52 protein-coding genes and 2 pseudogenes (1 of these 54 cut by a window edge) are annotated in these 56116 nt (G+C 62.5%); 22 read left to right on the top strand and 32 right to left on the bottom strand.

Annotated elements, in window-relative coordinates; all coding sequences use genetic code 11:
- Positions 1–1967, bottom strand: partial view of an NADP-dependent malic enzyme gene (locus AC2FME_RS10935; protein WP_496681606.1) — the 5' portion only. The gene continues 289 nt to the left of window position 1, outside the view; 1967 of the gene's 2256 nt are visible here — the first part of the coding sequence; the start codon lies at positions 1965–1967; its stop codon lies off the left edge, out of view.
- A 161-nt stretch (positions 1968–2128) separates the two neighbouring features.
- Between AC2FME_RS10935 and mutS the strand changes: the two genes are divergently transcribed.
- Positions 2129–4744, top strand: coding sequence for a DNA mismatch repair protein MutS (gene mutS / locus AC2FME_RS10930; protein WP_496800492.1), 2616 nt, complete (start codon positions 2129–2131; stop codon positions 4742–4744).
- Between the two features lie 58 nt (positions 4745–4802).
- On the opposite strand, the gene AC2FME_RS10925 is transcribed toward mutS, so the two are convergent.
- Both AC2FME_RS10925 and hrcA read right to left on the bottom strand, forming a co-directional pair.
- Positions 4803–5366, bottom strand: coding sequence for a nucleotide exchange factor GrpE (locus AC2FME_RS10925; RefSeq protein ID WP_496800436.1), 564 nt, complete (start codon positions 5364–5366; stop codon positions 4803–4805).
- Positions 5367–5376: 10 nt separating this feature from the next.
- On the bottom strand, positions 5377–6441 hold the full coding sequence (gene hrcA, locus AC2FME_RS10920; protein ID WP_496681612.1) for a heat-inducible transcriptional repressor HrcA: 1065 nt from the start codon (positions 6439–6441) through the stop codon (positions 5377–5379).
- A 113-nt stretch (positions 6442–6554) separates the two neighbouring features.
- On the opposite strand from hrcA, the gene rph reads away from it, so the two are divergent.
- Genes rph through AC2FME_RS10900 form a run of 4 tightly spaced genes read left to right on the top strand, consistent with a single transcriptional unit; the run spans position 6555 to position 9379 of the window.
- The gene (gene rph, locus AC2FME_RS10915) at positions 6555–7268 is read left to right on the top strand and encodes a ribonuclease PH (RefSeq protein WP_496681615.1); all 714 of its coding nucleotides are present in this window, start codon (positions 6555–6557) and stop codon (positions 7266–7268) included.
- Positions 7265–7879 carry an RdgB/HAM1 family non-canonical purine NTP pyrophosphatase gene (rdgB, locus tag AC2FME_RS10910; protein WP_496681617.1) on the top strand — a complete coding sequence of 205 codons (615 nt, stop codon included), beginning with the start codon at positions 7265–7267 and terminating at the stop codon, positions 7877–7879. Before rph ends, rdgB begins: the two co-directional genes overlap by 4 nt.
- Entirely contained in the window at positions 7869–9023 is a 1155-nt protein-coding gene (gene hemW / locus AC2FME_RS10905; protein ID WP_496800435.1) for a radical SAM family heme chaperone HemW, read from the top strand. The genes rdgB and hemW overlap by 11 nt, the downstream gene beginning before the upstream one ends.
- 2 nt (positions 9024–9025) lie before the next feature.
- Complete coding sequence (locus AC2FME_RS10900; protein WP_496681622.1) at positions 9026–9379, top strand: YbaN family protein; 354 nt, start codon at positions 9026–9028, stop codon at positions 9377–9379.
- On the opposite strand, the gene AC2FME_RS10895 is transcribed toward AC2FME_RS10900, so the two are convergent.
- The 7 genes from AC2FME_RS10895 to AC2FME_RS10865 form a co-directional block, all read right to left on the bottom strand.
- Positions 9369–10265 (bottom strand): ParB/RepB/Spo0J family partition protein, encoded by an 897-nt coding sequence (locus AC2FME_RS10895; RefSeq protein WP_496800434.1) that lies wholly within the window; start codon positions 10263–10265, stop codon positions 9369–9371. The genes AC2FME_RS10900 and AC2FME_RS10895 overlap by 11 nt on opposite strands.
- 20 nt (positions 10266–10285) lie before the next feature.
- The gene (locus tag AC2FME_RS10890; RefSeq protein WP_490360036.1) at positions 10286–11089 is read right to left on the bottom strand and encodes a ParA family protein; all 804 of its coding nucleotides are present in this window, start codon (positions 11087–11089) and stop codon (positions 10286–10288) included.
- Positions 11082–11705 carry a 16S rRNA (guanine(527)-N(7))-methyltransferase RsmG gene (gene rsmG / locus AC2FME_RS10885; protein WP_496800433.1) on the bottom strand — a complete coding sequence of 208 codons (624 nt, stop codon included), beginning with the start codon at positions 11703–11705 and terminating at the stop codon, positions 11082–11084. The genes AC2FME_RS10890 and rsmG overlap by 8 nt, the downstream gene beginning before the upstream one ends.
- Complete coding sequence (mnmG, locus tag AC2FME_RS10880) at positions 11702–13570, bottom strand: tRNA uridine-5-carboxymethylaminomethyl(34) synthesis enzyme MnmG (protein ID WP_496800432.1); 1869 nt, start codon at positions 13568–13570, stop codon at positions 11702–11704. Before mnmG ends, rsmG begins: the two co-directional genes overlap by 4 nt.
- A 12-nt stretch (positions 13571–13582) precedes the next feature.
- On the bottom strand, positions 13583–14869 hold the full coding sequence (gene mnmE / locus AC2FME_RS10875) for a tRNA uridine-5-carboxymethylaminomethyl(34) synthesis GTPase MnmE (protein ID WP_496687865.1): 1287 nt from the start codon (positions 14867–14869) through the stop codon (positions 13583–13585).
- A 31-nt stretch (positions 14870–14900) separates the two neighbouring features.
- A complete protein-coding gene (gene rho, locus AC2FME_RS10870) occupies positions 14901–16172 on the bottom strand; it encodes a transcription termination factor Rho (protein ID WP_496681633.1) in 1272 nt (423 codons plus the stop codon).
- Positions 16173–16307: 135 nt separating this feature from the next.
- Complete coding sequence (locus tag AC2FME_RS10865; RefSeq protein ID WP_170340679.1) at positions 16308–16757, bottom strand: CopD family protein; 450 nt, start codon at positions 16755–16757, stop codon at positions 16308–16310.
- A 403-nt stretch (positions 16758–17160) separates the two neighbouring features.
- Here AC2FME_RS10865 and AC2FME_RS10860 point away from each other — a divergent pair, with 403 nt between their 5' ends.
- From AC2FME_RS10860 to dnaQ, 4 genes are read left to right on the top strand one after another with little or no spacing between them, the layout of a single operon-like run.
- Complete coding sequence (locus AC2FME_RS10860) at positions 17161–17760, top strand: Maf family protein (RefSeq protein ID WP_496800431.1); 600 nt, start codon at positions 17161–17163, stop codon at positions 17758–17760.
- Positions 17757–18590: a shikimate dehydrogenase gene (locus AC2FME_RS10855; RefSeq protein WP_496681639.1), complete on the top strand. Its 834-nt coding sequence runs from the start codon at positions 17757–17759 to the stop codon at positions 18588–18590. The genes AC2FME_RS10860 and AC2FME_RS10855 overlap by 4 nt, the downstream gene beginning before the upstream one ends.
- Positions 18587–19180, top strand: a complete 594-nt coding sequence (gene coaE, locus AC2FME_RS10850) for a dephospho-CoA kinase (protein WP_496800430.1) — start codon at positions 18587–18589, stop codon at positions 19178–19180. The genes AC2FME_RS10855 and coaE overlap by 4 nt, the downstream gene beginning before the upstream one ends.
- Positions 19173–19895, top strand: coding sequence for a DNA polymerase III subunit epsilon (gene dnaQ, locus AC2FME_RS10845; protein WP_496681643.1), 723 nt, complete (start codon positions 19173–19175; stop codon positions 19893–19895). The genes coaE and dnaQ overlap by 8 nt, the downstream gene beginning before the upstream one ends.
- 23 nt (positions 19896–19918) lie before the next feature.
- Here dnaQ and secB read toward each other — a convergent pair whose 3' ends face one another.
- The gene (gene secB, locus AC2FME_RS10840; protein ID WP_496681644.1) at positions 19919–20419 is read right to left on the bottom strand and encodes a protein-export chaperone SecB; all 501 of its coding nucleotides are present in this window, start codon (positions 20417–20419) and stop codon (positions 19919–19921) included.
- A 54-nt stretch (positions 20420–20473) separates the two neighbouring features.
- Positions 20474–20965, bottom strand: coding sequence for an FxsA family protein (locus AC2FME_RS10835; protein ID WP_496681654.1), 492 nt, complete (start codon positions 20963–20965; stop codon positions 20474–20476).
- A 108-nt stretch (positions 20966–21073) separates the two neighbouring features.
- On the opposite strand from AC2FME_RS10835, the gene AC2FME_RS10830 reads away from it, so the two are divergent.
- Genes AC2FME_RS10830 through AC2FME_RS10820 form a run of 3 tightly spaced genes read left to right on the top strand, consistent with a single transcriptional unit; the run spans position 21074 to position 23357 of the window.
- Positions 21074–21733: a Tim44/TimA family putative adaptor protein gene (locus AC2FME_RS10830; protein WP_496687874.1), complete on the top strand. Its 660-nt coding sequence runs from the start codon at positions 21074–21076 to the stop codon at positions 21731–21733.
- Positions 21730–22770 carry a murein transglycosylase A gene (mltA, locus tag AC2FME_RS10825; protein ID WP_496800429.1) on the top strand — a complete coding sequence of 347 codons (1041 nt, stop codon included), beginning with the start codon at positions 21730–21732 and terminating at the stop codon, positions 22768–22770. Before AC2FME_RS10830 ends, mltA begins: the two co-directional genes overlap by 4 nt.
- A complete protein-coding gene (locus AC2FME_RS10820) occupies positions 22770–23357 on the top strand; it encodes a Smr/MutS family protein (protein ID WP_496800428.1) in 588 nt (195 codons plus the stop codon). The genes mltA and AC2FME_RS10820 overlap by 1 nt, the downstream gene beginning before the upstream one ends.
- Here the strand turns inward: AC2FME_RS10820 and AC2FME_RS10815 are convergent.
- From AC2FME_RS10815 to hslV, 4 genes are all read right to left on the bottom strand, one after another.
- On the bottom strand, positions 23354–24574 hold the full coding sequence (locus tag AC2FME_RS10815) for an MFS transporter (RefSeq protein ID WP_496800427.1): 1221 nt from the start codon (positions 24572–24574) through the stop codon (positions 23354–23356). The genes AC2FME_RS10820 and AC2FME_RS10815 overlap by 4 nt on opposite strands.
- A complete protein-coding gene (locus tag AC2FME_RS10810; protein ID WP_496800426.1) occupies positions 24571–25668 on the bottom strand; it encodes an alpha/beta hydrolase in 1098 nt (365 codons plus the stop codon). The genes AC2FME_RS10815 and AC2FME_RS10810 overlap by 4 nt, the downstream gene beginning before the upstream one ends.
- A 102-nt stretch (positions 25669–25770) precedes the next feature.
- Positions 25771–27078, bottom strand: coding sequence for an ATP-dependent protease ATPase subunit HslU (gene hslU / locus AC2FME_RS10805; RefSeq protein ID WP_496800425.1), 1308 nt, complete (start codon positions 27076–27078; stop codon positions 25771–25773).
- A 68-nt stretch (positions 27079–27146) separates the two neighbouring features.
- On the bottom strand, positions 27147–27704 hold the full coding sequence (gene hslV / locus AC2FME_RS10800; RefSeq protein ID WP_149774117.1) for an ATP-dependent protease subunit HslV: 558 nt from the start codon (positions 27702–27704) through the stop codon (positions 27147–27149).
- A 197-nt stretch (positions 27705–27901) separates the two neighbouring features.
- On the opposite strand from hslV, the gene AC2FME_RS10795 reads away from it, so the two are divergent.
- Entirely contained in the window at positions 27902–28096 is a 195-nt protein-coding gene (locus AC2FME_RS10795; protein ID WP_496687885.1) for a DUF1127 domain-containing protein, read from the top strand.
- Between the two features lie 127 nt (positions 28097–28223).
- Here the strand turns inward: AC2FME_RS10795 and trxA are convergent, their stop codons facing one another.
- From trxA to regB, 8 genes are all read right to left on the bottom strand, one after another.
- Positions 28224–28544 carry a thioredoxin gene (gene trxA / locus AC2FME_RS10790; protein ID WP_490361043.1) on the bottom strand — a complete coding sequence of 107 codons (321 nt, stop codon included), beginning with the start codon at positions 28542–28544 and terminating at the stop codon, positions 28224–28226.
- Between the two features lie 60 nt (positions 28545–28604).
- A complete protein-coding gene (addA, locus tag AC2FME_RS10785; protein ID WP_496800424.1) occupies positions 28605–31964 on the bottom strand; it encodes a double-strand break repair helicase AddA in 3360 nt (1119 codons plus the stop codon).
- The gene (gene addB, locus AC2FME_RS10780; RefSeq protein ID WP_496800423.1) at positions 31961–34888 is read right to left on the bottom strand and encodes a double-strand break repair protein AddB; all 2928 of its coding nucleotides are present in this window, start codon (positions 34886–34888) and stop codon (positions 31961–31963) included. Before addB ends, addA begins: the two co-directional genes overlap by 4 nt.
- Entirely contained in the window at positions 34881–35567 is a 687-nt protein-coding gene (locus tag AC2FME_RS10775) for a nucleotidyltransferase family protein (RefSeq protein ID WP_496796901.1), read from the bottom strand. Before AC2FME_RS10775 ends, addB begins: the two co-directional genes overlap by 8 nt.
- Positions 35564–36568 (bottom strand): aminoglycoside phosphotransferase family protein, encoded by a 1005-nt coding sequence (locus AC2FME_RS10770; protein WP_496800422.1) that lies wholly within the window; start codon positions 36566–36568, stop codon positions 35564–35566. Before AC2FME_RS10770 ends, AC2FME_RS10775 begins: the two co-directional genes overlap by 4 nt.
- The gene (tsaE, locus tag AC2FME_RS10765) at positions 36565–37035 is read right to left on the bottom strand and encodes a tRNA (adenosine(37)-N6)-threonylcarbamoyltransferase complex ATPase subunit type 1 TsaE (protein WP_496683638.1); all 471 of its coding nucleotides are present in this window, start codon (positions 37033–37035) and stop codon (positions 36565–36567) included. The genes AC2FME_RS10770 and tsaE overlap by 4 nt, the downstream gene beginning before the upstream one ends.
- 41 nt (positions 37036–37076) lie before the next feature.
- On the bottom strand, positions 37077–38585 hold the full coding sequence (locus AC2FME_RS10760) for a PAS-domain containing protein (protein WP_496711037.1): 1509 nt from the start codon (positions 38583–38585) through the stop codon (positions 37077–37079).
- Positions 38586–38651: 66 nt separating this feature from the next.
- On the bottom strand, positions 38652–40049 hold the full coding sequence (gene regB, locus AC2FME_RS10755; RefSeq protein WP_496687904.1) for a sensor histidine kinase RegB: 1398 nt from the start codon (positions 40047–40049) through the stop codon (positions 38652–38654).
- 90 nt (positions 40050–40139) lie between these two features.
- Here regB and AC2FME_RS10750 point away from each other — a divergent pair, with 90 nt between their 5' ends.
- Positions 40140–40751: an SCO family protein gene (locus AC2FME_RS10750; RefSeq protein ID WP_496800421.1), complete on the top strand. Its 612-nt coding sequence runs from the start codon at positions 40140–40142 to the stop codon at positions 40749–40751.
- A gap of 91 nt (positions 40752–40842) precedes the next feature.
- Positions 40843–41397 carry an ActR/PrrA/RegA family redox response regulator transcription factor gene (locus AC2FME_RS10745; protein ID WP_496683628.1) on the top strand — a complete coding sequence of 185 codons (555 nt, stop codon included), beginning with the start codon at positions 40843–40845 and terminating at the stop codon, positions 41395–41397.
- 101 nt (positions 41398–41498) lie between these two features.
- Here the strand turns inward: AC2FME_RS10745 and AC2FME_RS10740 are convergent, their stop codons facing one another.
- Together AC2FME_RS10740 and AC2FME_RS10735 are read right to left on the bottom strand one after the other, a co-directional pair.
- Positions 41499–43403, bottom strand: a complete 1905-nt coding sequence (locus AC2FME_RS10740) for a DUF3604 domain-containing protein (protein ID WP_496800420.1) — start codon at positions 43401–43403, stop codon at positions 41499–41501.
- Positions 43404–43589: 186 nt separating this feature from the next.
- Positions 43590–44117, bottom strand: a pseudogene (locus tag AC2FME_RS10735) (tyrosine-type recombinase/integrase).
- 475 nt (positions 44118–44592) lie between these two features.
- On the opposite strand from AC2FME_RS10735, the gene AC2FME_RS10730 reads away from it, so the two are divergent.
- Together AC2FME_RS10730 and AC2FME_RS10725 are read left to right on the top strand one after the other, a co-directional pair.
- On the top strand, positions 44593–45624 hold the full coding sequence (locus AC2FME_RS10730; RefSeq protein WP_496800419.1) for an AraC family transcriptional regulator: 1032 nt from the start codon (positions 44593–44595) through the stop codon (positions 45622–45624).
- A 92-nt stretch (positions 45625–45716) separates the two neighbouring features.
- The gene (locus tag AC2FME_RS10725; protein ID WP_496796895.1) at positions 45717–47816 is read left to right on the top strand and encodes an alkyl/aryl-sulfatase; all 2100 of its coding nucleotides are present in this window, start codon (positions 45717–45719) and stop codon (positions 47814–47816) included.
- A 388-nt stretch (positions 47817–48204) separates the two neighbouring features.
- Here AC2FME_RS10725 and AC2FME_RS10720 read toward each other — a convergent pair whose 3' ends face one another.
- The gene (locus tag AC2FME_RS10720) at positions 48205–48798 is read right to left on the bottom strand and encodes an HD domain-containing protein (protein WP_496711042.1); all 594 of its coding nucleotides are present in this window, start codon (positions 48796–48798) and stop codon (positions 48205–48207) included.
- A gap of 206 nt (positions 48799–49004) precedes the next feature.
- Between AC2FME_RS10720 and AC2FME_RS10715 the strand changes: the two genes are divergently transcribed.
- Complete coding sequence (locus tag AC2FME_RS10715) at positions 49005–49319, top strand: hypothetical protein (protein ID WP_496687917.1); 315 nt, start codon at positions 49005–49007, stop codon at positions 49317–49319.
- A gap of 96 nt (positions 49320–49415) precedes the next feature.
- Positions 49416–50804, top strand: a complete 1389-nt coding sequence (ahcY, locus tag AC2FME_RS10710) for an adenosylhomocysteinase (protein ID WP_496800418.1) — start codon at positions 49416–49418, stop codon at positions 50802–50804.
- A gap of 56 nt (positions 50805–50860) precedes the next feature.
- On the opposite strand, the gene AC2FME_RS10705 is transcribed toward ahcY, so the two are convergent.
- The gene (locus tag AC2FME_RS10705; RefSeq protein ID WP_496800417.1) at positions 50861–51508 is read right to left on the bottom strand and encodes a DUF899 family protein; all 648 of its coding nucleotides are present in this window, start codon (positions 51506–51508) and stop codon (positions 50861–50863) included.
- Between the two features lie 187 nt (positions 51509–51695).
- Between AC2FME_RS10705 and AC2FME_RS10700 the strand changes: the two genes are divergently transcribed.
- Positions 51696–52037: a DUF2853 family protein gene (locus AC2FME_RS10700; RefSeq protein WP_149774134.1), complete on the top strand. Its 342-nt coding sequence runs from the start codon at positions 51696–51698 to the stop codon at positions 52035–52037.
- A 218-nt stretch (positions 52038–52255) separates the two neighbouring features.
- On the opposite strand, the gene AC2FME_RS10695 is transcribed toward AC2FME_RS10700, so the two are convergent.
- From AC2FME_RS10695 to tsaD, 4 genes are read right to left on the bottom strand one after another with little or no spacing between them, the layout of a single operon-like run.
- Positions 52256–52678 carry an EVE domain-containing protein gene (locus AC2FME_RS10695; protein WP_496800416.1) on the bottom strand — a complete coding sequence of 141 codons (423 nt, stop codon included), beginning with the start codon at positions 52676–52678 and terminating at the stop codon, positions 52256–52258.
- A complete protein-coding gene (locus tag AC2FME_RS10690; protein ID WP_005979743.1) occupies positions 52678–52947 on the bottom strand; it encodes a YciI family protein in 270 nt (89 codons plus the stop codon). The genes AC2FME_RS10695 and AC2FME_RS10690 overlap by 1 nt, the downstream gene beginning before the upstream one ends.
- 1 nt (position 52948) lies before the next feature.
- The gene (locus tag AC2FME_RS10685) at positions 52949–53911 is read right to left on the bottom strand and encodes an NAD(P)H-dependent glycerol-3-phosphate dehydrogenase (protein WP_496800415.1); all 963 of its coding nucleotides are present in this window, start codon (positions 53909–53911) and stop codon (positions 52949–52951) included.
- Positions 53908–55005: a tRNA (adenosine(37)-N6)-threonylcarbamoyltransferase complex transferase subunit TsaD gene (gene tsaD, locus AC2FME_RS10680; protein ID WP_496800414.1), complete on the bottom strand. Its 1098-nt coding sequence runs from the start codon at positions 55003–55005 to the stop codon at positions 53908–53910. The genes AC2FME_RS10685 and tsaD overlap by 4 nt, the downstream gene beginning before the upstream one ends.
- 97 nt (positions 55006–55102) lie before the next feature.
- Between tsaD and AC2FME_RS10675 the strand changes: the two genes are divergently transcribed.
- Both AC2FME_RS10675 and AC2FME_RS10670 read left to right on the top strand, forming a co-directional pair.
- Complete coding sequence (locus AC2FME_RS10675) at positions 55103–55816, top strand: uroporphyrinogen-III synthase (protein ID WP_496800413.1); 714 nt, start codon at positions 55103–55105, stop codon at positions 55814–55816.
- Between the two features lie 53 nt (positions 55817–55869).
- A pseudogene (locus tag AC2FME_RS10670) lies at positions 55870–56116 on the top strand (hypothetical protein); the annotation flags it as partial.

Below are 56116 nucleotides of genomic sequence, written 5' to 3'. Positions count from 1 at the left end.
CGCGCCTCCAGCACTTGTGGGGCCTTGTACAGCTTTTCGGTCCGCTCGGACACCGGATACCCGAAGGTCGAGAAGCTGACAAACGCCACCCGAGGCTCCAGCCCCATGTGGCGGGCAACCGTGGCGGCGCGTTCGGCAATCGTCGCCAGATCGTTCTCGTCGGGCCATTCATGCACCAGCGTGTCGCCGATCAGCACGATCCGGCCCTTGTGCAGCAGCGCGGTGATCCCGGCAGCGCCATGGGCGGCGTCGGCGTCGAACACATGGCTGATGCGGTCCAGCACATGCGCCGACTTGCGGGTGGCCCCGGTCACCAGACCGTCGCCATGCCCATGCGCCAGCATCAGGGCCGAGAACACATGCCGGTCGCGCGCGGCCAGGCGGTGGATGTCCTTGCGGTCAAAACCTTTGCGCTGCAGTCGCTGGTACAGAAAGTCCTTGTAGGCATCGAGATGCGTGGTGTTGGCGGCATTGACCACCTCCAATTCGCGCACCGCGTCGCCTAGACCGGCGGCTTCCAGCTTGGTCTTCACGTCGTCGGGCCGGCCCACGACCAGCGCCTTGCCGAAGCCCGACCGCTGATACATCACCGCCGCGCGCAGAACCCGTGGATCGTCGCCCTCGGCAAAGATCATCCGGCTTTGCGCCGCGCGGGCCCGGGCGTTCAGGCCGCGCAGGATGCTGGCGGTCGGGTCCATGCGCGACTTGAGGCTCAGCTCATAGGCCTCCATGTCGATGATCGGCCGCCGGGCCGCGCCGGTATCCATCCCCGCCTTCGCGACGGCGGGCGGAATGCGATAGATCAGGCGCGGGTCAAACGGCGTGGGAATGATGTAGTCTCGCCCGAAGGTCAGTGACTTGCCATAGGCCAGCGCCACCTCGTCGGGCACGTCCTCGCGCGCCAGACGGGCCAGCGCGTGGGCGCAGGCGATCTTCATCTCGTCATTGATGGCGCGGGCGTGGATGTCCAGCGCCCCGCGGAACAGGTAGGGAAAGCCCAGAACGTTGTTGACCTGGTTGGGGTAGTCGCTGCGCCCGGTGGCCACGATGGCGTCAACGCGCACCTCGTGTGCCTCTTCCGGGGTGATTTCCGGATCGGGGTTGGCCATGGCGAAGATCACTGGATTGTCAGCCATGCTGGCGACCATCTCTTGCGTGACCGCGCCTTTGACGGATACGCCTAGGAACACGTCGGCGCCCTTCATGGCCTCTTCCAGCGTGCGCAGCTCGGTCGCAATCGCGTGGGCCGACTTCCACTGGTTCATGCCCTCGGTCCGGCCCTGATAGATCACGCCCTTGGTGTCACAGACGATGCAGTTTTCATGCCGGGCACCCATCGCCTTGAGCAGTTCGATACAGGCGATCCCCGCTGCCCCGGCCCCGTTGAGGACGATCTTCACGTCCTCGATCTTCTTGCCCGAGATGTGCAGCGCGTTGATCAGCCCCGCCGCACAGATCACCGCCGTGCCGTGCTGGTCGTCGTGAAAGACGGGGATGTCCATCTCTTCCTTCAGGCGCTGCTCGATGATGAAGCACTCGGGCGCCTTGATGTCTTCCAAATTGATGCCGCCAAAGGTCGGCCCCATCAGCTTGACCGCGCGGCAGAATTCGTCGGGGTCTTCGGTGTCCAGCTCGATATCGATCGAGTTCACGTCGGCGAAGCGCTTGAACAGGACGGATTTACCCTCCATCACCGGCTTGGACCCCAGCGCGCCCAGGTTGCCCAGCCCCAGAACCGCCGTTCCGTTCGAAATAACGGCGACCAGGTTGCCCTTGTTGGTATAGTCATAGGCGGTTTCGGGGTTCTCGGCGATGGCTTCACACGGAACCGCCACGCCGGGGCTGTAGGCCAGCGACAGATCGCGCTGCGTGGTCATGGGAACGGTGGCCTGCACCTCCCACTTGCCGGGGGTGGGTTCCAGGTGAAAGGCCAGCGCCTCTTCTTTGGTGATCTTCGCTTTGGGCATTTTGACGGTCGGTTCCATGACTTCGGGGCTTTTCGCCTCATACCGCAGGCGGGGGCGCGCCTCAACGACTATGCGATTTCACCTTTCGTCGCGGTTGGGGGATTTGTAAGGTCGCGCCCGGAATACGCCAGAGGGGAGCAGCCTTGTCCAACGTCACGCCGATGATGGCGCAATACCTGGAAATCAAAGAGGCCCACAAAGACGCCCTGCTGTTCTATCGCATGGGCGATTTCTACGAGATGTTCTTCGAGGATGCCGTGAACGCCGCCGAGGCGCTGGACATCGCCCTGACCAAGCGCGGCAAGCATAATGGCGAAGACATCCCGATGTGCGGCGTGCCGGTACATTCGGCCGAGGGCTATCTGCTGACATTGATCCGCAAGGGCTTTCGCGTCGCCGTGTGCGAACAGATGGAAAGCCCGGCCGAGGCCAAAAAAAGAGGCTCTAAATCGGTGGTAAAGCGCGATGTGGTGCGCCTTGTCACCCCCGGCACCCTGACCGAAGACGCCCTGCTGGAGGCCCGCCGCCACAACTTTCTGGCCGCTTATGCCGAGGTGCGCGACGAGGCCGCGCTGGCCTGGGCCGACATCTCGACCGGGGCGTTTCACGTGATGCCGCTGACCTCGGTGCGCCTCAGCCCCGAGCTGGCCCGGCTGGCCCCGTCCGAGCTGATCGTGGCCGATGGCGCCGAGGTTAATCTGCGCGACACGGTCGAAGATCTTGGCATCGCGCTGACCCCCATCGGGCGGGCCAGTTTCGACAGCACTGCGGCAGAAAAACGCATCTGCGGGTTGTTTCACGTGGGCACGCTGGACGCGTTCGGCAACTTTGGCCGGGCCGAGATCTCGGCCATGGGCGCGCTGATCGACTATTTGGAAATCACGCAGAAGGGCAAACTGCCGCTGCTGCAGACGCCGATGAAGGAATCCGAGGATCGCGTCGTGCAGATCGACGCGGCCACCCGCCGGAACCTTGAACTGACACGGTCCTTGTCGGGCGGACGGGCGGGATCGCTGCTGTCAGTGGTGGATCGCACGGTGACCCCGGGCGGTGCGCGCCTCTTGGAACAACGCCTGTCCAGCCCCTCGCGCAATCTGGACGTGATCCAAGCGCGGCTGGATGCGGTCGAATTTACCGCCCAAGACAGCCTGATCGCCGCCGATCTGCGCGAAGCCTTGCGCAAGACGCCCGATCTGGACCGCGCCCTGTCGCGCCTGTCGCTGGAGCGTGGCGGCCCGCGCGATCTGGCCGCCATCCGCAACGGACTGGCGCAGGCGCAGGCGATTGCCGAGATCTGCGCTGGTCAGGATCTGCCGGTGCTGTTGGCGACCGCGGTGCAGAACCTCGTAGGCTTCGACAACCTGCTCGACCTGCTGAACCAGGCGTTGGTCGCCGACCCGCCGTTGCTGGCGCGCGATGGCGGCTTCATCGCGCCGGGTTTCGACGCCGAACTGGACGAAGCCCGCACCCTGCGGGACGAGGGGCGCTCGGTTATTGCCGGGTTTCAACAGAAATACGCCGAACACACCGGCATCGCCTCGCTGAAGATCAAGCACAACAACGTGCTGGGCTATTTCATCGAAACCACGGCCACCCATGCCGAAAAGATGCTGAACCCGCCGTTCAGCGAGACCTATATCCACCGCCAGACCACCGCCAACCAGGTGCGGTTCACCACGGTTGAGCTCAGCGAGATCGAAACCCGCATCCTGAACGCCGGCAATTTGGCATTGGAGATCGAAAAGCGGCTCTATCAAAGGCTTTCTGACGAGATTCTGGCGCAGGCTGCCCGCATCAACCAGGCCGCGCGCGGGCTGGCCGAGCTGGACCTGACCACCGCGCTGGCCGATCTGGCGCGGGGCGAAAACTGGTGCCGCCCACAGGTGGACGGCTCGCGCGCCTTCGACATCGTCGCAGGCCGCCACCCGGTAGTGGAACACGCATTGCGCCAGCAATCCGGTGATGCCTTCATCGCCAATGACTGCGACCTCAGCGCCGAGGACGGCGCGGCCATCTGGCTGCTGACCGGCCCCAACATGGCCGGTAAGTCGACCTTCCTGCGCCAGAATGCGCTGATTGCGCTGCTGGCACAAATGGGCAGTTTCGTTCCGGCCGAGCGCGCGCATATCGGGCTGGTCAGCCAGCTGTTCAGCCGCGTCGGCGCCTCCGATGATCTGGCGCGGGGGCGATCGACTTTCATGGTCGAGATGGTGGAAACCGCGGCCATCCTGAACCAGGCCGATGACCGGGCGCTGGTGATCCTCGACGAGATCGGTCGGGGCACCGCCACCTATGACGGCCTGTCCATCGCCTGGGCCACGCTGGAACATCTGCACGCCTCCAACCGCTGCCGCGCGTTGTTCGCCACGCATTACCACGAGCTGACCGCGCTGGCCGGCAAGCTGGAAGGCGTCGAAAATGCCACCGTCGCGGTCAAGGAGTGGGAGGGCGAAGTGATCTTCCTGCACGAGGTCCACAAGGGCGCGGCCGACCGCTCCTATGGCGTGCAGGTCGCACAACTGGCCGGCCTGCCGGCTTCGGTCGTCGAGCGCGCCCGCGTGGTTCTGGACCAGTTGGAAAAGACCGAGCGCGAGGGCGGCAAGCAAAAGGCGCTGATCGATGATCTGCCGCTGTTTTCCGCCGCACCGCCCCCGCCGCCACCGGCTGCGAAGGCCTCACCGGTCACCGATATGCTGGACCAGATCCTGCCGGACGACCTAACCCCCCGCGAGGCGCTGGACCTGATCTACAAACTGAAAGAGGCGGCCAGATCCTGACCGCCCCTTCATCTTTTCCCAAATACTCTCGCCGAAGGCATGCGCCCTAGGGCTCGTTTCAGCTCGCCGGCGTGGAAGACACGCCAACCTGCGCCGGACGCAGCAGGCGGTCATTCAACATGAATCCTTCGGCTGAAACCTGGATGATCTCGCCCGCCTTGGTGCCCGGCACCGGGGCCTCGAACATGGCTTCGTGCACGTTCGGATCGAACTTGTCGCCAACCTCGGGCGCGATCACCTCGATCCCGTGTTTCTTGAACACGTCCTTGAGCATGCGCATCGTCAGCTCGACGCCTTCGATCAGACCGGCGGCAACTTCGCGCTGCTCGTCGCTCGCGGCCTCGAGCGCGCGCTTCATGCTGTCATAGACCGGCAGCATGTCACGCGCCAGCTTGGACCCGCCATACTGTTCCGCCTCACGGCGGGCCTTGTCGCCGCGCTTGCGTGCGTTTTCCGCATCCGCCAAGGCGCGCATGAACTTGTCGCGCAGCTCGTCGCGCTCGGCCTTCAGGGCATCCAGTTCCAGCGCTTCCTCGCTGATCTCGGCCAATTCCTCGGCCAGTTCTTCCGCCTCGGCAGTTGCAATGTCGTCCAGAAATTCTTCGTTCTTCGGCTCTGCCATCTTTTATCCTCTAGCTCCGGTCGGAAATCAGCTTGCCGACCAGCTGCGCCGTATAGTCCACGATCGGCACGATCCGCCCATAGTTCAGACGGGTCGGCCCGATCACGCCAACGGCGCCGATTATCTTTCGATCAGCGTTCATATAAGGAGACACCACCAAAGAGGAACCCGAAAGTGAGAAAAGTTTGTTCTCAGAACCTATAAAAATGCGCACGCCTTCGCCTTCTTCGGTCAATTCCAGGAATTCGGCGATATCGCGCTTGCGCTCAAGATCGTCGAATAGGACCCGAATCCGCTCCAGCTCTTCCTCCTGACCGGTATCGCCCAGCAGATTCGCCCGCCCGCGCACGATCAGCCGCGCTGAGTCCGTCTCGTCGCCCTCCCATGCCGCAAGCCCGCTTTCGACCAGCTCGCGCGCCAGCACGTCGATCTCCTGGCGGCGCGCGGCAATCTCGGTCTGGATCATGCGGCGCACATCGGACAGCGTGCGGCCCTCGATCAGGGCGTTGAGGAAATTGGCCGCCTCGCGCATCGAGCTGGGCGTCTGCCCAGGCGGCGGCGTGAACAGACGGTTTTCCACGTGCCCGTCCGAGAACACCAGAACCACAAGCGCCCGGTCATGGCCCAAAGACACGAATTCGATATGCTTGATCTCGGCCTCGTGCTTGGGCGTCAGAACCAAAGACGCTCCGCGCGTCACGTTCGACAGCGCCGCGCCGACCCGGTCGAGCATGCCGCTGACATCGCCTGCGTTGCTGCCCAAGGTTTCGTCCAGCTTCTGCCGGTCTTCCTCACCCAGGTCGCTGACTTCCAGCAGCCCGTCCACGAACATGCGCAGCCCCATCTGGGTCGGCACCCGCCCGGCGCTGACATGGGGGCTGTCCAACAGGCCCAGAAATTCCAGATCCTGCATAACGTTGCGTACGGTTGCTGCGCTGACCTTCTCGCTCAGCGACCGGGTCAACGTCCGGCTTCCGACCGGCTCGCCGCTTTCGAGATAGTTCTCGACGATCAGCCGGAACACCTCGCGCGACCGGTCATTCATCTCGTCCAGAATTTTACTCGCTTCACTCATCGGCGATCCTTTTGCTGGATGGTCATTAAATAGCTGCCAACAGAAAGGTCAATCGGGGTTGCATCGCTGCCGCGCCGGGCGGTATCCCCAAGCCAGCAGACAAAGGATATCTCATGCGACCCTCTGGACGAGATTTAAGCGAAATGCGCCCGGTTTCAATCGAGACCGGGTTTACCAAACATGCCGAAGGTTCCTGCCTGATCAAGATCGGCGACACCCATGTTTTGTGCACCGCCACGATCGAAGATCGCGTGCCGCCCTTCATCAAGGGGTCGGGCCTGGGCTGGGTCACCGCCGAATACGGTATGCTGCCCCGCGCGACCAACACCCGGATGCGGCGCGAGGCCGCCAGCGGCAAACAGGGTGGCCGGACCGTCGAGATCCAGCGCCTGATCGGCCGTGCCCTGCGCGCCGGGGTGGATCGCGTCGCCCTGGGAGAACGCCAGATCACCGTTGACTGTGACGTGCTGCAGGCCGATGGCGGGACCCGCTGCGCCTCGATCACCGGCGGTTGGGTCGCGCTGCGGCTGGCGGTCAACAAGCTGATGAAGGCCGGCGACGTGATCACGGACCCGCTGGTCGATCCGGTGGCGGCCGTATCCTGCGGAATCTATGCCGGCCAGCCGGTTCTGGATCTGGATTATCCAGAGGACAGCGAGGCTGGCGTCGACGGCAACTTCATCATGACCGGCTCCGGCAAGCTGATCGAGGTGCAGATGAGCGCCGAAGGTTCCGTCTTCAGCCGCACGCAGATGGACCATCTGATGGAATTGGCCGAAAAAGGCGTGTCCGAGCTGGTGGCCGCGCAACGGGCTGCCACCGCATGACCCGCCGGTTTGAAGGCGATCGGCTGCTGGTGGCCACGCACAACAAAGGCAAGCTCGAGGAGATGGCCCATCTGCTCGAGCCCTTTGGCGTGACGGTCGTGGGCGCGGCTGAGATGAACCTGCCCGAACCCGAAGAGACCGAGGACACGTTCGTCGGCAACGCGCGCATCAAGGCCCACGCCGCCGCCCGGGCCACCGGCTTGCCCGCCCTGTCCGACGATTCCGGTATCACCATCGATGCGTTGGACGGCGCGCCGGGCGTGTACACGGCCGACTGGGCCGAAACCGGAAATGGCCGCGATTTCCTGATGGCCATGACCCGCGCCCATAACGAGCTTGAGGCGCGAAACGCCCCGCATCCACGCACCGCCCAATTCCGCTGTACGCTGGTTCTGGCCTGGCCCGACGGCCATGACGAGGTGTTCGAGGGCGTAGCACCCGGTCATCTGGTCTGGCCGATCCGCGGCAAGGACGGGTTCGGCTATGACCCGATGTTCGTTCCTGAAGGATATGACCAGACCTTTGCCGAGATGGATCGGTGGGAAAAGAACAAGATCAGCCACCGCGCCCGCGCGGTCGAGCTGTTCGTGAAAGGCTGCTTTGGCGGATGATTGGCGCAACGGGGGCTTTGGCCTGTACGTGCACTGGCCCTTTTGCGAGGCCAAGTGCCCCTATTGCGATTTCAACAGCCATGTTTCCAGAAATATCGATCAAAAACAATGGCTTGACGCATACCTGTCCGAACTGAAGCGATCTGCGGCCGAAACCCCCGACCGGGTTCTGAATACGATCTTCTTTGGCGGTGGCACCCCGTCGCTGATGGCGCCCGAAACCGTCGCCGCCGTGATCGACACCGCCCGCAGCCTTTGGCGGCCCGCCAATGACATGGAAATCACGCTCGAGGCCAATCCCGGCTCGGTCGAGGCCGGACGGTTCGCCGCCTATCGCGATGCCGGTGTGAACCGGATCTCTATGGGCATTCAGGCGATGAATGACGAAGATCTGAGGCGGCTGGGCCGCATCCACAGCGTGGCCGAGGCACGTGCCGCCTTCGACATCGCCCGCACCTGTTTCGACCGGGTCAGCTTTGACCTGATCTATGCCCGCCAGTACCAGACGCTTGAAGCCTGGCGCGCCGAGCTGACCGAGGCACTGTCGATGGCGATCGACCATCTGTCGCTGTACCAACTGACCATCGAGGCAGGCACCGCATTCGGCGACCGCTATTCGGTCGGCAAGCTGCGTGGCCTGCCCGAGGACGATAACGCCGCCGACATGTATCTGGCCACGCAAGAGATCTGCGAGGCCCACGGCATGCCCGCCTACGAGGTGTCGAACCACGCCGCCCCCGGGGCCGAGTCGCGGCACAACCTGATCTATTGGCGCTATGGCGATTATGTCGGCATCGGACCGGGCGCCCATGGGCGGATCACGGTGAACGGCCAACGGATCGCAACCGAAACGCATCTGGCACCGACCGCGTGGCTGAATGCCGCCGAGCAGGGAAATGGCGAGAAGCTGCGGACCCCACTGACCGCTGAAGAACAAGCGAACGAATACCTCATGATGTGTCTTCGATTGACGGAAGGTCTAGATATGGACCGTTTTAGCCGTTTAGCCGGGCGCTCTTTGCCGCAGACCAAACTGGACTATCTTCAGGAGATCGGAATGATCACCCAACAGGAAAACCGTCTGGCTGCCACCGGGGACGGCCGCGCCGTTCTGAATGCGGTGATCCGAGAATTACTGGAGTAAAGATGCACTATCTGTGGGCCACATTGGGATTGCTCTGCGTCGCGCTTGCGATGGTCGGGGTCGTCCTTCCCCTGGTGCCCACGGTTCCGTTCCTGCTGCTGGCGGCGTTTTTCTTCGCGCGGTCCTCAAGCCGGTTGCACACTTGGCTGCTGACGCATCGCACCTTCGGCCCGCTGATCGTCGACTGGCAGAGCTCGGGTGCGATCCGGCCGGCGGCAAAAAAGGCGGCCACCCTGTCGGTCGCCGCCGTCTTTGGCCTGTCCGTTCTAGTTTCGGTTCCGGTCCATGTCCTGATCATTCAGGCCGTGACCCTGGGCGCGGTCATGATCTTTATCTGGTCACGCCCTAGCGGCTGAGCTTGGCACAGAGATCATCCAGCTGATCCAGGTTTTCATAGGTCAGCACGACCTGCCCCGTCTCGGTTCCCGGCTTGTGGTTGATAACCACCTTCATCGCCAGGATCGCGGACAGGTCCTTTTCCAGCGCCCGCGTGTCGGCATCCTTGCCCGCATTCAAGTTGCGGGAGCGCGGCGCGGGCTTGTCCGTGTTGCTCTGCTGTTGCTTTTTGACCAGGGCTTCGGTCGCCCGAACCGACAACCCCTCTTTGACCACGGTCTTCGCCAACTCGGACGGGTTTTCCGCCGTGATCAGCGCGCGGGCATGTCCGGCCGACAATTTTCCTTCAACGACAAGGGCTTGAACGTCTCCGGGCAGTGACAGCAGTCGCAACAGGTTGGCAATGTGGCTACGGCTCTTTCCCAGGGCTTCGGCCAGTTTCTCTTGCGTGTGTCCAAACCGATCCATCAACTGTTTGTAGCCTGCGGCCTCTTCCACGGCATTCAGATCGGCGCGCTGGATGTTTTCAATGATGGCGACTTCCAGCACCTCGGTGTCGTCGAACTCGCGCACGATGACCGGAATGTCATGCAGTTGCGCCATCTGCGCGGCGCGCCACCGGCGTTCACCGGCGACGATCTCGTATTGGCCGCCCTCGACGGGACGCACGATCAGGGGCTGGATGATGCCCTTTTCCTTGACCGAGGCGGCCAGCTCGTCCAACTGCTCTTGCGAAAAAGTGCGGCGCGGCTGGTTGGGGTTGGCCCGCAGCTTTTCGATCGGAACTTTCATGTCCGGTCGACGCGGCGCGGCAGATACCTGCCCCTGCGGATCCTGCGTGACATCCGCCATCAAAGCGGACAACCCGCGCCCCAGCCCCCTGGGTTTTGCCTTTTTGGCGCTCACTTCGCCCTCCTGACAGCCGTTCAGACAGCCATTTTCTTGTTCTTCTGCATGATCTCGCGCGCCAGGTGTCGATAGGCCATGGCGCCCAATGACCCCGAGTCATACTGCAACACCGGCATCGCAAAAGACGGTGCCTCGCTGACCCGGACGTTTCTGGGTATCTTGGTTTTAAATACCATCTCGCCCAAGTTGTCACGCGCGTCCTTTTCGACTTGCCGGGACAAGTTGTTGCGGTTGTCATACATGGTCAACACAACACCTTCGATTCTGAGATCGGGATTCGCGGTCTGACGAACCTCGCGGATCGTCAGCATAAGTTGCGACAGACCTTCCAACGCAAAGAACTCGCTCTGCAATGGGACCAGAACAGAATGCGCCGCGACCATCGCGTTAACCGTCAGAAGGTTCAGCGACGGCGGGCAGTCGATCAGGATGAAATCCAGCCCAAAAGCATCAATTGCTGGCTGGCGCAGAGCATCGTGCAGAAGATAGCTGCGTTTTTCATTCGAAATCAGTTCGATATCAGCCGAGCTCAGATCGACGGTCGCCGGAATGATGTACAGGTTTTCCAGCTCGGTTTCCTGCACAACCGCTTCCAGCGGCGCCTCATCGAGAATCAGGTCATAGGTCGTCCAATCCCGGTCCTCGACCCCCAGGCCCGTGGACGCGTTGCCTTGCGGGTCCAAATCGACCACGAGCACCTTGCAGCCCGCTTCGGCCAAGCCGGCTGCCAGATTGATTGCCGTCGTCGTCTTTCCCACCCCGCCTTTTTGGTTGGCCACGGCGATAATCCGAGGTCCGGCCGGGCGCGACAGATCAACCACGAGTGACTCCTTTGATCTTGAGGATGACAGCCTGAGCTTCAGTCAAACTTTTAATCGGCTCGGCGTCGAATTTCCATTCCCGCTGCGCATCCTCCAGCTCTTTTTTCCAGATGGCGCCTTTCGGGAACAGTGCAACGCCGTTTTTTTGCAAATGCCTGTCACAAAAAGACAAAAGCGTCGTCAGATCGGCCAAGGCTCGGGCCGACAGGACGTCGGCATTCAGCGGGTCCGCCAATTCGATTCGCCTGATGATGACCGAACAGTTTGCACCTGTCTCGCGTATGACCGTCCGCAGAAAGGCCGATTTTCGTTGATCGCTTTCGACAAGGGTAAACCGTGCCTGGGGCTGAGTCTCAATGGCTATGACCGCGCAGACGAGGCCCGGAAAGCCCCCGCCGCTTCCAAGGTCCACCCAGTGGTCAAATTTGTCCACCTGACGAAAGACTTGAACCGAATCCAGAATGTGACGCGACCATGACTCGGCCAGTGTGCTGCGAGACACCAAGTTAATTCTGGGATTCCATTTTTTCAACAGATCGACATATAGGCGCAGCCGATCGAATGTTTCACGTGAAACACTCAAGCTGTCCGGCGTCGGTATGAAACTGGAGGTCATGCGTGCCGCGCTTTTTGATCCCGGCGGAGTTTTGCGAGAACCAAGGTCAGAGCAGCGGGCGTCACACCTTCGATCCGACTGGCCTGCGCGATGTTGGCTGGACGCGCATGAGACAGCTTCTGCTTCATCTCAGAAGATAGCCCGTCTAGCGCGAAGTAGTCGAAATCCATTGGGATTTCATAGGCTTCATCCCGCTTCAATGCTTCAACATCCTTCTGCTGACGCGCGATGTAGTTCGCATACAGCGCGTCACGCTCAATCTGCCGCCTGATATCAGGTTCAACATCCTCCAGCCCATCGACCAAAGGCATCAGGTCTTCGAAACATACCGATGGGAAAGCAAGGATCGCCATACCGTCACGCCGATTTCCATCCTGGTTGACGTCAATTCCCACGGATTGAATTTGCTTTGGTGTGAAGGTTTGGCCGGAAAGCTTCTGCTTTACCGTGTCCAGTTTTTCCATCTTATTTTCAAATGCCGCCCGGCGCGTCTCGCTCACGCACCCGATCTCCAGACCAACAGGTGTCAACCGTTGATCGGCGTTGTCCGCGCGCAGCGACAGGCGGAACTCGGCCCGGGACGTGAACATCCGATAGGGCTCTGCAACACCGCGGGTGGTCAAATCATCGATCATCACGCCGATATAACTGTTGGAACGGGTGAAATGGACCGGCTCTCGCCCTTTGACGGCCAACGCGGCATTCAGACCGGCAACCAGTCCTTGTGCCGCTGCCTCCTCATATCCTGTGGTACCATTGATCTGACCCGCAAGATATAGGCCTGGGATATCCGGCAGCGACAAAGATGCCGTCAATACGCGCGGGTCGATATAGTCATATTCGATCGCATAGCCGGGCTGAAGGATTTCGGCGCTTTCCAATCCTTTGATCGTCCGGACGTATTCAACCTGTACATCCTGAGGAAGCGACGTCGAAATCCCATTGGGGTAGATCGTGTGGTCGTTGACGCCTTCGGGCTCGAGAAAAATCTGATGCGAGTCCTTTTCTGCAAAGCGCACGATCTTGTCCTCGATCGACGGGCAGTAGCGCGGGCCAACGCCTTCGATATGACCACCATACATGGCCGAGCGCTTCAGGTTTTTCTCGATGATGTCATGGGTGCGGCTGTTAGTATGGGTGATCCCGCACGCGATCTGCGGCGCTTCTACCGCCTTCGACAAGAAGGAAAACAAGGTTGGGTCGGGATCCCCTTCTTGGCGCTCCAGCCCGCTCCAGTCAATTGTACGCCCATCCAGGCGCGGCGGGGTTCCGGTCTTCAAACGGCCCATCGGAAGGTCATAGCTGTCAAGACGTTCGGCCAACCTGACCGAGGGCCGGTCGCCCATGCGTCCGCCAGGGCGCTGGACATCGCCGATATGAATCACCCCCCGAAGGAACGTGCCAGACGTCAGGATCACAGCTTTCGCCGGAATCTCCGAACCATCGCCCAGAACAACCCCGGCTACACGCGGTCCATCCATCCGGAAATCAACGACTTCGCCGGTCACGACGGTCAGGTTTTCGCGCTTCAGTGTTTCCGCCTGCATGGCCGCCCGATACAATGCCCGGTCTGCCTGAGCGCGTGGCCCCTGAACGGCAGGCCCCTTGCGGCGGTTGAGCAGGCGAAACTGGATGCCGGCCCGGTCCGCGACGCGGCCCATGACTCCATCCAAGGCATCGATTTCGCGGACCAGATGACCCTTGCCCAACCCTCCAATGGCCGGGTTACAAGACATTACACCGATATCCGTCTCAGACAGCGTGACCAGCGCTGTATTCGCGCCCATTCTCGCGGCGGCATGAGCGGCCTCGGCACCGGCGTGGCCGGCCCCGATTACCACGACATCAAACTGTGAATGTTTCACGTGAAACACTCCCTATTTCCCAAGACAGAAGCTGGCGAAAATCTCGTCCAGCAGGTTTTCGACATCGACCCGGCCCACAAGGGACTCCAGCGCGCGGATGGCAGTGCGCAATTCTTCCGCTGCAATATCATATAGGTCAGGACCCGATTCCAGAACCTTCAACGATTCGGTCAAAGCCGCAGAAGCGCGCTGCATGGCGCTTCGATGGCGTTCTCGTGTCGCGATTCCAGATGTTGCGGTTCGTTCGCGCAGAACACGCGATATCTGGTCTATCAACCGATCGACGCCCTGCCCGGTCTTGCCTGAAACACCGGACTCGGATTCGCCGCGCAGATCGGATTTCGGCAGAACGTGGATATCTCCGGGCTGAAAAGCGATTCCCAGCTGATCGGGATCTTCGGTCAGAAAAACCCGCAGATCGGCCTTGTCCGCCCTGTCCCGCGCCAAAGCAATGCCCAGACTTTCGACATGATCCCGGGTTTCTCGCAAGCCGGCCGTGTCCAGCAAAGTCACCGGCAAGCCGGCCAGATCCATCCGAACCTCGATCACGTCGCGCGTGGTGCCGGCATATTCCGAGGTGATCGCCGCATCGCGTCCGGCCAAGGCATTCAAGAGCGTTGATTTACCGGCATTCGGCGGCCCCACGATCGCCACCTCGAAACCGGTCCGAATGCGCTCGGCAATTCTCACCCCACGCGACTCGCGGTCCAGATCCACCATCACCCCGGCAATCAACTGCCGCACTTCGGGCGTCACATCTGTGGGAACCTCCTCGTCGGCAAAATCGATCACCGCCTCAAGCAGCGAGGCCGCCCGGATCAGGTCACGCCGCCACCTTTCAGCCAGGTTCCCCAACTCTCCGGCCAGGATTGTCTGGGCCTGTTTGCGCTGCGCCTCGGTTTCCGCATCGATCAGATCGGCCAGGCCCTCCACCTGGGCCAGATCCAGTTTGCCGTTTTCGAGCGCACGCCGGGTGAACTCTCCGGGCTCGGCCATCCGCAACCCATCCATGTCGGCCAGTGTGCGCAACACGGCGTTGACCGCGGCCGTACTGCCGTGGATCTGAAGTTCGGCCACGTCTTCGCCGGTGAAACTGGCCGGCTCTTGAAAGGTCAGCACCAGGCCATCGTCCAGGCGCGAGCCGTCAGGCGCGCGAAACTCGCGCACCCGCATTCCGCGCGCCGGCAAGTCACCGCCCGACAGATCCGCCGCGGCCCGATGCGCCAATGGCCCGGACAGACGGATGACCGCCACACCTGCTTTGCCCTGCGCGCTGGCCAAGGCGAATATCGTATCCATTCAAAGGCCCCGCGTCGGTGACAAGACCGTATCAGGTATTCATCGAGTCGAAGAACTCGGCATTGGTCTTGGTCTGTTTCAGCTTGGACAGCAGGAACTCGATCGCGTCGGTGGTGCCCATCGGGTTGAGGATCCGACGCAGAACGAAGGTCTTCTGCAGATCCGCCTTGTCGACCAGCAGATCCTCTTTCCGGGTGCCGGATTTCAGGATGTCGATTGCCGGGAACACGCGTTTGTCGGCGATCTTGCGGTCCAGAACGATTTCCGAGTTACCGGTGCCCTTGAATTCTTCGAAGATCACTTCGTCCATGCGGCTGCCGGTGTCGATCAGCGCGGTGGCGATGATGGTCAGCGATCCGCCCTCTTCGATGTTGCGCGCCGCGCCGAAGAACCGCTTGGGCCTTTGCAACGCGTTCGCATCCACACCACCAGTCAGAACCTTGCCCGAGGACGGCACCACGGTGTTGAAGGCCCTACCAAGTCTTGTGATCGAATCGAGAAGAATAACAACATCTCGCTTATGTTCGACCAGACGCTTGGCTTTTTCGATCACCATTTCCGACACGGCGACGTGGCGCGATGCGGGTTCGTCAAAGGTCGACGACACCACCTCGCCCTTCACCGAGCGCTGCATGTCGGTCACCTCTTCCGGGCGTTCGTCGATCAACAGGACGATCAGATAGCATTCCGGGTGGTTCTTTTCGATCGAGTGCGCGATGTTCTGCAGTATCACCGTCTTACCGGTCCGCGGCGGCGCCACGATCAGCGACCGCTGGCCCTTGCCGATCGGCGCGACCAAGTCGATCACACGGGCGGATTTGTCCTTGATGGTCGGATCTTCGATCTCCATCTTCAATCGCTCGTCCGGATAGAGCGGCGTCAGGTTGTCGAACAGGATCTTGTGCTTGGCCTTTTCCGGGTCTTCGAAGTTGATCTTGGTCACCTTCGTCAGCGCGAAATAGCGCTCATTCTCGTCCGGAGCCTTTATCTCGCCCTCAACCGTGTCACCAGTGCGCAGCGAATGCTGGCGGATCATGTCAGGCGAGACATAGATGTCGTCCGGGCCGGGCAGATAGTTCGCCTCGGGCGAGCGCAGAAAGCCGAAGCCGTCCTGCAGCACCTCAAGCACGCCGTCACCGCCCACGGTCCAACCCTCGTCCGCGCGTTCGCGCAGGATTTGGAACATCATCTCGCCCTTGCGCATGGTCGAGGCGTTTTCGATCTCGAGCTCTTCGGCCATGGCCAGAAGGTCTTTGGGGCTTTTCGCCTTCAGATCGGACAGATTCAGGGATTCGGTTGTCATGATTATACGGACCTTGGCCGCAAGGGTGCGGCACAGCATTGAATTTCAAACAGGAAGATGCGCCATCCGGTCGGATGGGTTACCTCTTACATAAGGCCAGCTGCCACCCGAGTCAAACCCGTGCGGGAATGGCCCTCAGAACTTCAGAATGACCGCCAGAACGATGATGACCATCAAAACGGTCGGAACCTCGTTCATCATGCGGTACTGGCGCCCTGTGAGCGTATTGCGGCCCTCGACGAAATCCTTTCGCCGAGCCATCAGCCAGTGATGGAACCAGGTCATACCGATCACCGCCGCGCCCTTGACCCAGGGCCAGGACCAGTCCCACCCGACGATGCCGGGAGTGAACACCATAATAAGGCCGCAGACCCAGGCCACGATCATCGCCGGCCGCATGATCACGCGCAGCAGCTTTTCTTCCATTTCAAAGAAGATCTCGGGCGCGCCGTCGACGGTCTGCGCCTTTTCGACGTGATAGACGAACAGGCGCGGCAGATAGAACAAACCCGCCATCCAGGAGATCACCGCCATGATGTGCAGCGATTTCACCCAAGGGTACAGCGTGAAGAGAAGATCGGTCATCGGGTTTCCCGGCACTGGTCGGACCCTCCCTAATAAAAAAAATAGAAAAGAGAAAGGATGATGGTTTTGTAGGGTGGGCAAAATCCGTGGATTATTGTTTTGTCCGCTGGTTTTCCCCAGGTGGATGACTGTATCCCGATTATCCGTGATTCTGTTGAAACAAAGTTTTAACAAGCAAATTCAATGAGTTGAAATAAATCCGCCTAACCTTCTCTGGGGATAACTCAAGGGACATCTTTTGATGAACAGGAAATCCCAAGGCCCCGAGTTATCCTTGTCCCGACCGGACAGACTTCGGGCGACTCAGGGAAGTTTCGGGCCGAAATCGCGGGCTTGCGTGTCAACCGGAAAACCATACAAACCGTTCAAGACCAATGATCCACTTGCCCACGGGGTTTTCCACATGACTGTCCCCATCGTACTTGCCTCGGGGTCCGAGATCCGCGCGCAGCTGCTGCGGAACGCCGGGGTGCCGTTTTCCGTCCAAGTCACCCGCGTGGACGAAGATACCGCGAAACGCGCGCTTTTGGCCGAGGGCGCGCCACCCCGCGACATCGCCGATGCTCTGGCCGAGCTTAAGGCGCGCAAGATCAGTGACAAGACGCCCGGCGCGATGGTTCTGGGTTGTGACCAGGTTCTGGATTTCGATGGACGTCTGCTGTCCAAGCCCGAAACGCCCGAAGGCGCGCTGGCGCAGTTGAAGGCGATGCGCGGCAAGCGTCACATGCTGCTGTCGGCGGCGGTGATCTATCAGGACGGCGAACCAGTCTGGCGCCATGTCGGACAGGTGCGGTTGCGGATGCGCGCCAGTTCGGATGCCTATCTGAAGGGCTATGTCGCGCGCAACTGGGACAGCATTCGCCATGCAGTCGGGGCCTACAAGCTGGAAGAAGAAGGCGTGCGCCTGTTCAGCGGCATTGACGGCGACTATTTTAACGTCTTGGGTATGCCCCTGCTGGAGCTGCTCAATTTTCTTGCGGTCCGAGGGGTGATCGAACAATGACCGACAACCGCATTCCACTGGCCGGAGTCATCGGACACCCGATTGCCCATTCCCGATCGCCCGCCCTGCATGGCTATTGGCTGAAGACCTATGGTTTGCCGGGCCATTATGTGCCGATGGATGTTGCGCCTGCCGATCTTGAAACGGTCCTGCGCAGCTTGCCCAAGGCCGGGTTCGTCGGGGCCAATGTCACCGTTCCGCACAAAGAGGCCGCGTTGCGCCTAGCGGATCATGTGTCGGACCGTGCCTCGGTGATCGGGGCGGCGAATACGCTGGTGTTCCGGGCCGATGGCTCGATCCACGCAGACAATACCGACGGGTACGGGTTCATGCAGAACCTGCGCGCGGGTGCGCCGGATTGGGTGCCGCAGGATGGCCCGGCTGTGGTGTTCGGCGCAGGTGGAGCTGCGCGGGCGGTGCTGCAGGCGCTGGCCGAGGCCGGCGTGCCCGAGATCCTGCTGACCAACCGCACGCGGTCGCGCGCTGATCACCTGAAAGAGGAATTCGGCCAGCGCATCACCGTGATTGATTGGGTCAAGGCCGGAAACGTGATCGAAAACGCCGAGCTGGTGGTGAACACCACGTCACTGGGCATGCAGGGCCAACCCGAACTGCGCGTCCCGCTGGACGGGTTGCAGCCGGGAACGGTGGTGACCGATCTGGTCTATGCACCGCTGAAGACCCGCCTTCTGGAACAGGCCGAGGCTGCGGGCTGTAGCATCGTCGATGGGCTGGGCATGTTGCTGCATCAGGCGGTGCCGGGGTTCGAGCGATGGTTCGGCCTCCGCCCCGAGGTCACGGAAGAAACCCGCGCAGCGGTTCTGGCATGAGCTTTGCGTTGGGTCTGACCGGATCGATCGGCATGGGCAAAAGCACCACCGCCGACCTGTTCGCACAGGAAGGTTGCGCCGTGTGGGATGCCGACGCCGCGGTGCATCGGTTGTATGCGGCAGGCGGCGCGGCGGTCGCGCCGATCCGCGAGGCATTTCCCGACGCGATCGAGGATGGAGCCGTCAGCCGCGACGTCCTGAAACGGATCATCGGCGCCGATCCGACCGCATTGAAACGGATCGAATCCATCGTCCACCCACTGGTTGCCCGGGATCGGGAAATGTTTCGTCAGGCGGCCAAGTCAGACATCCTTGTCTTTGACATCCCGCTGCTGTTCGAAACCGGCGGCGACGCGCAGATGGATGCGGTGGCCTGCGTTTCAATCTCCCCAGACGAGCAGAAGCACCGCGTCATGGCGCGTGGTACGATGACCGAGGCGCAGTTCGAGCAAATCCGCACCAAACAGATGCCGAATGACGAGAAATGCGCGCGGTCGGATTTCGTGATCGTCACCGACACTCTGGACCATGCCCGCGCACAGGTGCAGGATGTGGTCAGGCAGATCAGGGCAGGATTGGCAGATGCGTGAAATCGTATTGGATACGGAAACCACCGGATTCGATCCCGAAAGCGGCGACCGGATCGTCGAGATCGGCGCCATCGAGCTGTGGAACCACGTCGCCACGGGCGAGACCTATCACGTCTATATCAACCCAGAACGTTCGATGCCGGCCGAGGCCTTCGGTGTGCACGGTATCGGCCCCGACCTGCTGGAGCCGCCGCAAAAACCTGAACCGGGCCAGATCACCCTGAAGGACAAACCCGTTTTTGCCCAGATTGGGCAGGCCTTCCGCGATTTCGTGGGTGATGCGCGGCTGGTGATCCACAACGCCGCCTTCGACATGAAATTCCTCAATGCCGAGCTGGGATGGATGGGCCTGCCCCCGATCCCAATGGATCAGGCGCTGGATACACTGGCGATTGCGCGCAAGCGGTTTCCCGGGTCGCCCGCCTCGCTGGATGCGCTGTGCCGACGGTTCAACATCGACAACTCGAACCGCGTTCTGCACGGCGCGTTGCTCGACTCGGAAATCCTGGCCGAGGTCTATCTTGAGCTGATCGGCGGACGACAGCCCGATTTCGGCCTGTCCGCAGCCCGCTCGGAAACCAGCGGTGGCGGCGAGACCTGGCGCCCGGGCCCGCGGCCGACGCCCCTGCCCCCGCGGATCACCGCGGAGGAGCGCACCGCGCATGAAGCTTTCGTGAAGAAACTGGGCGACAACGCCCTGTGGACCCGCGCCTGACCCGGTCAGGCGCGGGGTCCGTATCAGGCTTCGGTCTTGTTGGCCTGCTCGGCCTGACGGCGCATCAGCTCGTTGCGATACAGCGCGACGAAATCGATATTGTCCAGGTTCACCGGCGGGAAGCCGCCATCGCGGGTGATGTCGCTGACGATCCGGCGCAGGAACGGGAACAGCATGCGCGGGCATTCGATCAGCAGGAACGGGTGCAGCTGGTCCTCTGGCACGCCCTCCACGTGGAACAACCCGCAATAGTCGATCTCGCACAGGAACAGGACGTCCTCCATGCCCTTGGCCTTCGAGGTCAGCTTGAGCTTGATCGACACTTCGTACTGGTTTTCGACCGGGCGTTTTTTCGCATCCAGGTTCACCTGAACCGAGATTTCGGGCTGCACGTCGCCCGAAACGCCTTTCTGCGCCATCACGTTTTCAAACGACATGTCCCGGATGAACTGGCCCAGGACCCGCATCTTGACTTGCGGGTTGGCGGGGGCTTCGGTGTTGCCTGCGGCGGTGTCTTCGGTCATGGAACGGCTCCAAAAATGAAATTCGCCACTGCTTAGCAAGTTGGGCGCGGCACCTCAATGCCGGTGGGGGCCTTCTACCCATTTCGAAGGACGCGGCGGGTTCGAACGGGGGCGGACCTCGGTGAATTCGCCGTCGATGATGTCGCCCGGCGCGAACGGGCCCTCGTGCCGCGTGGCGCCGCCCATCTGAAACTGCGTGACCGTGACGCGCGATTTCAGCCAGCGGAACACGCCGGCCCTGACCGCCGGGATCAGCAGCGCAAATCCCACCGCATCGGTGAAGAACCCCGGCGTCAGCAGCAGCACACCCGAGACAAGGATCATCGCCCCGCTGGCCAGCGGCTCGGTCGGGTCGTCCAGTTCGGCAAAGCTGCGCTGCAGTTTCTCCAGCGCCATCCGGCCCTGGTTGCGCACCATCACGGTGCCCAGAACCGCCGTCAGCACCACGATCGCCAGCGTTGGCCACAGGCCGATCAGCCCGCCAACCTGGATGAACAGGGCGATTTCGACGATCGGCACCAACAAAAATGCCAAGAACAGGTACATTTGCGCTATCCTTTCCCATAGGCCGGGCTGTGGACTTGCCACCAACAGTCACCTACATAGTGACCAGAGGCCGCTTGTACAAAGTCTCGGTGCTGAAAAGAGGACGAAATGAATTCACCCCTGATCCAGCTTCTGGTGCTGGCTGGCATTGCCATCTTCCTGATCCTGCGCCTGAAAAGCGTGTTGGGCACGCGGGAAGGTTTCGAGAAACCGCCCGTGCCGCAGCAACCTGCCCCCAGCAAGTCGCGCCGGGATTTCGAGGTGATCGAAGGCGGCCCCGATCGCGACATCACCGATCATGTCCCCGAAGACAGCGAAATCGCCCAGACCCTGGCCGCGATGAAGCGGGTCGAACCCAGCTTCTCGGTCAGCGAGTTCCTGCAGGGCGCACGCGGCGCCTACGAAATGATCGTGATGGGATTCGAGCGCGGCAACCTTGACGAAATTCAGCCCTTCCTGGCCGAAGACGTTTTTGAAACCTTCGTGTCCGTCGTGGCCGATCGCGAAGACAAGGGCCTGACCATCGAGGCCGAGTTCATCGGCGTGCGCGAGATCGCGCTGGTGGACGCGCAGTTCGACAAGGACACCAACCGGGCCGAGATCACCGTGCGCTTTGTCGGTGAACTGACCTCGGTCGTGCGCGACCGCGACGGCAACATCGTCGAGGGCAACCCCAACACGATCAAGCGCCAGAAGGACAGCTGGACATTTGCCCGCGTCATGGGCGCGGACGATCCGAACTGGCTGCTTGTTGCCACCGACGCATGACGGGACGGCTCCGGTCGCTGATTGCGGCGGCGATTCTGGCCGCCGCTCCCGCCTCTGGGGCTGAGACCACGCGGTCGATCCTGACCTTCGATGACCTGCACGGCTGGGCCGAAGACGATCATGCCGCGGCCCTGTCGGTATTCCTCGAGACCTGCGGCGATCTGGACGACCCCGACTGGCGGGCGCTGTGCGCCACCGCGCGCAGCCACAAGCTCGAGGCCGCGCGGGCATTCTTCGAACTTTTCTTCCGCCCGGTTCTGATCGAGGACGGTAACCCGCCCCTGTTCACCGGCTATTTCGAACCCGAACTCGATGGCGCGCGCCATCGCACCGACCGGTTCCGCTTTCCGGTCTACCGGATGCCGCCCGAGGCCCGCGGTGACGGCCCCTGGTTGACCCGGCAAGAGCTGCTGACCGGCGATGTCATGCAGGGCCGCGGACTCGAGATCGCCTGGGTCGATGACCCGGTCGAGCTGTTCTTTCTGCAGATCCAGGGCTCAGGCCGGATCCGCCTGCCCGACGGGACCGCGTTACGGGTGGGGTATGGCGGCGCGAACGGCCACCCCTATCGCTCGATCGGGGTCGAGATGGTGCGGCGGGGCCTGCTGGGTGCGCATGAGGTCAGCGCCCGGATGATCCGCGCCTGGGTCCGCAAGAACCCCGAAGCCGGGGCCGAACTGCTGATGCACAACCCGTCCTACGTGTTCTTCCGCGAGGTTTCGCGCGTGGCGCCCGACCGGGGCCCGCTGGGTGCGATGAACCGGTCGATCACCGCAATGCGCAGCGTGGCGGTCGACCCGGCCTTTGTGCCGCTGGGTGCGCCGGTCTGGGTCGAGAAAGACGGGGCCGCGCCCCTGCGCCGCCTGATGATTGCGCAGGACACCGGCGCCGCGATCAAGGGCGCACAGCGGGCCGACATCTTTTTCGGCACGGGGGACGCCGCGGGCCAGGCGGCCGGGCGGCTGAAGGATCCGGGCCGGATGGTGGTGCTGCTGCCGATCCAGCGCGCCTATGCCATGTTGCCGGACGAATTCTGATGACCCGGCGCAAACTGACCGCTGACGAGATCGAACTGTGGCGCAAGGTGGCCCGCCAGACCGAACGGCTGCACCCGGAACTGCCGCAGTCGGTGCACCCGACCACCCTGCCCAAGCCCACGCCCAAGAAACCGCCCAAACCGCGGATCGAGCCGTTCCAGCTGGGGCAGAACCGATCCGCGCCAGCGCCGGGCCATCGCCTGAAGCCTTCGGTGGCCGAGGGGTTGCGGGCCGCGCCCGTGCAGATGGACAGCAAGGCCTTCGCCCGGATGAAGCGCGGCAAGCTGAAACCCGAGGGCAAGCTGGACCTGCACGGCATGCGGGTCGACACGGCGCACCCGGCCCTGATCAGGTTCATCCTGTCGGCGCAGGCCTCGGGAAAGCGGCTGGTTCTGGTCGTGACGGGCAAGGGCAAACACCGCGACGAGCCCGGCCCGATTCCGACTCCGCGCGGGGTGCTGCGCAATCAGGTGCCTCAATGGCTTGCGTTGCCGCCGCTGGCGCAGGCGGTGCTGCAGGTGGCGCCGGCCCATGTCAGCCATGGCGGCGAAGGGGCCTATTACGTCTATCTGCGCCGGATCCGCTAGAACAGCCGCTGCGCCCGGTGGATCCCGGCCCAAACCAGCGCGCTGGCCAGCATGAAAAACCCGGCGATCCATTGAAACTGGGTGGTCAACGAAACGCCCTTGTCGATCAGTGCCCCGGTCAGGCCCGGTCCGATGGCCGATCCCAGCACCATGACCGCAGCAGCCATGGCCTTGATCGCGCCGATGTGGCGGGTGCCGTAGAACTCGGCCCAGAAGGCCGCGGGCAGCGTGCTGTTGGCCCCAACCGACAGCGCCAGACACGCCAGTGCCACCACCGCGCCGGGGATTGTGTGCACGACGGAAAATAGGCCAAACCCGATCGCCAGCGGCAGTTGATAGAACGGCATCATCCGGGCGGTGCCCCACCTGTCCAGCGCCCAGCCCGAGGCGAACATCGCCAAAATCGACACCCCGGTATAGATCGGAAACAGCGCCACAAGCTGCAGATGCGCCCAACCCTTGATCTGCGCCAGATGAACCTGGTGAAAGAAAAAGGCGGTGATGAAGGCCGACGGCCCCAGAAGCGCCGGCGCCATGAACCAGAACAGCGGGGTCCGCAGGGTTTCGGACCGGGTCCAGTGACGGCCCGCCATCCCGGTGGCCGAATGCTGCTGCGCAAGGCTTTGGGGGGTGCGTTCGTTCCTGAGCATCCGCATCAAGGCGGGTACGCCCAACAGCGTCACGGCGGCCGAGGCGACCCACAGCAAGCGCCAGTCAATCAGCGCCATCGCGGCCACGAACAGCATCGGTAGAACCGCCTCGCCCACGGCAAAGCCCAGCGTCGCGATCGACAGCGCCTTCCCGCGCGAGGCGGTGAACCATCGGGTCATCGCCACCATTGCGATGTGGCTGCACATGCCCTGGCCGAACAGCCGCAACAAAAAGATCACAACCGGCAGCAGGACCACCCAGCGGTTGACCGCCATCGCCATCGCCGCCACGGCCAGGCCTCCCAGCACCGCAGCCCCCAGCGCGCGCACGCGGTAGCGGTCGGTCAGCCCTCCGGCCCAGATCATGACCCCGGCCGAAACCAGAGTACCCAGCGCATAGAGGCTGCCCCAGGCGCCGTGGCTCAGGCCGAACTCGGCCCGGATCCGGCCCGCGAAGATCGAGATGAAAAACGTCTGCCCGAAACTGGACAGAAAGGTCAGCAGTACCCCCGCACCCAGCCATGGCGCATTCCCGGCCAGAAAATGGCGCAGCCCCCGCCCGGTCACGGAGAACTGACCCGGACCTGCCCGGTTTCCGTCAGAACCACTTCGGTCGCGCCGTTGTCGTTTCGAACCGCCGGAGGAACCAGCAGGTCGATCCCTCCGTTGTCCTTGCCGAAGGTCCGGCTGACGCGGCGGAGCGCGCCCAGAATCGACAGCAGCGCCGGCGAGGTCGCGGCCACGAAATGCGAGGATTCGGCATCGCGGTTGAACACGGTCGTGTCGATGATGCTGATCGGGTATTCGGCGATCCGGTCGGTCGACCGGATATTGCCTAGCCGTTCACTCTTGGCGGTGCCGCGCAGCCGGGCCGAGATGCCTAGAATCCGGTCTTTCTTTGACACCATCACCAAGAACGGATCGGGCGGGTCCTGAATGCTGGCCATCTGCGACCGAAACACGTCGACATCCAGGTCGGGCGAGATCAGCAGAACACCTTCCAGGTTGCGCCGTGACCAGCCGGGCTCGCGCAGCTCGGCCTGGCGCATCATCTCCATGGTCAGCGCGGCCCCCATCGAATGCGCCACGATCAGTATGCGCGGAACGCCGATGGATTTAAGCTTTGCCACCGTTTGCTGCAGCCCGTTGCGCGCAAACAGCATGCTGTCCAGATCATAGGCATAACCCGTGCCGCTGCCCCGGCTGGGCCAGGAATAGATCAGGGTCCGCCCCGGCAGCCCGATGTCATGGGCCAGCTGGGCCGCACGAAACGCGGTTTCGGTCTGGGTGGCGTTGAAGCCGTGCACAAAAATCGTGACCTCCTGCGCGCCATTCAGCCGCGCCTTTAGGTCCCGCGGCCCGTCAAATTCTTTCAGCCCGGCCAGCACGAACTGTTTTGCGGGATCAGGGTCGGAATAGGAAAAATCAAGCGTTCCCGGCCGGTGGCTCGGCGGAATCGACACGGTCAGTTCCAGAAACCTCAGATCCTCGGCCCGCCCATAGCCATAGCTGCCGTCCGGTTCGCGCGCACGCGTGGTCGCGGCAAAGACGGTCTGCGCAGTGCCAACCTCGAGCGCCTGCGGCAGGATCACCGAAACGGACCTGTCGACACAGGCACCCAATGTGGAGACCCAGACAAGAAGGATCAGAATGCGCAGCACGGAACGGGCCTCGGAATAAAGGAATGGCCTACGCATAACGGAACCAGCGGCAGGGTCCAGAGACTTGGGTGGCGACAGACCGCCGATCTTCGGTGGGACCTGTTACAGAACGTAACGGCTGAGATCGGCGGATTTGGTCAATTCGCCCAAATTGTCATCCACGAATTGCGCGTCCACCACGATCTCGGCGCCGGCCTTGTCGGGGGCGGCAAAAGACAGGTCTTCGAACACGCGCTCCATGACCGTGTACAGTCGCCGGGCGCCGATATTCTCGACGCTGCGGTTCACCTCGGCCGCGATCCGGGCCAGCGCCGCGATGCCGTCATCGGTGAACGAGACACTCACGTCCTCGGTGCCCATCAGCGCGGTGTACTGGCGGGTCAGGGCGTTGTCGGTCTCGGTCAGGATACGCACGAAATCCTCTTCGGTCAGCGCGCGCAGCTCGACCCGGATCGGTAGCCGGCCCTGAAGTTCGGGCAGCAGGTCCGAGGGCTTGGCGATGTGGAAGGCACCCGACGCGATGAACAGGATATGGTCGGTCTTGACCGGGCCGTGCTTGGTGGACACGGTCGTGCCCTCGATCAGCGGCAGCAGGTCGCGCTGCACGCCTTCGCGGCTGACATCGGCACCGCGCGCATCGGCCCGGGCACAGACCTTGTCGATCTCGTCAAGGAAGACGATGCCGTTCTGCTCGACCGCTTCAAGCGCGGTCCGGGTGACGGTTTCGTCATCCAGTAGCTTGTCGGCCTCTTCCCCGATCAGGATGTCATAGCTTTCGGCCACGGTCATCCGGCGCTTGACCGTCCGCCCACCGAAGGCCTTGCCGAAGATATCGCCCAGATTCATCATGCCCATCTGGCTGCCGGGCTGGCCGGGAATGTCGAACATCGGCATGGGGTTGGAATGATCGGCGATCTCGAGCTCGATCACCGTGTCGTCCAGCTCGCCCGACTTCAGCTTCTTGCGGAACATCTCGCGGGTGCTCTCGCGCGCGTCCGAGCCGGCGATGGCCTCGATCACCCGGTCCTCGGCGGCCTGGTGCGCCTTGGCCTTGACCTCTTCGCGCATGTATTCGCGGGTCTGGACGATGGCGGCGTCGGTCAGGTCGCGGATGATCTGTTCGACATCGCGGCCGACATAGCCGACTTCGGTGAACTTGGTCGCCTCGACCTTGATGAAGGGCGCCCGAGCCAGCTTGGCCAGGCGGCGGCTGATCTCGGTCTTGCCGACGCCGGTGGGGCCGATCATCAGGATGTTCTTGGGATAGACCTCGTCGCGGATGTCATCGGGCAGCTGCTTGCGCCGCCAGCGGTTGCGCAGGGCCACGGCCACGGCGCGTTTGGCATCCTTCTGGCCGATGATGAAGCGATCCAGCTCGCTGACGATTTCGCGCGGGGTCAGGTCGGTCATGTGCTTTCAAATCCCGTTGTTTCGCGGGCAACCTAAGCATGGGGTGCGGAAACACAAGGCGGAGCCCGTTATTTCGTGATCCGCTCCACGGTGAGGTTGCCGTTGGTGTAGACGCAAATATCGGCGGCGATCGCCATTGCGTCGCGGGCCACCTGTTCGGCGCTCTTGTCGCTGTCCATCATCGCCCGCGCCGCCGCCAGAGCGAAATTGCCGCCCGACCCGATCGCGGCCACGTCATGTTCGGGCTCCAGCACGTCGCCCGCCCCAGTGATCACGAACATGTCCGCCCCGTCGGTGACGATCAGCATCGCCTCGAGCTTTTGCAGATACTTGTCGGTACGCCAGTCCTTGGCCAGCTCGACCGAGGCGCGGGCCAACTGGCCCGGTGTCGCCTCAAGCTTGGCCTCGAGCCGTTCCAGCAGGGTGAAGGCATCCGCCGTCGATCCGGCGAAGCCGGCGACGATCTCGAACCCGCCGGGCGACAGGCGGCGCACCTTTCGGGCGGTGCCCTTGATCACGGTCTGGCCCAAGCTGACCTGCCCGTCACCCGCAATGACGACCTCGCCGCCCTTCTTGACGCCGATGATCGTGGTGCCGTGCCATCCGGGAAAGTCGTTCTCAGCCATACAAGCCTCCGTATCCGTTGCCGACCTATATGGGCCGGGCGGGCGATCCGCGCAACCCGTTCTCAAACTGCCTAAAAGATATGCAATCTATGCATCCCGGGGTTGTCGGACCAGCAATTGTGAGTCGCCCCCGGCAGGACTAGATGGGGCCTGCAACCGACATTGGATCGGCTGCTTCAGTTGAAGGAATGCGCAAAATGGCAACCACCGCAAACATCCATGCGCCGCTCGGAGCAGCTACCATCCTGCACGTAGTGGACGCTTTCATCCGCGTCTATGACTCGGTTGTTGAATGGAACACTAGCCGCAAGACCCGCAAACTGTTGTCGCGCCTGAGCGACGAACAGCTGGACGACATCGGCCTGACCCGCGCCGACATCGCCAAGATCTGAGCGGCACGCAAAGTTATCTCCCCAGAAAGGGCCGTCCGAAATTTCGGGCGGTCTTTTCTTTTGTCCGGTATGGCCGCAAAAAAGGCGCCCTTGGCGGGGCGCCTTATGTCCTTGGGATCCGGTGCGATCAGATCGATTCTTCGATCCAGCTTTGCAGGGCGGCCTTGGGCGCGGCGCCTGCGCGGTTTGAAACCACCTGACCATTCTTGAAGATGAACAGCGCCGGAATGCCGCGCACGCCCATGGCCGCGGCCGAGTTAGGGTTGCTGTCCACGTCGACCTTGGCGATCTTGATCTTGTCGCCGTATTCGGCCGCCAGCTCTTCCAAGGCGGGGCCGATCTGCTTGCAGGGGCCGCACCACTCGGCCCAGAAATCCACCACGACGGGGACGTCCGAGTTCTTGACTTCGGCGTCAAAGGTTTCGTCGGTTACGGCTACGGTCGACATATTCTGTCTCCTGAATGACATGCGCTTGGGAGTAGAACGTAGGTGTCCCCAAGAGGGAGGTCAAGATATCTGGGCACGCCCCAAGGCCTCCGTCACAAGATCGTGTGGCAGCCACATCAGACGTGCCGTCCGGGTCCACAGGATCGCGGTGCGGATCTCGCGACCGGGATAGATCTGCGACAGCGCGGCGGCATAGGCGCCCATCTGGCGCAGCAGGCCCTCGGGGCAGGTCTCGGCCCGATCGGGAACCGTAGCGTTCGATTTGAAATCAATGACTTGCACCACGTCATCCGTCACGATCAACCGATCGATCACCCCGTGGATCCGACGACCGTCCAGAGTGGCCGAGACGGGCACCTCTGCCAACGCGGCCGGGGCAAAGACGGGGGCCAGGTCCGGCGCCGTCAGCACGCCCGACGCCTCGGCCAGAAGGTCGCGGCGGTCGCCGTCCTGCATATCGGGCAGAAGCCGGGCGCAGAGCTGATCCCACCGGTCGCGCGGCGCCTCGGCCAGATGTTCGAGCAGCAGGTGCAGGCGGGTGCCGCGCAGCTTGGCGGCCTCTTCCTCAAGCCCGGTCTCGCCCGGCAGGGCCTTGGCCCCGCCCAGATCGGACGGGCTGAGCGTTTCGGGATCGGGTATCGGCTCGGATGCGGGCCGGTGAAACAGGTCCGGTAGGATCTCCTGCGCCGGTTCCGGGGTCGGGCGATGGTCCAGTGGCAGACCCTCCCAATCGCCATGCGCCAGACGGCGGATGCCGGTGCCCGGGATCTCGGTGGCCCCTGCCCGGCCCATCGCCTCTTCGACCAGTTGGTACCAGCTGGACCCGTCCTTGCCCAGATCGCCGGCAGCCGCCACGATCAGCCATTTCTCGGCCCGGGTCAGCGCGACGTACAGCAAACGCAGCCGCTCGTTTTCCTCGCGTTGGCGCGCGTCTTCGCGGGCACGGGCAATCAGGTTCGGCGACAGGTCGGCGGACACCTTCCACAGCGGCGTTCCGTCGGCGACCATGATCTCGGCATCGCGGGGCGGCTGCCGCTTGCCGGTGTCCGGCAGGATCACGACCGGCGCCTCCAATCCTTTCGAGCCATGTACCGTCATCACCCGGATCATGTCGCCCACGCCGGTCATCTGGCGCTTGATCTCCAGGTCATCGGTCTGCATCCAGACCAGGAAACCGGTAAGGCTGGGAATGTCCGACCGCTCATAAGCCAGCGCCTGCGACAGCAGCGCGTTGATGCCGTCCTCGGCCTCTGCGCCCAAACGGCCCAACAGTTTGCGGCGGCCGTCATGGCGGGTCAGCACCCGTTCGATCAAGTCATAGGGGCGCAGAAAGTCCACCTGCCCGCGCAGATCGTTCAACACAGCCAGCGTTTCGGGAAAATCCCCGGCGCGTTGGCGCAGCGCCGCCCACAGGTACCTTTCCTGCCGGCGATGAGCGAGGTCGAACAGCATCTGCTCGGACCAGCCGAACAGCGGCGATTTCAATACCGTGGCCAGCGACAGGTCATCCTCGGGCGTGGCAAGGAAACTCAGCAGTGCGGCCAAATCCTTGACCGCAAGTTCCGCGCCCACCTTCAGCCGGTCGGCCCCCGCGATCGGCAGACCCTGGGCCTTGCAGGCGCGGATAATCTCGGCGAACAGGTCCGAGCGGCGCTGCACCAGGATCAGAAAATCCCCCGGCCGCACCTTGCGGCGCACGAATGTACCGCGCGTGGGGCCGTCTTCGGGGATGGTTTCGCCGGCGTCAATCATGGCCTTGATGCGCGCGGCGATCTGGTTGGCCAGGATCACCGTGTGATGCTGCGCCGCGGGCCGATCGACCGGGTCGGTCCAGTCGCCCTCGTCCGCGTCCTCGACCTTTTCCACCACCGGCCACAGATCGACCCGGCCCGGCAGATCGGCCTTGAAGGCGCGGTGCTGGGACTCTTTCTGAAACCCCGCCTCGGCGCGGTTTTCGAACAGGATATCGACCAGCGATAGGATAGCGCTGGAGGACCGGAACGAATATTCCAGCGTCCAATCCCACAGTTTAGAGCCTGATTCCTGCAATTTCCGCCCAAACTCGGCTTGCATCCGGTCAAAGGCCTGCGGGTCGGCCCCCTGAAAGGAATAGATCGATTGTTTCTTGTCGCCGACCACGAAGATCGTGCGCTCGACCCCGGACCGTGCGCCCTCGCCGCTGGTGAATTCCTGTGCCAGTTTCTCGACCACATCCCATTGATCAGGGCTGGTGTCCTGCGCCTCGTCCACAAGGATGTGGTCGATCCCGCCATCCAGCCGGTACAGCACCCAAGCGGCCACCGCCGGGTCGTTCAGCAACATGCGCGCGCGCAGGATCAGGTCGTCGAAATCCAACCAGCCGCGCAGTTGCTTGCGGCGCTCGTATTCCGGCAGGAACGCCGCCGCGAAGCGGTGCAGCACCATGGATTTGCGCGCGGCTGCCAGCGCCAGACGCCCTTCCCGCGCGGCCTCGACCCGCCGCATCAGCGACTCGAGCGGATCCATATGCCCTGCCAGGACCCCCTCGCGCAGCGCTTTGGTGGGAAAATTGCCGATCTTGGCGGTAAAGGGCTCTTTGGCGGATTTTCCGGTCAGGAACACGTCTTCCAGCACCGGCAACTGACCCAAGGCGGGTTCGGTGAAGCCCGACAGTTTCTCGGCCGCCTTGGCGTCGGTCTTGCCGCCGCCCGCCAGCGCCGGAAGGATCGACCGGATCAGCTCGGCCTCGCCGCCCAGAAACACCTGCGCCAGCAGCGCGTCCTCGTCGAACCTCTCGGGCAGGCCAAAACGGGCCAGCAGGTCGGGCCATTGCAGCGCGGGCGTGAACAGGGTGCGTTTCTGGGCGATCGCGGCGGTCAGCTTGTCAAAGCCGGTATCGGTGATGTGGCGGGCCACATCCTCGATCAGGCGGGCCTGTGGGCCTTCGGCAAAATCCTCGACGATTTCCTCTCGCAGAAGGGCCGCGGCGCGGTCTTCCATCTCGGAAAACTGCGGGCTGACCCCGGCCTCCAGCGGGAACCGCCGCAGCAGCGAGGCGCAGAACGAGTGGATCGTCTGGATCTTCAACCCGCCCGGCGTTTCGATGGCACGCGCGAACAGGGTGCGGGCACGGGCCAGGCGGTCGGGGTCGATCACACCTTCGACGCCCAGTTCGGTCAGTTGCCGCAGCAACGCCGCGTCGTCCAGCATCGCCCATTCGCCCAGCCGCTTGAACAGGCGGTTCTGCATCTCGCTGGCGGCGGCCTTGGTGTAGGTCAGGCACAGGATGTGCTGCGGCTGTACACCATCCAGCAACAGCCGCGCCACGCGATCGGTCAGAACCCGCGTCTTGCCCGAGCCCGCATTGGCCGCCAGCCAGGTCGACGCATCGGGCCGCGCCGCCTGAACCTGCCGTTCGGTCGCTTCGTCGCGCGGGGTCATGTCAGATCCTCGGGCTTGGTTTCGGCGGTGCGGTCCCATTCGCCGAACCGCGCCAGGTGGTCATAATCGCCCACGTCGCTGTCCTTGTGCATCATCCGGCGCGAAGAAAACCCCTGATCAGGCTCTAAATAAGCAGAAATCAGCTCTTTCAGCTCGGCCAGAACCTTGTCGGGCGGCTCTTTTTCCAAGGGTGCCGGGACCTCTTTGTAGGTGCCGCCCATACCGATGAACACGGCGCTGGCCACGGCCATCGGGTCAAAGCCGTCGATCCCGCCCTGCTCGGCCATCGCGGCCTCGATCAGCAGCTGTTTGTCGAACTTGGCCTGCTGCGATTCCGAGGGTGGCGTGCCGGTCTTGTAGTCGATGATGGTCAGGGCGCCGCGGCTGTTGCGGTCGATTCGGTCGGCGCGGCCATTCAGAGTGAAACCAAGCGGTTCCAGCGTCAGGCGCATCTTGGCCTCAAACGCGATCGGGCCGCCGTCGCTGCGGCGGCTGATCTCGGCGCGCAGAAAGTCGTCTGCGATCCGCTCCAGCCGCGCCAGCCACAGTTTTCGGGCGGTAGGCCAGGCGACATGCTGATCCAGAAGCGCCTCGGCCCGTTTCAGGAAATTGTCGCGGGTCAGCAGCGCGCCGTCCAGCACACTGTCCTTGACGAAATGTTCCAGGATCTCGTGGATCACGATACCGCGCAGCAGGGCGTCGGGCGCCTGCACCAGCGGGTCCAGCGGTTTCAGGCGCAGGACGTGCTTGGCATAAATTGCATAGGGGTCGCGGATCAGCTTCTTGATCTCGGTCACCGACAGGCGGCGCGGGCGCGCGGCCGCCGGCGGGCGCGGTGAAGGACGCGGTGCGGCGGCGATCCGGGGCGCCTGTTCCAGCATCTCGGACCAGCGCAGCCATGTCTTGCCCCGGTCGCGCATCTGTTCAAGCGCCGCGCGGCCGCCCTGATCCGGCAGGCCCTGCAACAGGTTGGTCAACCGGTTCAGCCAGCGTGACGGCACGGTTTCGGCATCATCCGAGCGCACCGCGCGGGTCAGCCAGACCTCGGGCGCGCCGATGGCCTGCTGGAAATCATGGGCCGACAGGCCGATGCGCCGTTCCGGCAGCAGCAGGCCGGCACGGTCGCGCATCTGGCGGTTCAACCACGGGTCGGGCGCGGGGGCCTCGGGCCAGCTGCCCTCGTTCAGCCCGCCCAGAATCAGCAGGTCGGCACCCTGCACGCGCGCTTCGAGCGTGCCCCAGATCATGATCCGCGGGTGGGGGGCGTCGCGGTCGCGGACCTCTTGCCCGGCCAGCAGCGCACCCAACAGATCGGCGAAATCCAGCGCCGTCATCTCGCCGCCGTGCTCGGCCTCGTCCGCAAGGCCCGAGATCACCGCCAGAGCCGCTTGGCCTGCATTCTTGTCCCACAGCTCGCCCGCGCCGGCGGTTCCGGCGCCAGCAATAGCTTCGGCCAGATCGCGCAGGCGCTGCACCCAGTCGGTGAGCGGCAGGGTGCCGCTGATCTGCTGGTCGCAGAAATTGCGGATCAGCCACTGGGCCCACGCATCGGGTACTTCTTTTTCGACGGCAAAGCCGGTCAGGCTGGCGCGGTCGGGGAAGGGCGGGCCATTGCGGCGCAGGTGCAGTTCTAGATCGCGGCTGTGCAGCAGATGGGCACCGCGGTCGCCCGCGCTGTGGCACAAGGGGTGTTTCAGCAGGGTCAGCAGCGCCTCGGCATCCAGACGGCGCGCGAACAGCCCGGCCACATGACGCAGGAACCGGCCCGGCGGCGACAGTTGCAGCGGCAGGCCGGCACTGTCGTCGGGCAGGATGTTCCAGCGGTCCAGAGCAGCGCTGACCTGGCGGGTCAGCATCCGGTCGGGGGTGATCAGGGCAGCAGTCTGTCCGGTCTCGGCCGCCTGCCGCAGGCGCAGGGCGATGGCCAGCGCCTCGGCCCGCGGCGATTGCGCCTCGACCAGGGTGATGTCGCGCGTCGCGGCATCAAGATCGCGCAGCCGCGGGCCTTCGCTCATCCAGGCATCGGTAATCGGGGCCGGACGCAACGCCAATGAAACCAGACGGTTGCGCGCGGGCGAGGGGGGCTGGTCCGGGGTCCAGGCTGCGATCTGATCCGGCTCCAAGCCCAGTTCTGTCATCAGCTTGCGGAACCGGTATTGCGGGTGATCTTCCGAGGTCATTGTTGAATCCAACCGCTCCCAGACATGGGCGGGCTGGTCGAAATCGTACCCCGGCAGGATCAGCGCCCCCTGCGGCAGCCGCGCCACCGCTTGCATCAGCATCAGCGTGGTCCCGCGCGAGCCGGTGGACCCGGCCAGGATCACCGGGTGTTGCGGCGGCGCGTCCTGCCAGCGGGCGATCAGGTTTTCGACCACGCGGCGTTGGCGGGCCTGCACGTCCAGGCTGCCATCCTCGGTCTTCAGGAACTGGTCGGCGATGCCGATGAAGGCCTGCGCCCGTGCCCAATGGCCCGACAGGTCGGTCACGTCCAGCTGCCGGATCGCCTCGGGCGAGATGCCTTCGCCCTGCATCTCTTCGATCAGGGCGGCGAGGCTGTCGGACAGGTCGAACAGCGACGACCGCGCGGCCAGGTCCGGTTGCTGGTCGAGCAGGCGGGACACCAGTTGCGTCAGTTCCAGCCGTCGCCGCAAGGGCGGCACGGCGGGCGGCACCTGATCCAGATCGACGCTTTCGCCGAGATCAGTCACCAGCGAAATGCGGGGCAACAGGCAGGGCGGGCCCTGATCGAACAGCTCGCGCACGCGGCGGGCCATGCGGCGGGTGTTCAGCACCAGTTGTACGCGGGCCAGTGCCTCGGGTGGGTGGCTATCGCAGCGCGCCCGCAGCCCGCGCACCAGTGCCTGCGGAAAATCCGCGCCGGGGGGCACTGCAAAGACCCGAGGGGTGGCGCCGGGTTCAAACATCGGCCAGCATCTCCTCGGCCAGAGCGATGCCTTCGGGGCGGCCGACATCGCACCAGCGCCCGGGATACTGCAGCCCGTACAGCCGTCCATCGCGCTGCATCCGGTCCCACAAAACATTGAGCGAGAACGCTTTTTCCGGAATTTCCGCCAGACCGTCGGTCTTGAGGATCTGAATGCCGCCATAGACGTGACCCGGCCCGCGTGCAAGCCGGCCTTCGGGGTCGACCTTGAAGTCTCCGGGGCCTGCATGTCCGATCGTCTGTGCGATCGGCACGCAGATCAACAGCGCGTCCATCCGCGCCGGGTCCCAGGCCGCCTGCAGCAACTCCAAAGGGTTGGGCCCGGACCAGATCGCATCGGTATTCATCGTGAATACCGGCCCCGGACCCAGCAGTGGCAAGGCTGCCCGCAACCCGCCGCCGGTTTCCAGGATTTCCGGCTGTTCGTGTGACAACAGAACACCTCGCGGCGCCAAATGATCGGTCAGTTGATCGGCCATGTAGTGCAGGTTCGCGACCACACGGCGTGGCCTCACCGCATCCGTCAACTCCAGCGTATGGTCGATCAGCGGCCGTCCGGCCACCGGGATCAGCGGCTTGGGTCGGGTGCGGGTCAACGCGCCCATCCGGGTGCCGAAACCGGCGGCAAACAGCATCACGGCCTGCGGTCTTGCGGTCATGCGCCCCTCAGACGTGCCAGGTTTTCCGGGGTGGGTTCGGGCAGGGCCGAGCGCAGCAGGTCGGCCAGGGAAATCAACGCGGGATGTTCCAGATCGCGCATCAGATGCGCCCAGGTGGCCGGGATCAGATCGATGTAATGCGGCTTGCCATAGTCCATGGCCAGCCGGGCGAACACGCCGAGAATGCGCAGGTTCCGCTGGACGCCCAGAACGCTGTAGGCAGTGCGGAAGTCATGATCGTCCACGCCGGTGGACGCGATGTAGCGCTGGATCATCTGCATCTCGACGCCTGCCGGTACGGCGCGCCGGACGTCCTGCAGCAGCGACACCAGATCATAGGCCGGATGGCACAGCATCGCGCATTGGAAATCCAGCAGGCCGACCCGGCGGACCCCATCGCGATCCTGCAGCCAGATCAGGTTCTCGGCGTGGTAGTCCCTGAGCGTCACCACCCGTGTGCCCGAAGTTTCCTGATGCAGGATGTCGGCAAAGCGGTGTTCGAACCGCGCCCGGGCGTCGGCATCGTGCCTGCCCAGAATTCCTTCAGCATATTTGGTGAAGGCCAGTGCCGACAGTTCGGTCATCAGGGACGGATCATAGCTGTCCAGCGCGGGCAAGGGGGCGGCGTGCAAATGCATCAGAACGTCGGTGGCGGCGTCGTACAACGCGCGCTCTTTCGCGGGCGCGCGTTCCAGCACCCGGGCGAACAGCTCATCACCGAAATCTTCCAGCAGCAGAAAGCCGTGCTCGGCATCCTCGGCCAGGATTTCAGGCGCACTCAGACCGATGGAATTCAGGTAGCGGGCGACCTTGACAAAGGGCCGGACGTCCTCGCCCTTGTCCGGGGGCGCATCCATCAATACAACCGTCCTTCCCGTGTCGGGATCGGTCAGCCGCTCGTAGCGGCGGTTGGACGCGTCGCCGGCCAGCGGTTGGCGTCGTGCTCCGGACCACGGGGTCCGCCCCAGGAACGCCTGGATCAGGTCTGCACGGTTGGTCATACGGAAAACTCCAGCTTGTCAGCCCATTTCGGATCGGACCAGGACAGTGTCAGATGTCGCGTTTCCTCGTGGGCCGCGTCGGTTTTAAACGTGACCAACAAGGCCGACTCCGGCCGCAGATCGCCCAGCTTTTCTGGCCATTCGACCAGACAGATCGCTGTGTCGAACGCCTCGGTCAGGCCCAGTTCGACGATCTCGTCGGCCGAGGTCAGGCGATACAGGTCGGAATGCCATATCTCTCCGGTGGCGCCGTCATAGACCTGAACCAGGGTGAAGGTCGGTGACGGAACATCCTCGGGGACCGGCAGGACCGACCGGATCAGGCTGCGGGCGAAATGGGTCTTGCCGCTGCCTATGGGTCCGTCCAGCAGCACCACGTCGCCGGGGGCCAGCCGTTGGCCCAGTTCCGCCGCCAGGCGCGACGTCTTTTCGGGCGAGTCCAGGGTTATCGAAACAGGCGAATTCATGGCGCCACAATGGACGCGCCGCACCCCCGCTGCAACCCGGTTCAGGCCGGGATCTGCATCATTCCTCTGGCCGGGTTTTCCGCCGGTTCGACCGAGAAACGGACGATGGTCGCGCCGTTCTGGATCGGGGTCACCGTGCAGGATACGGGCGTCCCGTCCGACTTGCGGATTTCCGCGCTCCACTCTGCCCGGTCATTGCGCATTTCGATGAAGTCGCGAATTTCCCCCAGAACCGGAGTCGCCTGGCATTTTTCCTGCCAGCTGCGGATGAGGTCCAACACGGTGGCGGGCTGAAAACCCTCTTCGTCCGGGTCGTTCCAAAGCTGGTGATAAGCATGGTTGGTGAAGGCCAGAGTCCCGTCATCGGCGAAAACGGCGATCGCGTCGGCCAGCTTGTCGAAGACCGACTGCATCAGGTCCATCTCGGACCGGAAGCGCCGGGTCAGGGTGATCTCGGCGGTGATGTCCTCGAACAGAAAAGCAACGGCGCCGTCGGGATGCGGGCGGCCGCTGACCGAATAGACCGATCCCGACGGCAGCGACCAGGTTTCCTGATAGTTGCCGCCTTCGGCCGCTTCGAGCAGGTCGTTCATCTGGCTGCGCCAGCTTCGATAGTTCTTGGGTTCGGGCATCATGTGCTGGTCGCGCAGCCTGTCGAAAAAGCTGGAAAGGCTGGGGCGGCAGCTGAGAAAGTCGGGCGGCAGCGCCGTCAGGTCGATCAGTGCAGGGTTGAACAGCGCCAGCTGCCGGTTGCGGTCGAAGATCGCCAACCCGATCGACAACTGCGCGAAGGTCTTGGTCATGGTCTGGACGAATTTGCGCTGGGCGGTTTCGGCCTCGACGATCGCGTTTACGTCGACGGCATAGTGCAGCATGCCCTCGTCCAGTTCGATCTGCGTCAGATCGAACCACAGCCTGTTGTCGTTGCCTTTGACCGGAATGGAAACGCGGGTCTTCCGTCCGGGCCGGGTTTCACCCGCGAGATCGGGAAACATGGGGTCGGTCAGGTCGGTATCGGGCCCCCGTACCTTGCGGGCCAGCGTTACATACGCAGCGTTGCACCAGCTGACCCTGTTCGACCGGTTCAGAAGCCATACCGGATAGGGCGCCTTGTCCATGGCCAGGCGGATCGGGTCGCTGGGGTCGCGGCGAATGGGCTCGGGTGCGCCGGCCCGGTCGCGCAGGCGCACCCGTACAATCCCGTCGATCCATTCGCACAGAACTTCTCGCTCGACCGTGCAGTCGATGGCAGACACCACCATGCTGCCCTGCTCGCGCACCAGTTCAGGAGACTCGGGAAAGGCGGGAAAGTCCCTCTGCAACAGGCGACTGAGATCGTTCCAGTCATTCACCGACTCGAATCCGGACAGGGCGATGTCGGAATGGCTGATCAGGCGATCGCCATCGAACAGAAACACCGCATCCAAAAGGGATTCGGGCGCCGACAGGCCAAAGCTGTCATCGCGGGGCCGGCGCCGCGGCAACAGCCACTGCAGCGCCAGGCTTGACGAGACCAGGCTGATCGCGGCCAGAATGATCCAGTCTGCCATATCCCGTGCACCCGAAAACCCAAACCAGACCCAACTATCGACGCCAATGGTTAACGGTGTCTTAACTCAGACCCGGAACGGCTTGTTGGCACCCGAGGGAACCGGCGACTCACCGCTCTGGGCGTCGATCAGTTTCCGCGGCCAGGACACCAGAACGATGGCGCCCCGGCGCTCGGGGTCGTCGGTGAGGTCCTGATACGGATCGGATCCGTTGGCGAAGGAGAGTTCCGCACCGCTGCGCTCGAGCAGCGTCTTGGCGATGAACAGACCCAGGCCCATGCCCTCGTATTCGGGCCGCGTGCGCAGGTCGGTTTCGGCGCGTTTGCGGCGCATGAACGGATCGCCGATGCGCCCGATGATCTGGGCCGGATATCCGCGTCCGTCATCCATGATGCTGACGGTGATGCGGTCGGGGGTCCATTCGGCCTCGACCCAGACCTGCGCGCGGGCGAAATCGACCGCGTTCTGGATCAGGTTGCGCAGCCCGTGGATGATCTCGGGTTTGCGCAGGATCGAGGGCTGCTGAACGTCGCCATCCGGCCCCGGCCCTTCGGCGAAATGCACCTGTTTGCCGCGGTGGATATGCGGCTCGGCGGCTTCGTGGATCACGGTGGACAGTGGCGCCTGCCGTAGGTGCAGGTCGTCCTTTCCGGCCCGGCCCATGTCGCGCAGGATGTCGCGGCAGCGGTCGGCCTGCTCGCGGATCAGGGCGGCGTCTTCCTTCAGGTCCGGGCGGTCGTCCAATTCCTCGATCAGCTCGGCGCTGGTCAGCTTGATGGTGGCCAGAGGCGTGCCCAGCTCATGCGCGGCGGCGGCCACGACCCCGCCCAGGTCGGTCAGTTTCTGTTCGCGGGCAAGTGCCATCTGGGTGGCGGCCAGCGCCTCGGACATCGACTGGACCTCGGCGCTGATGCGGTGCGAGTAGGCGCCGATGAACACGATCGCGATCACGATGGCGGCCCAGTTTCCGAACAGCAGGATCTCGGGGATGTCCAGCACCAGCCCCAGATTGGTGCGCAGCGGCAGGTGGAACCGGGCCAGCAGCGTCGCCACGATGATCGCCGCCCCGCCGATGATCAGGGTCGAGCGGGTGCTCATGACGTTGGCGGCGATGGTCACCGGCCCCAGCAGCAGAAGTGAAAAGGGATTGTTCAGCCCGCCGGTGAGGTACAGCAGAATGGCCAGCTGCAGCAGGTCGAACAGCACCATCAGGAAGTTCTCGAATTCGGTCAGGCGCTTGTTCTGTGGGAACAGCAGCATAGCCGTCAGGTTGCCCATCACCGACACGCCGATGGCCAGATAGCACAGGCCCAGTTCCAGCTGAACGTGATAGACCTGCTGCGCCACGGTGATGGCGGTCAGCTGGCCGATGATGGCCACCCATCGCAGCAGGATCAGCGTGCGCAGCCGGATCCAACTGCTGCGTTCCTGTCCGCGCCAGAGGCTGGTGTTGGAATCCGTCATCGCGCGATTATGTCCTGTTGCGGCGGCTGGTCAACTTGATAGGTGTCGCGGCCGATCCGATCAACAGCCCCTTGCGTCAGGAAATACGCCATGACCCGTCTTTATGCCATTCTCGCAACCGTCGTTCTGGCCCTTGGCCTGGGCGCCATGTGGCTGATGACGCGTGGCGGGCCCGAGGACAAGTTCGCCCGATGCCGGACCAGCCAGATCGCCGGCGGTTCCGCGGCCATCGGCGGCCCGTTCGAGCTGATCAACTCCAAGGGTGAAACCGTGACCGACAAGGATGTGATCACCGAGCCGTCGCTGATCTATTTCGGCTATACCTTCTGCCCCGATGTCTGCCCACTGGACACCACCCGCAATGCCGAGGCCGTCGATATCCTGACCGAGCGCGGCTATTCGGTGACGCCGATCTTCATCTCGATCGACCCCGATCGCGACACCCCCGAGGCGGTCGGCGATTTTGCCTACAACCTGCATGAAAAGATGATCGGTCTGACCGGAACGCCCGAACAGGTCAAAGCTGCGAGCCAAGCCTACAAGACTTATTACAAGGCCCAGGACAAGAGCGACGAGTATTACTTGGTCGATCATTCCACCTTTACCTATTTCGTCACGCCGCAGGACGGATTCCTGGAGTTCTTCAAGCGGGACGACACGGCCGATCAGATTGCCGACCGGGTCGCCTGTTTCCTGGATTAGGCAGGGAAATAGAGGGTGGTTTGACCTTTGGTGTGGCGCTGCTATTACTCAACACCAAGCCTATCGGCAGGACATAGCAGAAAGAACCCACATGGCAGACAGTGCGCAGCTTGAAATCGGCCCCGACAAATCCCTGCTTCTGGTGGATGATGACGAGCCGTTTCTGAGGCGTCTGGCCAAGGCGATGGAAAAGCGCGGGTTCGAGGTGGAAACCGCCGGATCGGTCGCCGCCGGCCGCGCCATCGCCACCGCTCGCCCACCTGCCTTTGCCGTCGTGGATCTGCGGCTTGAGGATGGCAACGGGCTGGACGTGGTCGAGGTGCTGCGGGAAAAGCGCCCCGACAGCCGGGTGGTGGTTCTGACTGGCTATGGCGCGATCGCGACTGCAGTGGCGGCCGTGAAAATCGGCGCCACAGACTATCTGTCGAAACCCGCCGACGCCACCGACATCACCAACGCGCTTCTGGCCAAGGGCGACGAACTGCCCCCGCCCCCCGAAAACCCCATGAGCGCCGACCGCGTACGGTGGGAGCATATCCAGCGGGTCTATGAACTGTGCGACCGAAACGTCTCGGAAACCGCGCGACGGCTGAACATGCACCGCCGGACCTTGCAGCGGATTCTGGCGAAGCGCAGCCCGCGGTAATACCGGGTCGCGCTACGCCTGTTCGAAGTTCAAGTACATTTGAAAGCGAGCTGGAATGGCCGCAATGCGGGACAAACGCGACATTGCTGCTGGCTTTCAAGTTAGTTTTCTGGCGTGTACCAGATTGGCGAAGTGTAGGCGCGCTCCTGATGGATCATTACGGCATCCTCTGGCAGGTCGAGGTTGCCGTAAAAAGCCTCGTCATACGCCAACCATGTGGGCGTAGGAATTTCGAGAACACGCACATAGTAGTAAGCTCGCTGAGCCGGATCGAACTCTGGGTCCACCCAGTGCGCGCCAAGTGCGGCTGAACCAATGGTATTGGTGTAGTTCGCACCGTCCACCGTGTTGCCAACGGGTGGCAGTTTGCCGTCGGCGCCCGGATTCCGGTCTCCCGCCCACGCGGCGTCAAAGACCTTGGTCTGCGGTTCGCCATTGGCATCGACCCAACCCTTTACGATCTGGATGCGATCTAGGTTCGCGCCGTCCGGGTCGCGCAGCGCACGCACCATGAAGGTGGGGGCTGCTCCCTCTGGCCCGGCGAAGAGGTCCGCGCCCATGGGCACGCCCCGGGCATAACCCTCGACGGCGAAATCGGGACGGTGGACCTCGTCGGGTTCAAAGTCCCACCCCGCAAACACGCGGACAGTCATGCGCGGGCCGGTGGTGGCATAAACCTCCTTGCGCTTGAATGCGTCCCAGATCGCCTCTCGCGTGTTCTCCCGCGCCCATGCAGCGGCAAGACCGGACGCGAGGGTTTCATATGTGCGGATCGCGACGTCTTCACCCAGAAAATCAGGCTGGATGATGAACTCATCGTAGCGGTGATCGCCGCCGCCGGGCTCTGCCAGGGAAGCCTTGCCAAAGAAGTTGTCCTCGCGGGCGGTTGCCAGTGACGTGTGGCTGTCGGTCGCGCCGATCATCCCGAATTTGTAGGGGTTCGTGCCTATGTCTTCTTCGTATTTCAGACCGCGCGCCAGTGCCTCGCGAGCGTATTCGCGTGGCAGCATGTCCGGTGTCTTAAGTGCACTGCCGAAATTTCCGCGATCCCAGCGATAATAGTCCGCGAACTCGTCATTCGGTGAGAGCATCGGGTGGGTTTCCCCGTCGCCTTTAATCTGCGTGACTTCGTATAGCGGTTCCCACCGCATCCGGCGTTCGGCGTAGGCCTGATCTATCGGTTCGCCATTCTGGCGGACATCGTCGAACATCGTGCCATTCGACAGGTTGCCGTTGTGGGCAAACGCCATGACCTGACCGCCTGTTCGGGCTTCATACGCTTCCATCCAGTCCCAAAGATCCTCCGGATCGGAACTGTCGTAGTTGGAAAATGGCACGAGGTCCGCGACTTCGTCTGCACCATCTCGAAACATGACGATCCGATGCAGGTTGTTCAGGTCCTTGATTGAAGTCCATTCAAAGCCGTGCAGAGATGTGAACACGCCAGGTTCATTGTACCGCTCAACTGCATCGACGATGCGCCTCCAAAATGTACGGGTCAGATCGTCGTCGTCAATCGGGTCCGTTACCGCGCCCATCGCGTCGCCCCACATTACGAATGCGCCGAGCGGGTCGCCACCGCGCACAAGATCGTGGATCTTGCGACCCCAGCTATTGGCCAGAAGCTGCGGGTTCGATTCCGCGATCATCGGCGCGAGGCCGAGGTTCTCGGCGTGGTCGGCAACAACCAGAAAATCGAGCGGACGCACAAGCTGCGCGAACTCACCGAGGGAGGCCCGCACCTTCTCGCCACGCGCGAAACGGAAAGCTTCGTCAGGACCGAGCACATTGCCGACCATCCCGGCGTCGGTCGAGTAGGAGGTGTGCAGGTGGGTATCGCCCCAGAACACTCTGTTTGGAAAAGACTGATCGACAAATGGAGAATAGCCGCGCTGACCAAGTCGGACATCTTCGGGGTTTATCGCAAGGTCGCCAGAGTATCCTTGGGCAAGTGCCGCGCCGGTGAACAATGCACTCAAGCTCACGCTCATGAATATCTTCTTCATTGCCGTCCTCCCGTCAGTCAACAACGCAGAATTATTATAGCGCATGCTCGAAAGGCTGACTTGATTTGGATCAGCCGCTCATCATTGACTGCAGAATGAATAGCCGCTGTGGGCTCTTTCGCGCCGCTGACCTTTGTATCAGCGAAGAACAGGTCTTGGACGGCGCGTGCCGCTCGCCGTTTTGATTCAGATGTCGATTCTTTCGGCGATTCTCAGTGCATCTTCAAGCGCGACGCCCGGGTATCGTACCGTGCTGTAGACCTTGGTGTGACCCAGCAAAAGTTGTACAGCCCGGAGATTGCCGGTCTTTCGATAGATCTCCGAGGCCTTGGTCCGGCGCAAAGAATGTGTGCCGTAGCCGCTCGGTTCCAGGCCGATGGCCGATACCCAGTCTCGAACAAGCCTCGCGTACTGCCCGGTCGAGATGTGCGGTGACGCGTGGAAGTGGCTCGGAAACAGATGTCTGCATCCCAGCATCTCGGGTTGGTCGAGCTAGGCAGCGATCGTTTCGCGCGTATTCTCAGACACTTCGAACTGGATCGGCCGATTGGTCTTGCTCCGAACAATGGTGACGCGCTCACGGATTCGGTCTTCGACGACGAGATCGCTAATCTGGAGTCCGACGAGGTCACAGCCGCGCAACTTGCTGTCTATGGCGAGGTTGAAGAGCGCAAGATCACGAAGATTGCCCGCGAGTTCGAGCCGGGCACGAATGGCTCATACCTGCGTCGGGAGCAGCGGGTGTTTCTGACCGATCAGGCAGCCCTTGTTCCGGGTCTTGCGTTTCGGTTTTGCGGCGGGAAGTTGGATTCTGGGCATAATTTAGCCTCCATCCGTCCCTCCCGGCCCACACATCAACACCGCGTTGACCATTGATTGTAAGACCAAGCGTCAACGACTGGTCTCGATGACGGGTTGCTAGCGACCGATGCCGCGCCGCCACAAGGCGGTTTCGAGCCCTTTAACGACCTTGATCCGAGGCGCAGCAGTCGTCGCTGTGGGCTGAAACCGGTCATCCTGTACAGGTCTTCCTGCGCCTTCAAGCCATTGAAGGCGAGTGGCACTCCAGGCTCAACGTCATGGAAAGAATGTGATATCGTTTGTATGGGAAATGAGGGGGTTTGCGTTGAAAGCCTTAGCGATGACAAGAATCCGGGGATGGGGCCCCTTTCCCGAACTTGTTCGTGACATGGCCGGAGATCGCGCGCTTAACCGCATCCTGAAACGCCACGATCTTCCCCTAAGCGTTCTCGATGCGCCAGAGCATCGGGTCCCTTTGGCCAAGATGATCCGCGTAATGGAGGCGGCTGCGCGTACGATCGGTGACGCGGAATTCGGTGTAAGCCTTGGCAGCAAAACCACTGCGCTCGATTACGGAAATTGGGCCGGATATGCTTATTGTGCTCCAACGCTTGGCCAAGCCCTCCAGCGTGTTTGCAGGACACTGTGGGCGCACGAAAGCGGCACAGAGATGTACTTGTCCTTGCGCGAACATCACGTTGTCTGGTGCTACAAATCAGGTCTGGCAGGCTATGAAAACACACGTCATTTCTCGGACCACCTCTTTGAAACGATGTTCGTTTTCTTTCGCGGGTTCCTGGGCGAGGGGTGGCGACCCGATTGGGTGGAAGTCGACTACGAAAAGCCGGCGAGAACGGAAAAATTAAGTGCCCTTGTTCAAAATGAAATCCGTTTCGGCCGTCCAAATTACGGTGTGGCGGTCAGGAAAGCGGACCTGAGTACGAGGCTCTCTGGGCCGCTTCCGTTCGATCGACCCATTACGTCACTTGATTTGGTAGCACCACCCGACGGGCGGCAAACCGCGTTCCTTGATGATATCCTGAAACTCATTGACCTTCGATTGATGGATCGCACCGTCGACCTCGATGGATTTGCAAGGGCCGCGGATCTGGGTCCGAGAACTGTCCAACGGAAGCTGAGCAAGCTCGGGTACACCTACAAACATCTCCTTGAAATTGCACGCAGCAGGCGTGCGATGGCGTTCCTTTTAGAAACCGATCTGCCTGTGAAAAACATAGCTGCCGAGTTGTGCTATGACGCACCGGAAAATTTCACACGCGCTTTCCGCGCGTGGCAGGGGGTCTCTCCGTCTGAATTCCGGGCGAAGGCCCAGGGAAGTCAGAAAGAGGATCCTGTGTACCTAGGCGATTGTCGCGAAATGACAGGTCGCGTGAGTAGATCGGACTTTTGCCAACGGTAAACTTTTGAGTGGAAACGGAGCGGCAAACTCGCGGGTCTGCCACAGCCGGACTTTTCGGCCCTCCGTAATGTCATTTTCAGGAGGGAATTGAAATGACCACACGTCGTAATTTCATCAAGTCGGCCCCGGCGCTCGGAGCGGCATTCGCGGTGGCGCCAACATTCATTTCAGAGGAGGGGGCGGCGTATGCGCAGAGTGCAACGCCAGCCGAAGGGCATTTCCACCCGAAGGGCAAGGCGCCTTCGGAACACACTTTGAAAATTCTTGCCGAAGCGCGGGAAACGCTGCCGTTCTCAGATACGCGTGATTTTGATGAACAAGCTCGCGGGTTTATCGCGCCGATGCCCGAAGATACGATCATGGCGGATGCAGGCAACATCGCCTGGGACATGGCCAGTTTCCGCTTCTTCGACGAAGACAAGGACTGGCCAAGCATTCATCCGTCTTTGCAGAGGGTCTCGCGGCTGAACCAGAACTACGGACTGTATGAAGTCATTCCCGGAATTTACCAAGTGCGGGGCTTCGATCTGTCCGACGTTTCCTTTGTGCGCGGCGAAAATGGTTGGATCGTAATCGATCCACTGATCAGTGCGGAAACAGCGCGCGCAGCATGGAAGCTATTTCAAGAGCACGTCGGTGATGGGCTGCCGGCAACCGCAGTGATCTATTCGCATTCCCATGGTGACCATTGGGGTGGTGTACGCGGCATAATCGACGAAGCTGATGTGCGTTCAGGCAAAGTGGAAATCATTGCACCGCGTGATTTCATGGAGTTCACGATTTCCGAGAATGTCTATGCTGGCAACGCTATGAACCGGCGATTGTCTTACCAGTATGGCCAACAGCTTCCGATCAACCCGTACGGTTTTGCTGGGCAGGGGCTGGGTCACCGGGTGTCTCTTGGTTCCGTTGGCCTTATTGCCCCCACCCGGATCATCGAAGAAGACATCGAATATCTCGATGTGGATGGCGTGCGTATGGTGTTTCAGAACACGCCAGGCACTGAAGCGCCGTCCAACATGAACACTTACATTCCGGGAATGAAGGCATTGTGGATGGCCGAGAACATTACCGGCACATTACATAATATTTACACCCTGCGCGGAGCTCCGGTGCGCGATCCTCTGCGCTGGTCTAAATACATCTCGCGGGCGCTGCATCTCTTTGGCGAGGAAGCAGAAGTGATGTTCCAGTCGCACCACTGGCCGCGCTGGGGCAATGACCGTATTCAAGAGGTGATGCGGGCGCAGCGTGACATGTATGCGCATTTTAATAACCAGGTTCTGCACTTCGCCAATCAAGGCGTGACGATCAACCAGATCCAGAACGTCTATGAAATGCCCAAGAGCCTGCAAAATGAATGGCACTGCCGGGGCTATCACGGTTCACCCGAGCACAACAGTCGAGGAGTGATCCAGCGATACCTTGGTTTTTGGGATGCCAATCCAGCAACCCTGATCCCGCCATCACCCGAAGCATCGGCGCCCCTATACGTCGAGATGATGGGCGGGTCGGACAAAATCATGGCCAAAGGACAAGAGCTTTTCTCGGCTGGTGAGTATAAGATGGCCGTCGAAATCCTAAACAAACTCTTTCTCGCTGAGAACGACAACCAGCCAGCACGTGATCTGCTTGCGGACTGTTATGAGCAGCTTGGTTACCAGCAGGAAAACCCGGGACTGCGAAATAGTTACTTGTCGGGTGCCTACGAACTGCGTTCTGGTATTTCCGACGCTCCAACGGTGAGCTCAACCAGTTCTGATGTGATCCGGGCGATGTCCACGGAATTGTTCCTGAATTTCCTCGGCATCAAAATGGACAGCCGTAAAGCCGAAGGCATGCGGTTCACCATCAATCTGGTAACGCCGGACAATGGCGAGAAGTTCATCATCGAAATGGAGAACGCGACTCTGACCAATATCGAGGGATATCAGGCGGACAACCCGGACCTGACATTGGTCATAAACCGTTCGGATCTGGAAATGACTATGATGGGCGCGATTGAACTAGAGCAGCAGATCGCCGATGGCACCGCCAAGATTGAAGGTGATCCCACCGTTCTTGCGCAACTCGCCTCGACCATGGTCGATTTCGACCCGCTGTTCGAGATCCTGCCCGGCACTGCCATTCAGCACGAGGTTGCGCAATCCAATGCCTACGAAGCAGTTCCGGGTGCCACTATCGCAGAGTGACAGAAACCGCGGGGCAAGGTTCTGACCGGCACCTTGCCCCAATACCCACCCCTCATGAAAATAGTGCGATTTGAGTAACCACTTCGTCCGCGCGGAAGGCCTCCAAGGACAGCGTCGTTCCGCAAGCCCGCGAATTTTGGCTTCGACAAACTGCTGTGCAGCATCGGACCAATTGGCCGAACGGCAGGAAAGGGTCGGTCACACTCCAAAGAGCTATTCGCCCTGAGGCCCGCGACCCGGTCATTGCGGATCGCAATCTCGCTGCGTTCTGCCTGAACGTCCGCATTTCCCTCTGTCATGCAGCGGGTAGTTTTGCCGCGAGCGCTCACAGCGTAAGTTCTTCACTTTTGCAGAGGGCTCTAAAGCAGATCTCGGCCTAAGTCATGTGCTACAATAGCGCCAACAGCTCCGCATGCCGCGCCGTATACGCCTGCCGAGCCTCAACCGGTGGCCGTAGAGTGATCTGCAACCCCTCCATCACCGCCGCGTCCGGTCGGCCAAAGAACTTGGTTGCCTCGGCCTCGGAAAACCCCGCGATCTGGGTGGCCTCCATCCAGGCGCTGATCCGGTCGGCTTTCTTGATCTGACGTTTCACCGTTTTCGGCACCGCGGCGGGCAGGCCGAAGCGGATGTGGATAGCCGCCGCCAACCGGTCGTCCAGCGCGCCATAGCCCGGGCCGACCGCGGCCTTCACCGGCGAGATCATGTCGCCGATCACATATTCTGGCGCATCGTGCAGAAGCGCCGCCAGCCGCCATTTCACCTGCGCCTTGGGGGCGATCCGGCCGAACAGCTCTTCGACCAGCAGAGAATGCTCGGCCACGGAATAGGCGAAATCACCCGCCGTCTGGCCGTTCCAGCGGGCCACGAATGCCAGCCCATGGGCGATATCCTCGATCTCGATATCCACCGGGGTCGGGTCCAGCAGGTCCAGCCTGCGGCCCGACAGCATCCGTTGCCATGCCCTGGGTTGTGTTGCCATTCTGCCATGCCCCCTTTGCAGCGAATGTGCCTGAAACGCGGTTTCGTGCTATGCTTAAGCCATCCTGATCACCGGCTGCCAACAGTTTCTTGAGCAATCGTGCTTTGAACCGGCACGTGGGGATCACGACATCAAGGCTGAGGGGGGCGCGCGTTCCTCCCGGCGTGCCCCTCTCGGATCGAAACCCGAACCGAAAGGAGCTTGTCATGTTCAAGCGTTTGTTGGGAATGGCCCTTGTCTTTGGCATGGCTGCGGCCGCGCCGCCCGCATCGGCCCAGAACTGCGCCCTGCGCGGTGATGTCATCGCCAAGCTGCAGCAGATCTATTCCGAAGAGCTGGCCTTTGGCGGATTGCAGAACACGCGGAGCGGTCAGACGGTCATGGAGGTATGGGCTTCACGCGCCACCGGCACCTATACCGTGTTGATGACCCACGCCAACGGTATCAGTTGCATTGTCGCCGCTGGCACCGATTTCTTCGAAATGACGCCTAGGGCCGCTGCCGAAGGGGCGCCCAGTTGAATTAACGCCCGCGCCCCAATCGCCATCCACATTGCGACTTTTCTTCAACGGTGTTAGGGCCTGCCCAAACCGTTGTTGATCGGAATGGAGCATCTGATGGCCGGCGACTACATCGTCAAAGACATTTCACTGGCCGGGTTCGGCCGCAAGGAACTGGATATCGCGGAAACCGAAATGCCGGGCCTGATGGCTCTGCGCGCGGAATACGGCGACAGCAAGCCGCTGAAAGCGGCGCGCATCGTCGGGTCGTTGCACATGACGATCCAGACCGCCGTTCTGATCGAAACGCTGGTCGCGCTGGGCGCGGACGTGCGCTGGGCGTCGTGCAACATCTTCTCGACTCAGGACCACGCGGCGGCAGCCATCGCTAAGGCGGGCATTCCGGTCTTTGCCATCAAGGGCCAGACGCTGGAAGAGCATTGGGACTATCTCGACAAGTCGTTTCAGTTCGAAGACGGCCCCAACATGATCCTGGATGATGGCGGCGACGCTACGCTGTACATCCTGCTGGGCGCGCGCGCCGAAGCGGGTGAGGACATCATCCCCGTCCCGGCTTCGGAAGAGGAAGAGGTCATCAAGGCGCAGATCAAGAAGCGGATGGCGGCAAGCCCGGGCTGGTTCACCAAGGTGCGCGATCAGATCAAGGGCGTGTCCGAGGAAACCACCACCGGCGTCAACCGCCTGTATCAGTTGGTCAAGGACGGCCATCTGCCGTTCCCGGCGATCAACGTGAACGACAGCGTCACCAAGTCGAAATTCGACAACAAGTACGGCTGCAAGGAATCGCTGGTCGACGGCATCCGTCGCGCCACCGACACGATGATGGCCGGCAAGGTCGCCGTGGTCTGCGGTTATGGCGACGTGGGCAAGGGCTCGGCTGCCTCGCTGCGTGGCGCCGGCGCCCGCGTGAAGGTGACCGAGGTCGACCCGATCTGTGCCCTGCAGGCCGCGATGGACGGGTATGAGGTGGTTCTGCTGGAAGATGTGGTTTCGACCGCCGACATCTTCATCACCACCACCGGCAACAAGGACGTGATCCGCATCGAGCACATGCGCGAGATGAAGGACATGGCCATTGTCGGCAATATCGGCCATTTCGACAACGAAATTCAGGTGGCCAGCCTGCGCAACCACAAATGGACCAACATCAAGGACCAAGTGGACATGATCGAGATGCCCTCGGGCAACCGTATCATCCTGCTGTCCGAAGGCCGTCTGCTGAACCTGGGCAATGCCACCGGGCATCCGTCCTTCGTGATGTCGGCCTCGTTCACCAACCAGGTTCTGGCCCAGATCGAACTGTGGACCCGCGGCGACAAGTACGAGAACAAGGTCTATATCCTGCCCAAGCATCTGGACGAGAAGGTCGCGCGCCTGCATTTGGACCGGATCGGCGTCAAGCTGACCAAGCTGAACAAGGAGCAGGCGGATTACATCGGTGTCACGCCCGAAGGCCCGTTCAAGCCCGAGCATTACCGGTATTGATCTGTCAGAAATTCGAGGAAAAGGCGGCCATTTGGGCCGCCTTTTTTTTGTTGCGGTCAGCGGAGCGACGGCACGAAATCTCCGCGGCCCTGCGGTGTCAGGTCCAGAATGTTCCACAGGGGCCAGGCCGCATCGACATGGCGCGGATGCCAGTCGCTGGGTTCAAAAAACAGCTCGGAGCTCCAGAAATGGTGGATGCCATCCGCATCGCGTTGAAACACGTTCAGGATCGGCAACTGGTTTCCGTCCTCGGTCTCAGCCAGATAGTCTTGCTGGTACGTCGTATCCAACGCGGAATACAGCGGCAGATCCTGCCAGCCCATGCGCCGGCGCAGCGCGGCCAGGGCATCCGGCGTATTCTGCGCCACGACCGCAAAGGCGGCTTTTCGGGTCAGATGCGCGACCTGCCCGGTCAGACCGTCCAGAAAGGCCAAGCACATGGGGCAGGGGTCCTCTGCATTGGGACCAAACATCAGCGAATACACGACCAGAGTGTCATGATCACCGAAAAGGCTTGAAATCGGGGCAATATTGCCGCTGAGGTTCCGAAAGACGTAATCCCGTGGGATTTGGCCGCCTTTGGGCAAAGTCCGGCGCAGCGCGGCCACTTCCTCGACCCGCGCACGCAGATCGGTTTCGGCGGCCAGCAGGGCATTTCGGGCGGTTCGGTACGCGGCGCTTTCGTTGGGAAGGGCGACGGGCATGACGAGTCTCCTTGGATCATTAATTAACTTTTATGTTAAATAAAGAACCCGAACAGATCAAGGCGCGGGCTGCACGGCGTGGTCTACGGGGAACATGCCCGATTTTTCCCTTTGTGCTTTTCCTGCCAGCCGCTACCGTTCAGCCAGCGCCGAAAAGGCCGTACCCCAACCCATACAGGAGAGGACAATGGGAAAACGTGACGAGTTGATCGCAAAATATGCGGATGATCTGAAAAACAAATGCGGGATGGACCCCGACATGGACCTGCTGACCAAAGTGACGATCGGTTGCGGGCCGTCGATCTATGACGCGGATGCCGCAACCGTGGCCGCCAGCCAGGAAGGTGAGCTGGAGACGGTCAAGAACAACTTTCTGATCAAGAAGCTGGGCCTGTCGGATGGCCCCGAGCTGATGGAAGCGATCAACAAGGTCATCGAAACCTACGGCAAGTCCGAGCGCAACAAATACCGCGCGGTGGTCTATTACATGCTGACCAAGCATTTCGGCAAAGAGTCCGTCTACGGCTGATCCTGCCGCGACATTTGGAAACGCCCGCCCGGTCGGACCGGCGGGCGTTTTGCATTTGAATCATAATCTATTGATTCAACGTTTGAAAAACAGACGCGCCCTCGGCTATTTTCAACCCGTGACCAGGACGGTCAGAACCAGAGATTTCTTTGCGTGTGGTGAGTAGGGAGCACGCGGGGTAGGGAAGGTTCTGCATCGTCAGGGCCTTCCCTTTTTTCTCAATCCGCCGCGGTCTGGCCCAGTTCGCAGATCACTGCCCATTCGGCCTGGGAGACGGGCTGCACCGACAGGCGCGAGTTCTTGACCAGCACCATGTCGGTCAGCCGCGGATCGGCCTTGATCTGGTCCAGCGTGACCGGTTTGGAAAAGGGGCGCACCGCCTTGATGTCCACGCATTCCCACCGGTCGTCGTCGGTGGTGCTGTCGGGGTGGGCCTCGGCGCAGACCTCGACGATGCCGACGATCGCCTTGTCCTTCTGCGAATGATAGAAAAACCCCCGGTCGCCCAGCTTCATCTGCCGCATGAAATTGCGGGCCTGATAATTGCGCACCCCATCCCATTCCTCGCCCGCGTCGCCCTTGGCGACCTGCTGGTCCCAGCTCCACGTCGAGGGTTCGGATTTGAACAGCCAATACGCCATCAGCCGATGACCTTCTTCCACGGGATCAGTTCGACCGACTTGAACAGACCGGCCTTGGCATAGGGGTCGTTGTCGGCCCAGGCCTGTGCGGCGGACAGATCCTCGACATCCAGGATGACCAGCGACCCGATCATGGCATCGCCGTCCAGCAGCGGCCCGGCCTGTGCGACTACGCCTGTTTCTTCGATATAGGCCAGGTGCGCGGCGCGGTTGTCCAGCCGGGTCTGCAGGGCGCCGTCCTTGTCGCGCGCGATCAGGGCGATAAGCATGTCATTCCTCCTTGAGTGGGCGATTGAGCAGGGATTGCAAGGCCTCGGCGACACTGTAGGCGCCGCGGCTGAGTTGCGCCACCGTCTGGCAGATGGGCATGTCCAGCCCCTCGGTCGCGGCGATGGCGGCCATGGCATTTGCCGTGGCCACGCCTTCGACGGTGGTCGCGGCGTCAAAGGACTCGTTGCGGCCCAGCGACAGACCGAACCGGAAGTTACGCGACAGGTCGGACGAGCAGGTCAGGACCAGATCGCCCAAACCCGACAGGCCCATCAGGGTCTCGGGCCGGGCGCCGCGCATCATGGCAAAGCGCTGCATCTCGGCAAAGCCGCGAGTCATCAGGGCCGCGCGGGCGCTGTCCCCCAGACCCGCGCCGATGCAGGCCCCGCAGGCGATGGCCATCACGTTCTTCAACGCCCCGCCCAACTCGGCCCCGGTCACGTCGGTGGTCCGGTAGAGCCGCAGGTTGGCGGTGGTCAGCGTCTGTTGCAGCCGGGCGCCCAATTCTGCGTCGGCGCAGGCCAGGGTCAGCGCCGTGGGCAACCCGCGCGCGATGTCATCGGCAAAGCTGGGCCCGGTCAGCAAGGCAGTGCGGGCGTTGGGCAGCACCTGTTCGATCACGGCGATCGGACCGAGGCCAGTGGATAGCTCGATGCCCTTGCAACAGGCCACCAGGATACGACCCTTCAGGTCCGCCCCATGCACCGAAAGAACATCGCGCAGCTTTTGCATGGGCACCGCCAGCAGCAACACGTCGCTCTGACAGGCCAGGGTGATTTCGGCGGTCACGGTGATGGCGTCGGGCAGGGCGATCCCCGGCAGGCGGGTGTCATTGCGGCGGGTCGCCTGCATCGTCTGCGCCTGTTCGCCCGACCGGGCCCACAAGGTGACCGGACCCTTGCCCGCCAACGAGATCGCCAGCGCGGTGCCGAAGGCGCCCGATCCAAGGACCGAGACGTTCATGCCTTGGCCCCCTTGCGCCCGCCGCCCAGCATGGCCGGGCTGGTTTGATCCAGCGGCCAGCGGGGCCGGGCGGTCAGGTCCAGCCCGTCACGCGCGCCCAGCCGGAACCGTTCCAACCCCGCATAGGCGATCATCGCCGCATTGTCGGTGCACAGGTGCAGCGGCGGGGCGGTAAACCGCGCGCCGGCATCCGCGCAAACAGACTCTAACGCGGACCGAATGGCCGTGTTGGCCGCAACGCCACCCGCCACGGCAATGACCGGCTCGGCCGGGTTGGCTTCAAGATACAGGGCGATGGCGCGGCGGGTCTTTTCGGCCAGCGTATCCACGACCGCTTGCTGGAACCCGGCGCACAGGTCGGCGCGGTCCTGACGCGTCAGCCCGCCCTTTTCGGCCACGATCTGGTCACGCATCCGCATCAAGGCGGTCTTGAGCCCGGAAAAGGACAGATCGCATCCGGGCCGGTCCAGCAGCGGCCGCGGAAAGCGAAAACGTTTTGGGTCGCCATCGCGCGCCTCGGCCTCGACCGAGGGGCCGCCGGGCTGGGGCAGGCCCAGCAGACGCGCGGTCTTGTCGAAGGCCTCGCCCGGGGCGTCGTCGATGGTGCCGCCCAGCCGGGTGAACCGCTCGGGGCCGTGGGCGATCAGGTATTGGCAGTGCCCGCCGGACACCAGCAGCATCAGGTATGGAAAGGTGATCCCGTCCGTCAGGCGCGGAGTCAACGCGTGGCCGGCCAGGTGGTTGACGCCGATCAGCGGCAGACCGGTGGCCGCGCTGATCCCTTTGGCGCACATCACGCCGGACATGACCCCGCCGATCAGCCCTGGCCCGGCGGTCACGGCCACGGCGTCTATGTCCTGCAGAGTCAGGCCCGCCTGCTCCAACGCCTGCTGCACGCAGACATCCAGCTTTTCGGCATGCGCGCGGGCCGCGATCTCGGGCACCACGCCGCCGAAGGCGCTGTGCAGGTCCGTCTGGCCATGCACGACCGAAGACAGAACCTGCGCCGGTTCGCCCTCGGTCTGCCGCACCACGGCCGCCGCCGTGTCATCGCAGCTGCTTTCCAATCCCAGAACGGTAAGTGTTTGCACCATCGGCCTGAACCATTGCATCATGATCTGGTCGCGGGGTATCACCCCGCGCCGCAGCAAACAATCCTCAAGGCCCGAACGTCCGCCCGTGTACCTGTTGATGACCCGCCCCCGCGCCGCCTCGGAAAGGTTCGTGGCGCAGCTGCCCGAACGTTTGCGGTCGCGGGTTCAGGTGATCTATTCCCCGCTGCTGGATATCCGGCCGATGGAGCAACCGGTGGACACGACCGGAGTCCGGGGCCTGATCTTCACCTCGGCCAATGGCGTGGCGGCCGCCGCGGCGCAGGATGTGCGTCGGGATCTGCCCGCCTATTGCGTGGGGCCGGCCACCACCGAGACGGCCCGCCAGGCCGGGTGGGAGGCCCGGATGGCCGGCGAAACCGCCGAGGAGCTGGTCGCCAAACTGCTGAAAGAGCGCCCGGACAGCCCGCTGCTGCATCTGCGCGGCGAGCATAGCCGGGGAAACATCGCGGCCCGGCTGACCGAACTGGGGCTGACCGTGCGGGAACAGCCGGTCTATCGCCAGCAGCTGCTGCCTTTGACGCCCGAGGCCCGGGCGGCCGCGGCCGGATCGGCCCCGGTGATTGCGCCCTTGTTTTCGCCGCGAACCGCGCGACAATTTGCCGACCTCTGGCCCGGACCGGCGCCGCTTTTGGTCGCAGCGATGAGCGGACCGACCGCCGAGCCCCTTGAAAACTTGGCGATTGCCCGCTTGCGGATTGCCAAACGCCCGACGCCCAAGAAAATGCGGAAAGCCGTGAAAAAACTCGTTAAATACGCGATCCGGCTTGAGGGTGCGATGGGCGCGGATTAACTTGGACGCGTCTGAGCGTCAGGTTTTACGGGAATCGACAGGGGGAAGTGACGGTGGCTGCCAAGAAAGATACGGACCAGAAACCGGCCGACGACCCCAAGGTCGATGAGGTGCCCGAAGCGGTCGAAGCCAAGACTGACGACTTGACGCTTGACCCGGAAGATCGGGTTGAACAAAGCCCTTCCGAAGCCGAAGCCGAAGCCGAAGCCGAAGCCGAAGCCGAAGCCGAAGCCGAAGCCGAAGCCGAAGCCGAAGCCGAAGCCGAAGCCGAAGCCGAAGCCGAAGCCGAAGCCGAAGCCG

It is taken from the genome of Ruegeria sp. BHSC026, from assembly GCF_059613065.1.
Note: the sequence above shows the minus strand (reverse complement) of the source record. Positions and strands in the feature narration are given on the sequence as shown.

Excerpts from the sequence above, each read along its gene's own strand:
- AC2FME_RS10730 (WP_496800419.1), top strand. The coding sequence starts at position 44,593 with ATGGCCGGAGATCGCGCGCTTAACCGCATCCTGAAACGCCACGATCTT.
- secB (WP_496681644.1), bottom strand. The coding sequence starts at position 20,419 with ATGACCGAAGACACCGCCGCAGGCAACACCGAAGCCCCCGCCAACCCG.
- rsmG (WP_496800433.1), bottom strand. The coding sequence starts at position 11,705 with ATGACCTCCAGTTTCATACCGACGCCGGACAGCTTGAGTGTTTCACGT.
- dnaQ (WP_496681643.1), top strand. The coding sequence starts at position 19,173 with ATGCGTGAAATCGTATTGGATACGGAAACCACCGGATTCGATCCCGAA.
- hslU (WP_496800425.1), bottom strand. The coding sequence starts at position 27,078 with ATGACCGACCTGACCCCGCGCGAAATCGTCAGCGAGCTGGATCGCTTC.
- AC2FME_RS10745 (WP_496683628.1), top strand. The coding sequence starts at position 40,843 with ATGGCAGACAGTGCGCAGCTTGAAATCGGCCCCGACAAATCCCTGCTT.
- AC2FME_RS10820 (WP_496800428.1), top strand. The coding sequence starts at position 22,770 with ATGACCCGGCGCAAACTGACCGCTGACGAGATCGAACTGTGGCGCAAG.
- AC2FME_RS10835 (WP_496681654.1), bottom strand. The coding sequence starts at position 20,965 with ATGTACCTGTTCTTGGCATTTTTGTTGGTGCCGATCGTCGAAATCGCC.
- AC2FME_RS10760 (WP_496711037.1), bottom strand. The coding sequence starts at position 38,585 with ATGGCAGACTGGATCATTCTGGCCGCGATCAGCCTGGTCTCGTCAAGC.
- AC2FME_RS10855 (WP_496681639.1), top strand. The coding sequence starts at position 17,757 with ATGACCGACAACCGCATTCCACTGGCCGGAGTCATCGGACACCCGATT.
- mutS (WP_496800492.1), top strand. The coding sequence starts at position 2,129 with ATGATGGCGCAATACCTGGAAATCAAAGAGGCCCACAAAGACGCCCTG.
- rdgB (WP_496681617.1), top strand. The coding sequence starts at position 7,265 with ATGACCCGCCGGTTTGAAGGCGATCGGCTGCTGGTGGCCACGCACAAC.
- rph (WP_496681615.1), top strand. The coding sequence starts at position 6,555 with ATGCGACCCTCTGGACGAGATTTAAGCGAAATGCGCCCGGTTTCAATC.
- mltA (WP_496800429.1), top strand. The coding sequence starts at position 21,730 with ATGACGGGACGGCTCCGGTCGCTGATTGCGGCGGCGATTCTGGCCGCC.
- mnmE (WP_496687865.1), bottom strand. The coding sequence starts at position 14,869 with ATGGATACGATATTCGCCTTGGCCAGCGCGCAGGGCAAAGCAGGTGTG.
- AC2FME_RS10795 (WP_496687885.1), top strand. The coding sequence starts at position 27,902 with ATGGCAACCACCGCAAACATCCATGCGCCGCTCGGAGCAGCTACCATC.
- hslV (WP_149774117.1), bottom strand. The coding sequence starts at position 27,704 with ATGGCTGAGAACGACTTTCCCGGATGGCACGGCACCACGATCATCGGC.
- AC2FME_RS10865 (WP_170340679.1), bottom strand. The coding sequence starts at position 16,757 with ATGACCGATCTTCTCTTCACGCTGTACCCTTGGGTGAAATCGCTGCAC.
- AC2FME_RS10685 (WP_496800415.1), bottom strand. The coding sequence starts at position 53,911 with ATGAACGTCTCGGTCCTTGGATCGGGCGCCTTCGGCACCGCGCTGGCG.
- hrcA (WP_496681612.1), bottom strand. The coding sequence starts at position 6,441 with ATGAGTGAAGCGAGTAAAATTCTGGACGAGATGAATGACCGGTCGCGC.
- AC2FME_RS10695 (WP_496800416.1), bottom strand. The coding sequence starts at position 52,678 with ATGGCGTATTGGCTGTTCAAATCCGAACCCTCGACGTGGAGCTGGGAC.
- coaE (WP_496800430.1), top strand. The coding sequence starts at position 18,587 with ATGAGCTTTGCGTTGGGTCTGACCGGATCGATCGGCATGGGCAAAAGC.
- tsaD (WP_496800414.1), bottom strand. The coding sequence starts at position 55,005 with ATGGTGCAAACACTTACCGTTCTGGGATTGGAAAGCAGCTGCGATGAC.
- AC2FME_RS10690 (WP_005979743.1), bottom strand. The coding sequence starts at position 52,947 with ATGCTTATCGCCCTGATCGCGCGCGACAAGGACGGCGCCCTGCAGACC.
- AC2FME_RS10770 (WP_496800422.1), bottom strand. The coding sequence starts at position 36,568 with ATGACCAACCGTGCAGACCTGATCCAGGCGTTCCTGGGGCGGACCCCG.
- addA (WP_496800424.1), bottom strand. The coding sequence starts at position 31,964 with ATGACCCCGCGCGACGAAGCGACCGAACGGCAGGTTCAGGCGGCGCGG.
- AC2FME_RS10925 (WP_496800436.1), bottom strand. The coding sequence starts at position 5,366 with ATGGCAGAGCCGAAGAACGAAGAATTTCTGGACGACATTGCAACTGCC.
- addB (WP_496800423.1), bottom strand. The coding sequence starts at position 34,888 with ATGTTTGAACCCGGCGCCACCCCTCGGGTCTTTGCAGTGCCCCCCGGC.
- regB (WP_496687904.1), bottom strand. The coding sequence starts at position 40,049 with ATGACGGATTCCAACACCAGCCTCTGGCGCGGACAGGAACGCAGCAGT.
- ahcY (WP_496800418.1), top strand. The coding sequence starts at position 49,416 with ATGGCCGGCGACTACATCGTCAAAGACATTTCACTGGCCGGGTTCGGC.
- AC2FME_RS10705 (WP_496800417.1), bottom strand. The coding sequence starts at position 51,508 with ATGCCCGTCGCCCTTCCCAACGAAAGCGCCGCGTACCGAACCGCCCGA.
- AC2FME_RS10720 (WP_496711042.1), bottom strand. The coding sequence starts at position 48,798 with ATGGCAACACAACCCAGGGCATGGCAACGGATGCTGTCGGGCCGCAGG.
- AC2FME_RS10715 (WP_496687917.1), top strand. The coding sequence starts at position 49,005 with ATGTTCAAGCGTTTGTTGGGAATGGCCCTTGTCTTTGGCATGGCTGCG.
- rho (WP_496681633.1), bottom strand. The coding sequence starts at position 16,172 with ATGACAACCGAATCCCTGAATCTGTCCGATCTGAAGGCGAAAAGCCCC.
- AC2FME_RS10750 (WP_496800421.1), top strand. The coding sequence starts at position 40,140 with ATGACCCGTCTTTATGCCATTCTCGCAACCGTCGTTCTGGCCCTTGGC.
- AC2FME_RS10740 (WP_496800420.1), bottom strand. The coding sequence starts at position 43,403 with ATGAAGAAGATATTCATGAGCGTGAGCTTGAGTGCATTGTTCACCGGC.
- AC2FME_RS10675 (WP_496800413.1), top strand. The coding sequence starts at position 55,103 with ATGACCCGCCCCCGCGCCGCCTCGGAAAGGTTCGTGGCGCAGCTGCCC.
- AC2FME_RS10900 (WP_496681622.1), top strand. The coding sequence starts at position 9,026 with ATGCACTATCTGTGGGCCACATTGGGATTGCTCTGCGTCGCGCTTGCG.
- AC2FME_RS10700 (WP_149774134.1), top strand. The coding sequence starts at position 51,696 with ATGGGAAAACGTGACGAGTTGATCGCAAAATATGCGGATGATCTGAAA.
- AC2FME_RS10830 (WP_496687874.1), top strand. The coding sequence starts at position 21,074 with ATGAATTCACCCCTGATCCAGCTTCTGGTGCTGGCTGGCATTGCCATC.
- tsaE (WP_496683638.1), bottom strand. The coding sequence starts at position 37,035 with ATGAATTCGCCTGTTTCGATAACCCTGGACTCGCCCGAAAAGACGTCG.
- trxA (WP_490361043.1), bottom strand. The coding sequence starts at position 28,544 with ATGTCGACCGTAGCCGTAACCGACGAAACCTTTGACGCCGAAGTCAAG.
- AC2FME_RS10725 (WP_496796895.1), top strand. The coding sequence starts at position 45,717 with ATGACCACACGTCGTAATTTCATCAAGTCGGCCCCGGCGCTCGGAGCG.
- AC2FME_RS10775 (WP_496796901.1), bottom strand. The coding sequence starts at position 35,567 with ATGACCGCAAGACCGCAGGCCGTGATGCTGTTTGCCGCCGGTTTCGGC.
- AC2FME_RS10860 (WP_496800431.1), top strand. The coding sequence starts at position 17,161 with ATGACTGTCCCCATCGTACTTGCCTCGGGGTCCGAGATCCGCGCGCAG.